Below are 57,671 nucleotides of genomic sequence, written 5' to 3'. Positions count from 1 at the left end.
TTCTATTCCTTGCGCAGTCCACCCAAAAGGGTCACTTATTGCTACTCCTATTGTTTTTTCTCCATAATCTATGCCCATTATTCTCAAGTTAACTCGTCCTCTCTTGAATTACTTTATTACTATGATTATATACATATAAATAAGGAAATACAATATATATCATACATATTGCAGTCATTACTATTCCTGAATCATTAAAAATAATAGCTCCTATCATAGCTCCAATAACAGAACTACCAACACTTTTTATAATTTTATTATTTATATCAAAATAAAATGCAAGTATAATGAGGGAAATAATTAAAAATTTTGACCACATAGAATATTTAATTAATTGAATATTCATGATAAATTTTCTCTGTAAAATTTCTATTAATACTTGAAAATTTCCATTAATAGATTGATATAATGTTTGAGCAAAATGAGATTTTTCTTTTACAAAAAAATAATCTATTGATATCCAAAATAAACCAAATATCGTTAAAGCTAGAAAGATATATATCACTTTATTATATTTATGCTTATAATATTTAAATATAAATACACTCATTCCTAATAGTAGAGAAATCGTTCCTCCAACATTAGCTCCCCAAAATGGCATACTAAATATAAAAAGTACAATTGTTTGAAATAATAAAGCAATTTTTTTAAAGTATGTCCAATCATAAATACAATATAAAAACAAATAAAGATTACCTATAATAACTCCAGCATATTCATTGCCTATTCCATAAAATCTTGCTCCGATCATAGGATCATAGCCTAAAAAAGAATTTTGTTGTAATACACTTTTTGCTATGGTATCCAATATTAATATTATCAATATAGAACCTGATGTAATTAAAAGAATAATTTTATATGAATAAAAATAATTAATAATTAATATAGCACATGTTAAAATTATTAAAGCAGTTAAAAAAATATATACAGGATTTAATTTTATATTAAAATTTATCATGAATATTATAGGCACCCATAAAACAGATAATAAAGTAGCATTAAATATTTTAGTTATCAAATTATTATTTATTTTATATATTATTAAAAATATAATTAAAAAACTAATTAATAATATAATGTATATTTTTATCATTAAAGGTCTGAAATAATTTATATATTTTATTTTATCTAATTGTTTCATCATTAAAAAAAATGAGTTTTTATTAGGATAAACTTTTATTCCTTGGCTGATCATATTATTATTAGATAAACCTAATTGTTTAAGGATAGTAGGAGCAATATCAATATTTGTTATAATCCCTTTTCTTCTAGTAGTATACGAACTAATTAATCCGTGCTCAGGATTTTTACCATTATAGAATAAAAAAGGTGTTAAAGTTGAAGTATTACCTTTATCATATGGAGAAAAAACATATAAAATTACATTATTTTCTTTAATATAATTAATTAAAAAATCTAAATTTTCTTTTGTATTATATAAATCCATTTCAATTAATATTAAATCCGAATTATCTAAAATGTCTATATTCTTTTTAGAATATAATTTTGTAAAATTATTTGTTGTGTAACTTGTTTCTCCTAAAGAATTTTCTATTATTTTTTTTAAATTTTCATTTTTAGAAAAAAAAGCTGTAGAAAAATTTGATAGAGTAACTAAATCCCCTACTCCTTTTTCTACAGCCCCCATATTATTTATTTCATAATAATTCCATTTCTTCCCTGTTGCTATAGTACCATAAAATTCGATTTCTTTATTTTTATGATTAGTTCGTATACTCATAGTTCCTACTGCACTTTGCGGAATTAGATGTGATATAAATGAAGAATCTAGCCATTTATCCCAAGAGCTTTCTGAGGAAATCAATAAAATTATTTTATTTTCTGTACCATATGCCTTAACTGGATATATAAAAAATATTAAAAAAAATAAAAAATTAAATATTAATTTTTTATACTTATACATTAAAGAAAAACTCCTTATTTTTTCTCTAAATAATTTTTAACTAACTCTTCTAAAATTTCATCTCTTTCTAATTTATGAATTTTGCTTCTTGCATTATTATAACTTGTTATATAAGTAGGGTCTCCTGATAAAATATATCCAACCATTTGATTAATAGGATTATATCCCTTTTCTTTTAAAGCTTCATAAACTTCAAATAAAATATTTTTTATTTCATTAGCTTTTTCTTTATCTACATTAAATTGAACAGTTTCATTAAATTGCTTCATAATTTCACTCTCCCATAATATATACATTTACTTACACAATTATATGATAATATAAAACTATTATTTGTGCAAATAAAAATAACTTGCAATTTTATATTTAAAAATATAACTTTAATAACTTTTAATATCTCCTTTTAATGTATTCTCATCTAATTTTTTGATATTTACTTTTAAGATTTTATTTTCTATATTTTCTTCTGAAAAGGCTAATACTTTTAAGTAGTTTGTACTATATCCTTCATAAAAATTTTGTTTATTTTCTACTTTATTTTCAAATAAAACTTCTAAATTTTTCCCAAGTTGTTTTAATAAAAATTCTCTTTGCATTTTTTCACCTAATGTAATCATTTTATGACTTCTTTCATCTTTTATATTAGAAGCAATTTGATTTGACATTTTAGCAGCAGGAGTGCCTTTTCTTGGAGAATATTTAAAAACATGAATTTGAGAAAACCCTATTTCTTTTACAAATTTATAAGATTGATTAAACTCTTCTTCTGTTTCTCCGGGAAAACCTACAATTATATCCGTTGTAATAGCTACATTAGGTATGTTTTGTTTTAATAATTCAACAGATTTTCTATATTGAGTACTATTGTATTTCCTATTCATCCTTTTTAATGTTGCATCACATCCACTTTGAAGAGATAAATGAAAATGAGGACATATTTTGGGAAGTATTTTTATTTCTTTTACAAATTCTTCCGTTATAATAGATGGTTCAATGGAACTTAACCTAATTCTTTTTAATCCATCTATAGTATGTACCATTTTGATTATTTTTAATAAATTAATATCTTCATCTAAATCTTTCCCATAAGAAGCAATATGAATGCCTGTTAAAACAATTTCTTTGAATCCATTATCTACTAAAGTTTTTACTTCTTTTACTATATTTTCAGGTTTTCTACTTCTTATAGGCCCTCTTGCATATGGAATAATACAATAAGAACAATATTGATTACATCCTTCTTGAATTTTTAAATATGCACGAGTTTTCCCTTCTAATTTATTAACTCCTAATTCTTCAAATTGTTTTACATTCATTATATCATTTACTATGTTAATTTTTTTATGTTTTTTTTCATATTCATGAATTAATTCAATAATTCTACTTCTATTATCTGTTCCTATTATAATATTTACCCCTTCTATTGCTTCAACTTCTTTAGGAGCTGTTTGAACATAACATCCTACTACAGCTATTATTGAATCTGGATTAATTTTTTTAGCTCTTCTTATCATTTGTCTTGATTTTTTATCTCCTAAATTTGTCACAGTACAAGTATTAATAACATATACATCTGCATATTCATCAAAAGATACTACTTCATAATTATCATTTTCAAATAATTCAATCATTGCTTCTGTTTCATATTGATTTACTTTACATCCCAAAGTGTAGAAAGCTACTTTTGACATTTTTTCTTCTCCTTTATATTAATTTTATTTTACAAATTGACAAAAAATTATTATAAGTTTACTATTAATAGTATAATAATAGTGATGTTTAAATTTTAGGAGGTAATAATATGAAATCTATTAAAATTTCTTTAAATTCTATTGAGAAAGTAAAAAAGTTTGTTAACATTATTGGAAAATACGAGGGAGATTTTGATTTATCTTCAGGTAGATATAAAGTTGACGCTAAATCTATTATGGGTATTTTTAGTTTGGATTTAAGTTCTCCTCTACAATTAGATATTCATAATGACGCTGTCGCTGAAGATGTAATTGCTGAAATTAATAAATATATAGAACAATAATTAATCCACTCTTTAGAGTGGATTAATTACTTTATTTTATAATAATACCATCTGATTTTTCAATAGCCTCTTCTATCATATTTTGTATGTTATCCAATGCTTTTTCAGACTTTAAAATATATTCTAATTTTGGTTTTGTTTCAGGATGTTTAGGTACAAAAATTGTACAACAATCTTCATATGGAAGAATCGAAGTTTCGTAAGTATTTATTTTTTTAGCCATGGTCACTATTTCTTCTTTATCAAATCCAATAAGAGGTCTAAATACTGGCAAATTAACTGCTGCATTAGTTACCGTTAAACTTTGAATTGTTTGACTAGCCACTTGTCCTATACTTTCTCCTGTAACTAAAGCTTGAGCATTTTCTTTTTTAGCAATTTTTTCTGAAATTTTCATCATAATTCTTCTCATTATAATAGTTAACTGTTGATGAGGACATTTTTTATAAATTTCTAATTGTATATCTGTAAATGGTACAATATATAACTTAAACTTTCCTGTATAAACTGCAATTTGTTTTGCTAAATCAATTACTTTTTGTTTAGCTCTTTCACTAGTATAAGGAGGACTGTCAAAATAAATTCCTCCTATTTCCACTCCTCTTTTTGCAATCATCCATCCAGCTACGGGACTATCTATCCCTCCTGACAAAAGAAGCATAGCTTTCCCATTAGTTCCAACAGGCATTCCTCCTGGACCTGGAACAACTTTAGAATATACATAAATAGAATTTCTAAGTTCAATATTTAATCTTATCTCTGGGTTATGAACATCTACTTTTAATTGTTCACCCATATTTTTTAAAATATATGCTCCTACTTCCCTGGATATTTCCATAGAATTAAGCGGAAAATTTTTGTCAGAACGTTTAGTTTCTACCTTAAATGTATATTTATTATTTTCACATACTGATTTCATATGAGAAAGTGCTGTTTCTTTTATAGTTTCCATATTAATATTATCATTTTTTATTCCTAAACATACTCCTACAACTCCAAATATTTTTGTTAATCTATTCATGATTTTATCTGAATCTATATTTTCTTCTGGTTCTACAAGTATTCTTCCTTGGTCTTTTTGAATATGAAAATTCCCTAATTCTTTGATACTTCTTTTTATATTTGTAATTAACGCATTTTCAAACAAATATCTATTTTTACCTTTTATTGCAATTTCTCCGTATTTTATAAGATAAATATTTTTCATATTTTATTTCCTCCTCATTTAAACATGCGAAGTGTAGATACTATTTCTTTTAAAGCTTGAACACATAATTCTACTTCTTCTAAAGTATTGTATTTTGAAAAACTAAATCTTACAGAGCCTTGTATCTTTTTATTATCTAATCCTATAGCCATTAAAGTATCACTAGGATGTGGTTGATTTGAAGAACACGCAGAACCAGTTGAAACATAAATTTTTTTAGCTTCTAAAGCATGAAGTAAAACTTCTCCTCTAATATCATCAAACCTAATGTTTAAAATATGAGGAGCTCCTTTTTTTATCTCTGGCCCATTAATATAAACATCACTAATATTTTCTTTTATTCCTTTCCAAAGTTCATTTTTTAGGGAATATAAATGTTTATTTATATTTTCTAAATCATCATATGCATTCTTTGCAGCTATTCCTAATCCAGCTATTCCAGGAACATTTTCAGTCCCTGAGCGAAGCCCTTTTTGTTGATTACCTCCAAAAATCAAAGGTTTTAATCGTATTTCCTTATTTTTATAAAGAGCTCCTATTCCTTTAGGACCATGGAATTTATGAGAACTAATACTTAATAAATCAATATTCCATTTTTTTGCTGGTATTTTAATTTTCCCAAAGGACTGAACAGCATCTACATGAAATATTGTATTTTTATTTGTAGATTTTATTATTTTCCCTATTCTATCAATATTTTGTATTGTTCCAATTTCGTTATTTACATGCAAAATACTAACTAAAATTGTATCCTGTCTTATTAGTTGTTTTAATTCATCTTCATTAATATATCCTGAAGAATCTACAGATACATATGATACTTCAAATCCTTCCTCTTCTAAATATTTAAAAACACGATAAACCGAAGGATGTTCTATTTTTGATACAATTATATGTTTTCCCCTTCGATGATAAGCACGAGCTGTTCCAATAATAGATAAATTATTTGACTCCGTTCCCCCAGAAGTATAAAATATCTCATCTTCTGAAACATTTAATAATGAAGAAAGTATCTTTGTAGTTTCTTTTATATATTTCTCTGCTTCTACTCCTTTTATATGAAGAGATGATGGATTACCATAATCTTTTTCAAATATATCAATCATTTTCTTTACAACTGAAGAAGAAACCTTTGTGGTCGCTGCATTATCAAAATATATTTCTTTCATATTATCACCTTTTTACAAAATATTAAAATCTATTTTCAGAAAAAAACTGGCAGGATATCCTACCAGCTTATTATTTTTTTATTACATTATTAATTGCTTGGAGTACCCTTGATTTTTCAAAAGGTTTTACAATAAAATCTTTTGCTCCTTTTTTAATAGCATCTACTACCATAGCCTGCTGTCCTAAAGCTGAACACATAATAATTTTTGATTCAGGACTTACTTTTAAAATTTCTGGAATCGCATTTATTCCATTCATTTCAGGCATTGTAATATCTAATGTAATAACATTGGGCTTAAGCTTAGCCGCCATTTCAATTGCTTCTAATCCATTACCTGCTTCTCCTACTACTGAAAAACCTTCTTCAGATAGCATTTTTTTAAGAACAGTACGCATAAAAATTGCATCATCTACTACTAAAAATGTTAAATTTGACATAACTCACACCTCTCCTATTTCGTACATCATAATTGATAAAAGAAATAACCCCGCAGTTTCAGTACGAAGAATTCTTTTTCCTAATGTAATAGGGATAATATTATTTTCTTTTGCAAGAGATATTTCTTCTTCTGTAAATCCTCCTTCAGGTCCTATAAATATAGCAATATCTCTTCCCTCAAACTTTTTAAATATATCTTTTAAATGATTTATTTTTTCTTTTTCATATGCTATTACTTTAAAATCTATTTTTTTCGCTTCTTTTATAGCTTCAGAAAAAGTAATAATTTCTGTTATATTTGGAATAATTCCTCTTTGACTTTGTTTTGCTGCTGCTTCTGAAATTTTTTGCCATCGTAATAATTTAGATTTTTCCTTTTTCTCATTTTCTATTTTTACAATTGTTCTATCAGTAATGACAGGAACTATTTTATAAATCCCCATCTCAACACATTTTTGAATAACTATATTCATTTTGTCTGATTTAGTAACTCCTTGAAATAAAGTTATTTTTACTTTTGGTTCTCCAGAAGAAGAACGAGAAGAAATTATTTCTGTAACAATTTCTTCTTTATTAATATTTTTTATTATACACTCATAATCCGTTCCTTGTCCATTACAAATTATTATTTTATCATTATTTTTTAATCTTAATACTTTTGATATATGTTTTACATCTTCTCCATAAATACTTATATTATTATTTTTTATTTGAGTAGGTTCTACAAAAAACCTATGCATATTATCACTCTTTCATCTGGGCTATTATTGCACACCATTCTCCTTTTTCATATATATTAATAATATCAAAATTATTATTAATAATTGTTTCTTTTACTTCAGAAAGTCTAGATTTTATAATTCCTGAAGAAATAAAGAATCCTTTAGGTTTTAAAAATTTAAAAACATTTTTAGAAATTTCAATTATTATATCTGCAATAATATTTGCTACAACAATATTTGCTTTTTCTGTAATCACATCTAATAAATTTCCTTCATAAACTTTCATAATATTATCTACTTTATTTAATTTTACATTATTTTTTGCAACTTTTACTGCATTAGGGTCTAAATCTACTCCTATAACTTTTTTAGCTCCTAATTTTGCAGCACTAATTCCTAATATTCCACTTCCACATCCAATATCAAAAATTATATCTCCTTTAGATATAAATTGTTCTAATGCTTCAATACACATAGAAGTAGTTTCATGTGTTCCTGTACCAAAAGCCATTCCGGGATCCATTTCAACTATAATTTCATCTTTACATTTAGGAATATATTCTTCCCAGGTTGGTTTTATAATAATGTTTTTTCCAATTTTAATAGGCTTATAATATTTTTTCCATGAATTTACCCATCTTTCTTCATCTATTTTTTCAATTTCTATTGTTCCTTTTCCTATATCTAAAAATTGTTTTATATTATTAAGTTTTTCTTGAATTTGAATTATTTTTTCTTCATAGGGATTATCTTCTGGTATATATGCCTTTATTAAAACTTCTTCCATATCTTTATTTTTTAAAATATCTTCATCTATATAATCCCAATCTGTTTTTTGTTTATTTTTAATAATAGAAGTAATATCTTTAGGATCATTAATTTCTATACTAGAAATACCTATCTCTGTTAATCCATAAGATATTGCTTCTACTGCTTCAGTTTTTGTTTTTATTGATATACAAACCCATTTCAAAAATTTCATCTCCTTATTTTTTAATTCCCAAATGCTTCTCCAAAAGCTTCTTTAACTTTTTCAAAAAACCCTTTTCTTTGTTGATAAACTTCATCTCCACTTATATTGGCAAATTCTTCTAGTAATTTTCTTTGTTTTTCATTTAATTTAGTAGGAACATCTACTTTTACTTTAACATATTGGTCTCCTCTTATTTTAGGATTTCTAAGATGAGGAATTCCTTTTCCTCTTAAACGAAATACAGTTCCTGTTTGTGTTCCTTCTTTTATTGTATACTTAACATTACCTTCTAATGTTGGAACAACTAATTCTGCTCCTAAGGCTGCTTGAACAAAAGTAATAGGAATTTCGCAATATATATCGTTTCCCTTTCTTTCGAATATAGGATGTTTTTCTATATATACTGTAATAAAAAGGTCTCCATTAGGTCCTCCTTTTTCTCCTGGTTCCCCTTTACCTTGAATTCTTATACTTTGACCATTATCAATTCCTGCAGGAATACTTACTTTAATTGTCTTGTTTTTTCTAACTTTTCCTTTACCAGAACAAGTATGGCAAGGATGTTTTATAATTTTCCCTTCTCCCTTACATACATCACAAGTTCTAACACTGGTCATAGTACCTAAAAATGTATTTTGAGTATATCTAATTTCTCCTGTTCCACCACAGTGTTTACAAGTTTCTTTATGAGTTCCTGGTTTTGTTCCCGTACCATGGCAAGTTTCACAATTTTCCCATAAAGATAATCTAATTTCCTTTTCTGTACCAAAAGCTGCTTCTTTAAATGAAATACTAACATTAGCACGGACATCTGCTCCTTTAATAGGACCATTTCGTCTTCTGTTTCCCATACCTCCGCCAAATATATCTCCAAATATATCTCCAAATATATCTCCCATGCCAAAACCATCGAATCCACTAAATCCACCTGCTCCAGAACCTGCTCCATTTTCAAAAGCTGCATGACCAAATTGATCATACTTAGCTCTCTTTTGTGGGTCACTTAAAACTTCATACGCTTGACTAATTTCTTTAAATTTCTGTTCAGCTTCTTTATTATTAGGATTCATATCTGGATGATATTTTTTGGCTAACTTACGATATGCTCTTTTTATATCAGCATCAGTGGCATTTCTATCTATTCCTAATATTTCGTAATAATCTTTTTGCGCCAATTTTTTCACCTTCCAATTTAAAGTATTACAATTTTACATATATCTTATCCTTTAAAATTATATTTAATTATCCTGTATTTGTTCAAGTTTTTTATAAAAAATTAAATATAATTTTATAGTTTATTTTATATATTTTATAATTATAAAATGATAAAATCAAATTTTTTACTTAGAAAAAGCCAAAGAATTACTCTTTGGCTTTTTTTATTATTTATTATACTTCTTTATAATCCGCATCTACAACATCATCTGGGCCATTTTGGCCATTTCCTTGCGTTGTGTTAGAATTTGGATTTGTTCCTCCTTGAGAAGCTTGTTGTTGATATAGTTTTGAAGAAATTTCATAAAATGCATTAGTCAAATCTTCTTTAGCTTTTTTAAGTTCTTCTACTTGTGCATCAGTTATAGTTTCCACATTAACTTTCGCAAGAAGGTCTTTTAAATTTTTAAGCTTTTCTTCTACTTTAGTCTTATCTCCTGCTTCTACTTTATCACCTAGTTCTTTTAATGTTTTTTCTGTTTGGAATACCATAGACTCTGCTTCATTTTTTGCATCTATTGCTTCTTTTCTCCTTTTATCTTGTTCTGCATATTGTTCTGCCTCTTTAACAGCTCTTTCAATTTCTTCTTCACTTAAGTTAGTACTTGCAGTAATTGTAATATGTTGTTCTTTACCAGTTCCTAAATCTTTTGCTGAAACATTAACTATACCATTAGCATCTATATCAAAAGTAACTTCAATTTGTGGAACTCCTCTTGGAGCTGGAGCAATTCCATCTAATCTAAAACGTCCTAAAGTTTTATTATCTTTTGCCATTGGACGTTCCCCTTGAACTACATGAATATCAACGGCTGTTTGGTTATCTTCTGCAGTTGAAAAAATTTGACTTTTTCTTGTAGGAATAGTTGTATTTCTTTCGATTAATTTTGTTGCTACTCCTCCTAAAGTTTCAATTCCAAGAGAAAGAGGCGTAACATCTAAAAGAAGTATATCTCCTGCTCCTGCGTCACCTGCTAATTTTCCTCCTTGAATTGATGCTCCAATTGCAACACATTCATCTGGATTAATACCTTTAAAAGGTTCTTTACCAGTTAATCTTTTAACAGCTTCTTGCACTGCAGGAATACGAGTTGAACCTCCTACTAAAATAACTTTATCTAAATCTGAAGTGTCAAGTCCTGCATCTGAAAGAGCTGTTTTAACAGGTCCCATAGTTTTTTCAACTAAATCAGCTGTTAATTCATCAAATTTAGCTCTAGTTAAAGTTATATCTAAATGTTTAGGACCTTCTTGATTAGCTGTTATAAATGGCAAATTTATATTTGTTGTTGTTACAGTAGATAATTCTTTTTTAGCTTTTTCAGCTGCTTCTTTTAAACGTTGCATAGCCATTTTATCTTGACTTAAATCAATTCCTTCTGCTTTTTTAAACTCTTCTATTAGATAATTAATAATTCTATTATCAAAATCATCTCCACCTAAATGATTATCTCCACTAGTTGCAAGAACTTCAATAACTCCATCTCCAATTTCTATTATAGATACGTCAAAAGTTCCTCCTCCAAGATCATATACCATTATTTTTTGTTCTTTTTCATTTTCTAGACCATAAGCCAAAGCTGCAGCTGTGGGTTCATTTATAATTCTTTTTACATCTAATCCTGCAATTCTTCCAGCATCTTTTGTAGCTTGTCTTTGACTATCAGAAAAATAAGCAGGAACTGTAATAACTGCTTCTTTTACAGTTTCACCTAAATACGCTTCTGCATCTGCTTTTAATTTTTGAAGTATCATAGCAGAAATTTCTTGTGGACTAAAAGATTTATCATCAATTTGAACTCTATAATCTGAACCCATATGTCTTTTAATAGAAATAACTGTTTTATTAGGATTAGTAACTGCTTGACGTTTTGCTGCTTCTCCTATTAATCTTTCGCCATTTTTAGCAAAGGCAACTACAGAAGGAGTAGTTCTTGCCCCTTCAGAATTTGGAATAACAACAGGTTTCCCACCTTCCATTACAGCTACACAAGAATTTGTTGTTCCTAAATCAATACCAATTATTTTTCCCATAATTTATCCTCCTTATTATACTATCTTATTATTACTATTTTAATTTGCTACTTTTACCATACTATATCTAATAACCTTATCTTTAAAAATATATCCTTTTTGAAACTCTTCTACTATTTCATTTTCTCCAAAATTCTCATCTTCTATATGACTAACTGCATTATGTAAATTAGGATCAAAAGTTTCTCCTACAGCTTTAATTTCTTCCACACCTATAGAAGTTAAAATTTCTTTAAATTGTCTATATATCATTTCCATTCCTTGTAAAAATGGATTATCTTTATCTTCCTTTTCTCCAACTGCTAAAGCTCTTTCAAAATTATCAATTATTTGTAATATTTGTTCAACAGTATCTCTTACACCATCATCATAAAGAGCAGCTTTTTCTTTTGCTGTTCTCTTTCTAAAATTATCAAACTCTGCCATTACCCTTTGAAGTCGGTCTTTTAAATCATCTATTTCTTTTTCTTTTTCTTCTAATTTTAATTTAAGTTCTTCCTCTGTAGAAACCTCTTCTTTATCTTCCTCTTTGCTAGAAATATTTTCTTCTGGAGAATCATTTTTTATGGATTCTTCTTCAGAAGAAATATTGTCTTGAGCTTTTTCTTTAGTTTCTTCTTCGGTTTTTTCATTATTTTTTGTTTCATTTATACATTCACTTTTAATATTTTTTTCATTCTCCACTTCTCTCAACCCTTTTCATTATATTTTTCTTATTTTATCCATCTAAAATTTTATTTAATAATTTATCCATATTATTTGACATATAAGATAATAAAGAAACAACTTTTTCATATTGCATTCTAGTAGGACCAATAATTCCTATTGTTCCTACACTTCTTCCACCGATAGTATAAGAAGCTGTAATTAAACTACAGTTTTTAATTTCATCTATTTCATTTTCGCAACCAATAGTAATTTTTATACCATTAGAATTATGTTTTGATAAAATTGATACTAGCAAATCCTTTTCTTCTAAAGTATAAAATAATTGTTTTGCTTTTTCAATATCGCTAAATTCAGGAAAATTTAATATGTTCATTGAGCCACTTAAATATATATCTGGAGTACTACTTGTTTTAATAGTTTTATCAATAGCATCTAATATAGGATTTACTATTTCACCATATACTCCCATTTTAATTTTTAATTCTTGAATAAGAGGAAGATTTATTTGTTCTATATTAAGTCCTTTAAGAGATTCGTTTAACATAGCAGACAATTTATTTAAAGTTTCTTGGTCTGCTTTTACATCCATTTTAATTACATTATCAGTCACAAGATTAGCATCTGTCACAATAATTAATACAACTGACTTATCATCTAGAGGAATAAGTTGAAGATGTTTTAATCTAGTTTTTTGAATCTGCGGTGTTGAAACCATAGATGTATAATTTGTAATTAATGACAACAGCTTTGCTACTTCTTTCATTAATAAATCAATTTGATCAATTTTTTGCTTTAATAAATACTCAATCATTTTAATGCTGCTTTCATTAATTGTTTCAATTTTCATCAACTGATCTACATATAAACGATATCCTTTATCTGAAGGAATTCGTCCCGCTGATGTATGAGGTTGAATAATAAATCCCCATTCTTCTAAATCTGACATTTCATTTCTTATGGTGGCCGAACTTACTCCTAATTCATACTTTTTAGAAATAGTTCTAGACCCCACGGGTTCTCCAGTAGATATATAATCCTTTATGATAGCATTTAAAATTTTTATTTTTCTATCATCTAAATTCATCTAACCACTTCCCCCTAGGTTGTTAGCACTCATCTACTGTGAGTGCTAACTTACATTTAAAATACCACCCTATAATCCATTTGTCAAGATGTTTATGAATTATTCTGGTAAAAATTCTGAAAAAACTATATTAGACAAATCTATTCCTTTATGAGTTAGTCTTATATTTTCTTTATTTTTTTCCAAAAGTCCTAAATTAATAAGTTTATGTACTTTTTCTTTAAACAATTCATCAAAAGAAATTTTAAATTGATTATAAAATTCTGTAACATCTATGCCTTTTAAAAGTCTAAGTCCTAAAAAAATATACTCGGCATATTGCATTTTAGGTGAAAGTACTTCAATATCCTCTTTTAATTTATTTATTTCACCATTGGATTTAATATATTTAGATAAATTATAAGTATTATGATATCTCTTCCCCTCAAGAAAAGAATGAGCTCCTAATCCTATACCTATATATGGTTTATACGTCCAATATGTTAAATTATGCTTACTTTCAAATTCTAATTTTGAAAAATTAGAAATTTCATATTGAATATACTCTTTTGTACTCAAATATTTTTGAGCATAATGATACATTTTCCTATCTATTTCTTCATCTGCTTTTTTTAACTTTCCTTCTTTTTCTAGTAATCCAAAGGGAGTATTTTCTTCTATAGTTAAACTATAACAAGAAATATGTTCTGGATTTAATTTAGTTATTTCTTTTAAGGTTACTATCCAATCTTTTAAGGTTTGATTTGGTAACGCAAACATTAAATCAATATTTATATTATTAAATCCTAACTTTCTTGCTAATAAAAAATTTTTTATAAATTCTTCTACTGTGTGGATTCTTCCAATTTTTTTTAATAAATTATTTTGATAAGCTTGAAGTCCAATACTTAATCTATTAACTCCAAATTCTTTTAGTAAACTAAGATTATCATGATTTAATGTTCCTGGATTTGCTTCTATAGTTATTTCAGCATTATTTTCTATATTAAAATTCACAAATATATTTTTTAAAACTTTTTTTAATAGTTTAAGAGGAAGAATAGTAGGTGTTCCTCCTCCTATAAACACAGTAGCTATTTTATTATTTTTAAATAACTCTCCATAATTTCTCATTTCATTAACTAAAGCTAATACATAATCTTCCATTGACTCTTCTTTATTGGCATAAGAAGCAAAATCACAATAATAACATTTTGATTTGCAAAATGGTATATGAATATATAAACTAATTTTATTTTCCATTGTTTACTCCAACTTTAATACGCTCATAAATGCAGATTGAGGAACTTCTACATTTCCAACTTGGCGCATTCTTTTTTTCCCTTCTTTTTGTTTTTCAAGTAATTTTCTTTTACGACTAATGTCTCCACCATAGCATTTAGCAAGAACGTCTTTTCTCATAGCTTTAATAGTTTCACGAGCAATTATTTTATTACCAATAGCTGCCTGAATAGGTATTTCAAATAAGTGTCTTGGTATTTCCTGTTTTAGTTTTTCTGCTATCTTTCTTCCTCTTTCATAAGCTTTGTCTTTATGAACAATAAAACTAAGAGCATCTACTATTTCTCTATTAACCATAATATCTAGTTTTACTAAATCTGATGGATGATATCCGATTAATTCATAATCAAAAGAAGCATATCCTCTAGTTCTTGATTTTAAAGCATCAAAAAAATCATATATTATTTCATTTAAAGGAAGATTATAGGTAAGAACTGCTCTAGTTTCTTCAAGATAATTCATTCCTATATATTCTCCTCTACGTTCTTGAGCTAACTCCATAACAGCTCCAATATAATCTGTAGGAACAATTATTTCAGCTTTTACAATGGGTTCTTCCATATGTTCAATTTCAGAAGAATCCGGAAGATCTGAAGGATTAGATAAATCTATAACTTCTCCATTAGTTTTATATACTTTATATATAACACTAGGAGCTGTCGTTACTAAATCTAAATTATACTCTCTTTCTAATCTTTCTTGAATAATTTCCATATGAAGTAATCCTAAAAATCCACATCTAAATCCAAAGCCCAAGGCTGTAGAATTTTCAGGTTCATAAACTAAAGATGCATCATTTAACTGAAGTTTTTCTAAAGCTTCTCTTAAATCTTCATATTTAGAACCATCTGCTGGATACATACCACAATAAACCATTGGATTTACCTTTTTGTATCCTGGCAAAGGTTCTTTTGCAGGATTGTTAGCATCAGTAATTGTATCTCCTACCCTAGTATCTTTTACATTTTTAATGCTAGCTGTTATATACCCTACATCTCCAGCATTTAATTCTTCTGTAGTAATAAATCTTCCTGGACCAAAAAAACCTACTTCATTTACTTCATATTCCTTCCCAGTTGACATCATTCTAATTTTCATACCTTTTTTAATCATACCTTCTTTTATTCTACAAAAAGCTATTACTCCCTTATAAGGGTCATATACTGAATCAAAAATTAAAGCTTTTAATGGATTATTAACATTTCCTTCTGGGCTTGGAATAGTAGTGACAATTTTTTCTAATACTTCTTCTATATTAATTCCTGATTTTGCAGAAATAAGTGGAGCATCTTCTGCAGGAATTCCTATAATATCTTCTATTTCTTTTTTTACCCGCTCTGGTTCTGCACTAGGTAAGTCTATTTTATTAATTACAGGCATAATCTCTAGATCATTTTCAAGAGCCAGATAAACATTAGCTAAAGTTTGTGCTTCTATTCCTTGAGCAGCATCCACTACTAAAATTGCTCCTTCACAGGCTGCTAAACTTCTTGAAACCTCATAAGTAAAATCTACATGTCCAGGTGTATCTATCAAATTAAAAATGTATTCTTCTCCATCAGAAGCTTTATATATTAACCGAACTGCTTGGGCTTTTATAGTGATTCCTCTTTCTCTTTCTAAATCCATATTATCTAAAATTTGTTCTTGCATTTCTCGTTCTGTTAATAATCCAGTCTTTTGGATAATTCTATCTGCCAACGTAGATTTCCCATGATCTATATGTGCAATAATACAAAAATTACGAGTCCTTTTTTGTTTAGAAAGGGGCATTATTTTGTCCTCCTTAATATAATTCATCTTATATTTAGCCTGAATAAAACCAACTGCTAATTAACAGTTGGCTTTTATGCTCTGCATTAATATATTATAACATAGGGAAAGTTAAGGCTCAATATCATTATTAATTATGCCATATAAAACCCATTATTATAACTTTTTATATGGAATTATTATTTAAAATCATAAAATATTAAAAATTTCTTTAAAGGTTTTTCGCTAATTTATAAAAATCAAATTACTAAAATTCTTTACTGATAATTATTATTGATAATTATATAATAATTGTCTATAATAATATAAAATACGCCAAAGGTGATGATATGACTTTACAACAATTAAGATATGTTATTAAAGTAGTTGAATGTGGTTCAATTACTGAAGCTGCAAAGCAATTATTTATTACTCAACCAAGTCTTTCAAATGCTATTAAAGAACTAGAAAGAGAATTTAATATAGAAATATTTAATCGTACCACAAAAGGAATATCTTTAACTACTGATGGATCTGAATTTCTTTCTTATGCTAGACAAATAATTGAACAAACTGAACTTATGGAAAAACATTATATGGGTAAAAAACCTTCTAAAAAACTTTGTTCAATTTCTACTCAACATTATGCTTTTGCCGTTAATGCTTTTGTAGAACTATTATTAGACTTAGATGTAGATGAATATGAATTTACTCTTCGTGAAACAAGAACCTATGAAATTATTGAAGATGTTAAAAATTTACGTAGTGAGATTGGCATTATATATTTAAGTGATTTCAATGAAAAAGTAATAACCAAGTTATTAAAAGAAAATCATTTAGTATTTAACCCACTCTTTGAAGCTAATCCCCATGTATTTATTAGTTCAAAACATCCTCTTTCTAAGAATAAAATAGTCACTCTTAAAGATTTAGAAAACTATCCATTTTTAGCTTTTGAACAAGGAGAATATAATTCCTTTTATTTTGCAGAAGAAATTTTAAGTACTATTCCAAAAAAGAAAACTATATATGTTAGTGATAGAGCCACTTTATTTAATCTTTTAATTGGACTAAATGGGTATACTATTTCTACTGGAGTTTTAAGTACAGATTTAAATGGTGATAATATTATATCTGTCCCTCTTAAAACTGATGAAAAAATGCGAGTTGGTTGGATTTCAAATGAGAAAGTTCATTTAAGCTCCATGGCATTAAAGTATATCTCAAAATTAAAAAATATTATTTCTAAATATGGATATGATATACATTAACATAATCTATATTTTAAAATTTATAATAACTATAAAATAATGGACTTACATTTAGTAAGTCCATTTTCTCTAAAATCTAGTTTTAAAAAAATAACGAATTAAAAATTTAAAAAATATTATAAAATATATTTTAAACTAATAAGTGAGCAATTAAATTAAATAAATATCCTACTAATATAATTGCAATTCCTGTAATAACAACGAAAACTCCTATTAATTTAGGCTTAATAACCTTTTTTAATAAAATTATTTCAGGTAAGGATAGAGCTGTTGTAGCCATCATAAAGGAAAGTGCTGTTCCTATTCCTACGCCTTTATCAATTAAAGCTTGTGCAATAGGAATTGTCCCTAATGCATTAGAATAAAGAGGTATTCCAAAAACTACTGCTACAATAACTGCAAAGGGATTATTAGGACCTGCATACTTTGCTAATAATGTTTCAGGAGCCCAACCATGAATAAATGCTCCTATTCCTATACCAATTAATAAAAATAACCAAACTCTTTTTATGATATCTTTTACATTATCAAGGGCAAAACGTATTCTTTGTTTATGAGTTAACTTTTCAATCTCCACCTCTCCTGCTTTAATCTGATAAACATATTCTTCTACTTCTCCTTCTAATTTAAGAGACCCTATAAGCACTCCTCCTACGATACCTACAATAACTCCAGTAATAACGTAAACCACTGCTATTTTCCAACCCAATGTCCCTAAAAGTACAACAAAAGCTGCTTCATTTACTATAGGGGATGTAATAAGAAATGAAAAGGTTACTCCTAAAGGAATACCTGCTTCTACAAATCCTATAAAAATAGGAACTGATGAACATGAACAAAAAGGGGTAACTATACCTAATAAAGATGCCATAATATTTCCTATTATCCCACTAAATTTTTCTAAAATCTTCTTTGTTCTTTCAGGTGGAAAATAACTTCTTATATAGGATATGGCAAAAATCATTATTCCTAATAAAATAATAATTTTTATAGTATCATAGAAAAAGAAATGTACACTAGATCCTAATTTTGTTTCCATGGATATGTTTAATATATTTTCTACAAATAGCTTTACTAAATAATCTAACCAAGTAAACATTTAAATCATCTCCTTTTTAAATATTCTAATTTTTAATGTCATTTATATTACATAAATTTATATACTTTTCTTTATCCACTAATCTATCACTATCTAATTTTAATTGTGGATATTCTTGGATATTATCTATAATATCTTTTATTAAATTTTTAAATATCTTATTTTTTATTTCTAAGGAATAAAAAATATATTGCTCTTTTCGTTTATCTTTAACAAAACCTTTATCTCTAAGTTTTGCTAAATGTTTAGAAACCTTAGGCTGTGAAAGTTCTAAAATACCACATATCTCACATACACATAATTCCTCTTGAGCAAGTAAAATAACTATTCTAAGTCTAGTTTCATCGGACATAATTTTAAAAAAATCTGTTAAGTTATTCATAATTATCCCCTTCTTTTTATCATAATACAATACTTATATACTCATATGGGTATATAAGTATTGTATTCGTTATATTATTCTTTGTCAACAACTTCTTTAACTATTTTTCAGATAAAAAACCTCTACTTTAATTAAGTAGAGGCTTTTATGTAAGAAGCAAAGAATGAATTGCTTCATAAATACGCAATGCAACGTATGCATTATTCATAGTATATAAATGTATTCCATCAACTCCTTGAGTTATCAAATCAACTATTTGGTCAATAGCATACGCTATTCCAGCATCTCTCATGGCTTCGGGATTATCTCCATATTTATCTAATATATGAATGAATTTTTTAGGAAGGTCTACACCACAAAGACTAACTATTCTTTCAATTTGTTTTTTATTTACAACAGGCATTATCCCTGCCTCTATAGGAACATTAATTCCAGCAATAGTAGCTCTTTCTCTAAATGAATAAAAATAATCATTATTAAAAAATAATTGTGTTATTAGTTGGTTTGCTCCAGCATCAACTTTAATTTTTAAATTTTTAATATCTTCAACTATTGAAGGACATTCCATATGTCCTTCAGGATAACAAGCTGCGATTATATTAAAATCTCCATTTTCTTTTATAAATGAAATCAAATCACTGGCATATTTAAAATCACCTTTGGGCTTAAAATTAGGATTAATATCTCCACGTAATGCAAGTATATTTTCTATATTTTTTTCTTTTAAATTGTTTAAAATTTCTAAAATATCTTCTTTTGAAAAATTAATGCAAGGTAAATGTACAATACTTTCTATATTATAAGAATTTTTTATAGTAGAAGCTATCTTTATCGTCTCTTTATTATTTTTACTTTGCCCCGCTCCATAAGTAACACTTATAAAGTCTGGAGAAATATCTTTTAATTTTTCAATTGTATCATAAATAGTATCTATAGAATCTGTTCGTTTCGGCGGAAACACTTCTAAAGAAAAAACTTTTTTATTTTTAAAAAATTCCGAAGTTTTCATAATTATAAACTCCTTCTTATTTCTTTTACTGCAGAAACTAAGTTTTCAAGGCTTGGCACCACTTCTTTATATTCTCTTGTCTTTAAGCCACAATCAGGATTAATCCATAATTTTTCTTTAGGTATTTTTTTGAGTATTTCTAATATTATTTCTTTAATTTCTGATGCACTTGGAATTCTAGGAGAATGAATGTCATATACTCCTGGACCAACTTCTGTTTTAAAACCATTTTCTTTTAAAGTATCAATAATAGTTAAATCAGACCTTGATGCTTCAAAGGTTATCACATCTGCATCCATTTCGTCAATATATTTTATTATATCAGAAAATTCACTATAACACATATGAGTATGAATTTGTGTAGTAGGTTTTACTCCACTATGAGTCAGTCTAAATGCTGGTATAGCCCAATCTAAATATTCACTATTCCAATCTTTTTTTCTGAGAGGTAATTTTTCCCTAAGAGCAGCTTCATCTATTTGAATAATTTTTATTCCATTTGATTCTAAATCAAGAACTTCTTCTCTTATAGCTAGAGCAATCTGAAAAGCACTTTCTTTAAGAGAAATATCTTCCCTAGGAAAAGACCAATTTAAAATAGTTACTGGACCTGTTAACATACCTTTTACATATTTTTTTGTTAGAGATTGTGCATATACAGAATAATCTACTGTTATTGGCCTCAAACGATAAACATCTCCCCATATTATAGGCGGCTTTACACAACGAGTACCATAGGATTGTACCCATGCCTTTTCAGTAATTATAAATCCTTCAAGATTCTCTCCAAAATATTCTACCATGTCATTTCGTTCAAATTCTCCATGAACAAGTACATCAATTCCTATTTTTTCTTGTAAATTTATACATTCTGAAATTTGTTTCTTATTAAATTCTTTATATTTCTCCAATGAAATGTTTCCCTTTTTATAATTAGAGCGATTTTTTTTAACCTCTTCTGTTTGAGGGAAAGAACCAATTGTAGTAGTAGGTAAAATAGGAAATTTAAACTCATGTTTTTGAATTTTTTCTCGTTCATTAAAATTGGGATATCTATTAAAATCATCTTCTATAAGAGATTCTATTTTAAATTTAACATCATAATTACTACAGTCTCTAGGTTCTTCAAATATTTTTTTATTTTTAATAAATTCGCTAATATCTTTTTCATTATTACTAGATAATATTTTTTTCAATTCATAAAGTTCTCTTAGTTTTTCTTCTGCAAATGAAAAATATTTTTTGTATTTTTCATCAAGTTTTTCTTCATTCTTTAATGTATAAGGGACATGAAGTAATGAGCATGAAGTGCTTAAAACTACTTCTTTACAATATTTTTTTAATTCTTTTATTAATGATAAAGTCTTATTGTAATTATTTTTCCATATATTTTTCCCATTAATAATTCCTGCAAAAAGAACTTTATCTTTAGGGAAGCCCAGTGTTTTAATTAATTCCAATGTCTTTTTTCCTTCTATAAAATCAAGCCCTATTCCATCAAAATCTAATTCAATTGTTTTAGCATAACAATCACGTATATCACCAAAATAAGTTTGTAGTAATACTTTGATATTATTTTTATTTGATAAAATCCCTTCATAAATTTTATTAAACATATTTATATCTTCTTTATTTAAGTCTAAAACAAGAGCTGGTTCATCAAATTGTATCCATTTTGCTCCTAATTCATTAAATTTTTTAATAATATCTGAGTATGCCTTAATAATATCTGATATAAAATCCTTGGCTGTCTTTTTCCCTGTAAATTTAGATAATTTTAAAAAGGTAAATGCTCCAATAATTACAGGTTTTGTTGATATCCCTAAATTACTCGCCTCTAAATATTCATCAAAAGGTTTCGTTCCAACTAGAGAAATTTTTGTATCATCTTCTATTTTAGGAACAATATAGTGATAATTTGTATTAAACCATTTTTTCATGGCAAGAGCTTTAACATCACCCTTTTCTCCTTGATATCCTCTTGCCATTGCGAAATATTCATCTAGTGGATTAAGTTGTAGTTGTTTATAAACTTTTGGTATTACATTTAACAAAACAGCAGTATCTAAAAAGTTATCATATAATGAAAAATCATTTGATGGAATAAAATCTATTTTATTATTACTTTGTATTTTCCAATGCTTTTTTCTTAGATCACAAGTAATATTTTTAAGATCTTTTTGGGTTATATCTCCTTTAAAATATTTTTCTGTTGCAAATTTTAATTCTCTTAACTCCCCTATTCTTGGATATCCTATTACTGATGTTTTTATAATAATCCCTCCTCAATATTTATTGTATGCAAATAATATCATAAAACTATGTCATAGGGTAATATTCATTAATTATACTTTGTCATAGTTAAAATCTATGTTTTTATTAACTCTATATAATTTTATATAAAAATTAAATTTAATAGATAAATTATTAATTTTCTAAATAACATAACAAAAAGGTAGCCTATATAAGCTACCTTAAAATACATAAAACTTGAACCTTTTTATTTTCTTATTAACTTTTTAATATTTTATATCATAATTTTTATACTTTTTTACAAAACCATCCTTTTGTGCTATTTGCAAATCGTACAAGCATTAACATAACCGGAACCTCTACAAGAACACCAACAATAGTAGCTAAAGCAACAGGACTTTCTGCCCCAAATAAGGATATAGCAACAGCTACTGCTAGTTCAAAAAAATTCGATGCTCCAATCATTCCAGCAGGAGCTGCTATATCATGGGGTAATTTTAAAAAATAACTAGCACCATATCCTATTCCAAAAATTAACATAGTCTGTATGATTAATGGAATAGCAATAAGAATAATATGAATTGGATTTTCTAAAATTACATGTCCTTGGAATGAAAAAATTAAAATAAGTGTAATCAATAATCCACTAATAGTTACATTGTTTAATTTTGGTAAAAATGTATTTTTAAAATAATCTTCACCCTTATTTTTAATCATTATATTCCTTGTTAATATTCCGCCAGTAAGAGGAATTACCACAAAAAGAACTACTGAAAGAATAAGTGTTGCCAATGGGATTGTAAATCCACTTACTCCTAACAAAAATGCAACAATAGGTGTAAAAGCAACTAAAATAATTAAATCATTAGTTGCTACTTGAACAACAGTATAAGCTGGATTTCCTTTAGTTAAATGACTCCATACAAATACCATAGCAGTACAGGGAGCTGCTCCAAGGAGTACTGCTCCTGCAAGATAATCTGATGCTAAATCAGGCGAAATCAAATTTTTAAAAATAATATTAAAAAATAAATATCCTATTCCAAACATAGTAAATGGCTTTATTAACCAATTTACAACCCATGTCACAAAAAGACCTTTTGGATTTTTCCCAACATTTTTTATACTATTAAAATCTACTTTCATCATCATTGGGTAAATCATAAGCCAAATTAAAATTGCTATAGGTATTGATACATTTGCAAATTCAAAATTACTTAAAAACTCTGGAATAAAAGGTAAATACTCTCCAATCAAAACCCCTATAACCATACACAGAGCAACCCATAAAGTTAAATAACGTTCAAAAAAGCTTATGCCTTCTAATTTTTGTTTACTCATTATTATCCCTCTTTTCTATTTTTTTAAATTTTAAAAGTCAATCTATTACTTATTTATATTCCAATATAAATCTATTCCCAATAAATAAATTTGACACTTGTTTAATCTTTTTAATTCTTATATCTCATTCCTTTATTTATCGTAGTGATAAAAATTCTATAGGATTTAAATATGATTTATAATAATTTTTTTACTAACATTTTGCATATGTTTTATAATCTTCGGATTTTTTTAGAATATTTCTAAGTAGTTCTATAGCTTCTGCACTACCTTTATCAGATAAACTATAATAAGTCCATTTACCTTCTTTTCTACTTTTAACAATAGTACTCTCTACTAAAATTTTCATATGATGTGACAAAGTAGATTGAGCTATAGGTACTTCCTCTAATAATGTACAAGCACATTTTTCTCCAGATTGAAGTGCTTTTATAATTTTTAATCTACTTTCATCACAAAACGCTTTAAATATATCAGCAATATATTTGAAATCATCCATAAAATCCCTCCTGTCAAATCTATCATCATCGATATGATAACTTATATATCGATGATTGTCAATATGTTTTTATTTATCAAAAGACTTAATCCTATATAATATATAGTTATATAAATATAAAAAAAGACAAAACCCTTGGTTCTGCCTTTCAAATATAAAATATTAAAATTGATTACATTATTCCTATAATTTGATTAAATACTTCTGCTTAAAAATTGATTTCTTTTTCAAATACAAATTTAGGGTCTTTCAGTGCATCTTCTGGATTTTTACAAATAAAATCAGGCCATAATTCTGATGCTTTTAAAGTATCCTCTGTAAATGCAACCAATTGTCCTAAAACATATATAACATAATTAATACCCCAACGTTCTTTATCCGTTTCTGCTCCTTTTTTAGCTGTAATTTCATTTCCATTATTATTTTTCATATATTTAATATAAGCTGATGAATAATGCTTATAAACAAAGGGAGCATTAGGCCAATATTTATGAAGAAGATTAAGCATATCTTTTTGAGATAGAACATTATAATCCATCTGAACGCATTTATTTAAAGTACGATCATCTGTAATAGCTCTTGCTGCAATAGTTCCAACATCATTAATATCATGGGTATATATTGGAAGATCCATTTGTCCAAAAGTTGTGATTTCATCAAAATATCTTAGATTAGGTAAAAAATAATCGAAAAATCCTCCATTATAAAATAATGTCCATCCTATATCAGATTTAAAAAGTTTTTCATGGAATACTTTTTTATTATCAAATATTTCTCCTGCACCATAATTTAAATTTTTTGTATGAGCACCAAATTCTGTTGGAACAAAACGTTTTACTCCTGCTAATACTGCCGCTTCTAACCATATAGGTTCAAATTCTAATATAATTTCCTTTGATCCTGGCACACAACATACCACTACATCACAACCTTCAAAAGCTTTACTTAAAGCTTTTACATCCTTCATATTATCACAAATAGATAAATTTGCTCCTAGTTGTATAAATTCTTTGATTGTTGGATCTAATTTAGTTTTTTGTGATCTAGCAATCATGGTAACTTTATGCCCTTGGTTTAATAATTCCTTAGTTAAAGGAGTTCCAACTTGTCCTCTACTACCAATAACTGCTACATGTTTTTTATCAGTCAAGTTATATCACCTCTATTTTAAAATAACTCCCCTTATTTATTATTCTCTATTATTTCTTAATAATTTAGATAAAATAAAAAACCCTATCATGACTAAAAAATATATTAAATATAACCCTTTAGTTCCTATTATAGGGATATTAATAAATCCAAAAACATTACACTACTCATTACAAATAATACTTTTGATAACTTCATATTTCTTGCTCCTCACAAACATTAATATAATAATAATTTTGAGTTTTTGTTATTTTTTTAAAGTATTATATCCCATTTTAACAATCCAAACATATGCTATTGTCTTGGGAATCATTAACATTCCAACAATAGGCATTATTTTAGCAAATAACACAACTGGAATATAAAATGCAAATGAAAGAAGTATAGCTAACCACATATTTGAAAAGGTTTTATCATTGTGTATCCTTGAATATTTATAAAATAAAAAGATGATTATAATTCCTATTATTACAAAAGGAATATTTCTATAAATTCCCCATGACACGGGAGCATCAGCTGATAACCACTGATTTTGTGGTAATAAACAAAGAATTATCCTTGTTATTCCTAATACTAGAATCCCTATTGATAATATTTGTTTATCCTTAATATCATATCTTTTTCTCCATATATAGTATAAAATAATGTAAAATATAGTCATTGTTATAGATGTTACTAGCTTACCAAATCCAAGAGCTATTACATTTGCTTCAAGTCCTGTAGTTAAAAGTCCATATGCCCTTGGAATAAGATGAAAAGCATCTCCAAATCCTAAAATCACTGCCATAATTCCAAAAAGCCAAGTAAGACTATTTTTTTCTCCCCGTTTTATCATAATAAATCCCAGTGAAATAACTGTAGATAAATAAACTATATCAAAAATTGTTTCAAATATTGCTTGCATAATCATCATCCTCTATTTTTTATTTAAGTATAACATAATAGAAGAAAATATATCATTGTTAGTTTTTTTATATATTTAACTTAAATATTTAATATTAATATCTTAATTAGAACTTTGTCTAATTGTTCTTCATAATATTTCTTAGTGTAAAATTCTTAACCCCTTATAAATTCCCATTCTTATAAAAAAATTATTTCTTATAATAATCTTTAATCATTTTTTAATAAGATTTATTCAACACTTTGAATGTAACTCTTTACGTATTATAAATATTTTTTATTCAATTTATTAAAACATTTATCATATTATATACTATAAAATTACTAAAAAAAGCTTTGAGATTTGTAGTTTTAAGAGGTGAAAATATGTTTAATAATAATTATACATTAATGGCCCAAGCAGATATTATAGGTGGTCCCCTTGCACCTAAACTTAGAGGCAAAGTAATATTTAAAGATGTTCCTGGTGGAACTCAAGTATCTGTACATGTTACCGGTCTTCCTCCATATAAACCTAGTGAAAACGGTAATTTACCCATTGGTCCCCATGGATTTCATATTCATGAATATGGTAATTGTAATGTAGGAGATGAAGAAAATCCTTTCCAAGATGCTGGAGGACATTGGAATCCTTATAACCAACCCCATGGTAATCATGCCGGTGATTTTCCAGTGCTTTTTTCTAATAATGGAATTGCTTCAATGACTTTTTTTACTAATAAATTTAAGCCAAAAGATATTTTAGGAAAAAGTATAATTATTCATGAAAGTCCTGATGATTATAGAAGTCAACCTTCAGGAAATGCTGGTAAAAGACTAGCTTGTGGTATAATTTATCCTATTTATCCTAATCTTTATTATAACTTTTTTGTATATTAATTATTTATTTATAAAAATAAAAAGAGTATTATAAAACTACTTTTTAAATAGTTTTAAATACTCTTTTTTATTAAAATAAATTTCTCAATTAAATAAATAATAATATATAGGCTTTTTATTAATTTTATTACATATAACTTTTTCATATAAAAATATATAATAACTATATCTATCCTAATATATATTTTGCTAATACTGATTGAAGCTCATATATGTTTAAATTTTTATTAAATTGTTTTTTAATTGGAAACTCTGAACCAGAAATCCATATCTTTAATTCAGCATCTAAATCTAAATGCCCCGCTGTTTCAATGCTAAAATGCGTTATACTTTTATAAGGAATAGAATGATGATCAACTTTTTTCCCTGTAACTCCCTGTTTATCTACTAATATAAGTCTTTTATCTGTAAAGATAAACAGATCTCTTATAAGCTTATATGCCTTTTCTATTTTTTCTCCTTCTGCTAATAATTTCCCATATTCTTTTATTACTTCTTCTACACTACATTCTGAAGCATTTCCCATAATTCCATTTAATAATCCCATATTACATTCCTCCTGTAAAAATATTTAAAAATTAATAAAATTTTTAGTTTTTGATGTAAATATTGTTTTTTATACTATAAATTCCATCCTTCCTATAAAAGCATATATTTTAAAAATTCTATAAAAATTAATTAAATCCTTTATTTTTATATAAAATATTTATCGAATAATTTAATAAAATTTTTAAATACTATTATCTAATCAAAATATTTTACTGTCTACATATAATATTATGTTATATGTGTCTAAAGTAAAAATTCTATACCATAACTGAAAGGAAGTCTTTTAAACAATGGTTAAAATTAAAAACTTGATAATGAAATATGGAAATTCTACTGTGATTAAAAATATAAATCTAAATATTAATAAAAATTCAACTTGTGCTATTATAGGTCCATCGGGATGTGGGAAAAGCACCTTATTATATGGAATCGCTGGTATTTTAAAACCTTTTAGTGGAGAAATCTTAATAAATAACTTCCCTGTTAAAGAAAACCGTAAGAAAACTGGATTAATACTACAAAACTATGGTCTTCTTCCTTGGAAAACGGTATGGAATAATGTCTCACTTGGATTAACAATTAGGGGATATCATAAAAAAGATATACAATATAATGTTGATAAAGTTCTCAGAGAATTAGATGTATATGATTTAAAAGATAGGTATCCTATTGAATTAAGTGGTGGACAAAGGCAAAGAATTGCAATAGCAAGAGCTTTAACTATAAGTCCTGATTTATTGCTAATGGATGAACCTTTTTCATCTTTAGATGCCATATCTAGAGAAAACCTTCAAAATCTTATTTTAAAAATTCATAAAGAAAATAATATAACTCTTATTTTAGTCACTCATAATATAGAAGAAGCTGTTTTTTTAGGACAAACCATAGTAATAATGGGACAAAAATTTGGTGAAATAAAAAATATAATTAATAATCCATATTTTGGAGATGAAGAACTTAGATATAAATCAGATTACTATAAAATTTGTATGGAAGTTCGTCAACTAATGAGAAAGGATGAAATAAAATAATGATATTTAAAAAAATCACAAAATATAAAACAATATATGGCTCATTAATAATACTTATTTTTTGGTATGCTCTTCATTTTATATTTAAATCAACAATAATCCCAAGCCCCCATATTACAATATATGAATTTTTTATACTTATTAAAGGAAAACTTCTTATTCATATTTTGGTCAGTTTGTTTAGAATTTTAATTGCAGTAATTATTTCTCTAATAATTGGAATGAGCGTAGGATTATTTCTTGGCCTAAATAAAAAATATGATAAATATATTTCCCCTATGATATATCTTTTATATCCAATCCCTAAAATAGCTTTTTTACCAATTCTAATGATTATATTTGGATTAGGTAATACCTCTAAAATAATATTAATAACAATAATAATATTATTTCAAATACTTGTAACTACTAGAGACAGTGTAAAAGGGTTAAGCAAAGAATTATTTTATTCAATTAAATCTTTAGGGGCTAATAAAATCCAAATATATAGACATCTTATTATACCTGCTGTTTTCCCTAAATTATTAACATCTCTAAGAATAAGTATAGGAACAAGTATTGCTGTACTATTTTTTGCAGAAAACTTTGCTACTCGTTACGGAATAGGCTACTTTATTATGGATAGCTGGGCAAGAGTAGATTACATTCAAATGTTTGCAGGAATTTTAGCAATAAGTTTTTTAGGCTTATTGATTTTTAAACTTATTGATTTATTAGAAGATAAATTATGTAAGTGGATTAAACTAGAAAAGTTAGAACAAAAATAGAGCTCTATATTATAAGAGCTCTTGCTATTTTACTCTATATAAGAAAAATCACTTACTTCTTCAAAAGTATAACTATTTTCTATCAATCCTTTAGATTTTGTCCATTCTAATACACTATCAAAACTTTCTTGTGTAATTTTTTGAGCCTTTGTATATTCAATTCCACTCTTTAGATAATCTTTAATAGCTTCTGGAAATCCATATTCACTTAGTTTTTCACTATATTCATCAGAATCCGTAGTATTAATATATTCTATTGCCTTGTTATAAGCTTTATAAAATGCTTTTACTTCATCAGGATGTTCCTGTAAAATTTTATTATCAAATAATAAAGTTCCTGCTTTAATATCGTATTCTTTCGAAGATGCTAAAAGATTTGCCCCTTGAGAAACTAACAAAGAAGCCTGAGGTTCTGTAAAAATTACACCGTGAATTTGATCTGCTAATAATGCCTCAAATCTTGCTGTAAAAGAAGGAATAACTACCGTTTCATATTCTATATTATTTTCCCTTGCCATTTCATCCATAATATATTCTAATACAAAGTTTGGCACTATAGATACAGATTTACCATTAAGCTCTTGAAAATTTTCTATTCCAGAATTAGGAGATGTTAAAAGTTTAAAATCTTCATTTATATCAGATGTAATTTTCATATCAAAACCTGCTTCATGAAAGGTAAGAGAAGTCATAATATCTGCTATAATTGCATCTATTTCTCCTGCTTGAACTGCTACATTACGATCATTAGGAGAATTAAAGGAAATTAATTCAACATCTACTCCTTCTTCTTCATAAAAGCCTTGTTCTTTAGCTACAATAATAGGTATAGCAGACTCTGCTGGTAATAATCCAAATCTTATCGAGTAATCTAATTCTTTCTTTTGACATCCAGTAATAGTTATTAAACATATTATAGTTATCATAAAAATTAGTATTTTTTTCAAAGTAATTCCTCCAATGCTTATATTAATTATTTAATATGGTCTTAAATTTTTCTAAATCATAATCTAAAAATATTCCATTTCTATGAAGTTTATACGGATTAGTTAATCTAGTATTTTTACCCTTTTCAGTAGTAAAAGCTAATAAAAAACCTATTTCTTTTAGCCATTTTATATTTTCTTCAGTATAAACACCAAAGGGATAAGCAAATACTTTTTTAGTAGTTACGACTTTTTCACATTCTTTAATATCTTTAATAAATACTTCCTTATCTATATTTTGTAATGCCATCTTACTATTTCCCCTAGTATGTAAAGCTTTAGTATGATTGGCATACTCAAAAATATCTCTCATTTTATCTAATTCTTTAAATGAAAGACATACAGAATAATCTTTAAAATTTTTTTGAGGTTCATTAAAAACCCAATCTCTAACTATAAAACCTACAGCATGAAAATTATAATGTTTTAATATTGGATAAACATTTATTAAAACTGATTTATACATATCATCAAAAGTTAAAAGTACAGCTTTTTCAGGTAATTCTTTATTACCATAATAAAAATCTATAATATCTTTTAATGACAAAGTCACATATCCCTCATTATATAAAAACTGCATCTGCTCTTTAAAACTATCTAAATAATGAAATAAAACTAAAGGTAAAATATCTCTATAATTCTGTTGAACTTTTATTCCTTTGTATTTATCATAATTAAACATTTCTCTATTTATGACTTCATGATACATTAATACTTTAAATTCTTTCAAAATTTTCACCTCCTCCTTATAATAAATTTTTGACAAAATAGAATAGGATTATAACATGTTTTTAATTTACAGAATTTTTTACATAAATCATCTAAAATAGTATAATTTTTTGAATAAAGTTATAATATTTTTAGTAGAAACTTATTAATAATTAAATAAAAAAGAACCTCTTTAATTACAAAGAAGTTCTTCTATAAATCTATTTATTACTAAATACTAAAAATTTTGAGCCAGTAAAATTAATTATTTGAGCAACAAAAATAACTATAATTTTAGAAAAAACTACATCTATATACAATATTTCAACAAATATTTTGATTAAACTAGACGTGATTATTAGAGAGATTATATTTATAAAAATAAATTGTATAAATTGCACATACCCCTTTTTTAAATTATTTGTATTGTTAAAAGTCCATTTTTTATTTAATGCGAAACTGTTAATAACACCTCCTGTATATCCAAATATTTGACTTAAAAGATAATGAACTCCTAAATACTTATTAAGAAATATAAAAATACTAAAATCCACAAATGTATTTATAATCCCTACTATAGAAAATTTATAAAATGTATTATATTTTTTTAATATATGTTGTATTATTTTTTTCATACTTCTTACCAAATCCTTTTGTATCTTTTACAATATAAATTGGTCGATTTTTTACTTCTTCGTATATACGTCCAATATATTCTCCCATTATTCCTAAAGCCAATAAAATAATGCCACTGAACATAATATTTACTCCTATAAGAGATGTCCAACCTTGTATATTTTTATCTGTAAAAAACTTTTTGAATAATACAACTAGTAAATAAATAAAACCTATTATTGACATCATTATCCCTATAATAGATGCAAATTTTAAAGGTTTATATGAAAAAGAAGTTATCCCATCAAAGGCTAATTTCAACATTTTTTTTAAAGAATATTTAGTTTCTCCTGCAAATCTTTCTTCACGAATAAATTCTACCTCTGTTTGTTTAAAACCAATCCAACTTACAAGTCCTCTAACATATCTATTTTTTTCTGGTAATGCATTTAATACATCACATACTTTTCTATCTATGAGTCTAAAATCTCCTGTATCTCTTGGAATATTTACATCAGTCAACTTGTCTAAAATCTTATAAAATATTTTAGCAGTAAATTTTTTAAAAAATGTTTCTCCTTTTCTTTTAATTCTTTTTCCATAGACTACATCGTAGCCCTCTTTCCATTTTTCAATCATTCTATATATTACTTCAGGTGGGTCCTGAAGGTCAGCATCAATAATAATTATTGCTGAACCTTCTGAAAACTGCATGCCTGCTGTTATTGCAGATTGATGCCCAAAATTTCTAGAAAAATTTATTAATCTCACATTAGAATCTTTATTACAAATTTCTTCAATGATTTTATCTGAATTATCTTTACTTCCATCGTTAACAAATATTATTTCATAACTTTCATTTAAAGTATCCATAATTTGTTTTAGTCTTTTGTAACATTCAGTTATAACTAATTCCTCATTATAAAGAGGTACAACTAATGAATATACTGTGGTATCCATAAAAGCATCTCCTTTCCTCAGGATTATTTTAATTTATATAAAGACATTCCATCTATCTTACCATTTCTTGATTTTAATTCATTATCAAGATTTACTCCATTTAACCTTATCCATTCTATAATAGAACTATTAATAGTTTCATTTCTATTTCTATCTAAATTATTACTTGTAGGAACAAGTGCATATTCAATAACATTTTTATTAATTAAATTTTTGAAATCTTCCACAGTTATAGGGTTATCATTTCCTTTAAACCCTCCAAGTATCATTACTGGTTCTTTAGATTCTAAAATTAACTTTGCTCCTAAATTCATGGCACTAGGTGCAGCAACTAAATAATCAGTATCCCCTTTATTTTCTTTGAGAAAATCAATTAAATTAGAAAGATTCACATAATTATTAGAACTATCTTTTTGATTAACAAGTTCTGGTCCTGCAATAGGTATTCGCTCATTATTACCATATATTATTGGAGTAAAGGACCATATGGCTGGTATTATTAAAAGTACAAATAAATAATTAATAATAAATTTATTATCATTTCTTTTCATATCTATAAAAATTAATACTAATACAGCTATAAATATAACTATAAGGCAAGGAACAACCCAATTTAACCAATTTTTATAAAGACTTTGAATATATAATTGTAAAATAGCAGTTACTGCAAAAATAATAGGAATAAATATTTTTTGTTGCTGCTTTAAAAAGTAAACCCCAATCCCAATAAGTGCAGAAATTGGGAATGATAACATTGCTAAATAATAACGATGTACAAGTCCTGGAGAAAAACTAAAGTAAATATACATAGGTATAAAACAACTAATAAAATAAAAAGTAGTTATATTTTGAGACATATCCTTAATTTTTTTATTAAAAAATAGATATAAATAAAATATACATACAATAAAAACTGGAAGCAAAAACCATGAAATCTGCCCAGCATTTTTACTATTATATAATCTAAATATTGATGGAGTTCCAGCTTCTCCTCCTGACCTATTATTAGAATGTTGGTTATTTTTTTCATCTGGCCTATTTTTCAAATTTGATGGATTATTTATATTTCGTCTACTATTTGTATCTGGTAAACTATTAACATTTGGTCTGTTATTCATATCTCTATTCTGTACATTGGTTTTTGGAGGAATAACATTAGAACTATCATTTAATGAAGATCTTTTAAGATAATTAACACCTATTAATCTTCCTAATCCATTGAATCCCATAGTAAGTTCTAATGCACTATTTGTAGTACTACTACCAACATATGGTCTATTTTCAGGTGGAGTCAAATCCACTGCCATTATCCATGACAAAGATATTACTAATAATACAAGTACTGAAACTGTACATGAAATTAATTTTTTAATAATTTTTTCTTTTGAAAAAACAAGATATGTTAAATATACAGCGGGAACAATCATATAAGCTTGAAGCATTTTTACATTAAATCCAAGTCCAATAAATATTCCTGCATATATAAGATGTTTGATGCTAGATTTTTGAGCTGCTTTAATCGCTTGTTCTGAAGCTAAAATTAACATTAATATTAATATGCTATCAATAGTATTATTTCTTGAGACAGCTACATAAATAGGAGTTAAAGTTAACACTAATGCTGATACAATTCCTACCCTTTTCCCAAATCTTTTTATCATAATTTTATATATAAAATAAACGGATAATACCCCAGCAAGTGCTTGAGGTAATAATAAAGCTATACCATTAAATCCTAATATTTTTGTAAAAAGAACTTGTATCCAAAGTCCAAGAGGTGGTTTATCTATACTAATAAATCCTATAGAATCTATGCTATTATAAAAAAAAGCATGAAAATTTTGTCCCATAGAAAATACTCCAGCTGCATAATATAGATTCCCAAGCCCCTCATTCCATAAACCCCAAATATATACTACACATGCTAATATAATGATTAGTATAATAGGTAAATTACTTTTTATTTTCTTTCTCAAATCTATCACTCCCAAACATCTATCTTATTTATATAAATAAAAACATTATCAAAAATTTAGAAATTATTAATTGCTTAGGTTTAATCAAAATTTATTTTCATTATAAATATCTATTGTTACAATTATGTCACAAATTCCCATAAATATTTTAAAAATTATTATCTAATTTGGATCAGTAATAAAAAAGTTCGTCTTTTATTAATAAAAGACGAACTTTTAAAACATAACTATTTATTTTTTTAAATTAATTTATTAGAATAATTATAAATATAATATAATATCAAAGATTATTAAAACTATGGTCTTGTTGCAGTTCCATCTGGTAATCTACTAAACAGCCAACTAAAATCCATTTCTACTGGGGGATATTTTTTTGCCTTTTCTTCGTTAAAACTAATACCAAGTCCAGGTTTATCATTTAAATATGCATATCCATTTTCAATTTTAGGACAACCATCAAATATTTCTTTTTCTGCTTCACTAAAACCTGCAAATTCCTGTATACCAAAATTATTTATATTTAAATCAAGATGCATTTGAGCAACTGCACCTATCGGTGATAAATCATTTGGTCCATGCCATGCAGTTTTTATTCCGTAAAGTTCACAAAATGTTGCTAATTTCTTAGCTGGTGTTATACCACCAATACTACTGATATGTACTCTAATATAATTAATCAATTGATTTTGGATTATATTTTTCCATTCAACAGGATTGGTAAATAATTCTCCCATTGCAAGAGGAGTTACAGTATGTTCTCTTAAAATCTTAAAGAAATCACATTGTTCGGGTGGTAAGCTATCTTCTAAAAAGAATAATTTAAACTGTTCTAGTTCCTTTACAAAAGTTAAAGTATCTGCTAAAGATAATCTTTCATGAACATCATGCATAATTTCTAGATCATTACCAAAATCTGTTCTTATATTTTCTAATAATTTTATAACACTGTTCATATATTTATGCGGATGGTAATATGCTCCTTTCGGTGCATTAACAGGTTTAATAATTCTTTGTCTTTTCCCATTAAAATTGCCTCCATATGTTCCCATATGGCAACGGATATGACGATATCCTTCTTCTATCAATGCATGTACATTTTCTTTTACTTCTTCAATACTATTTCCATCTGCATGTCTGTATAATTCAATGCCTTCTCTTGACTTCCCACCTAGCAAATCATACAATGGCATATTAGCCAACTTTCCTTTTATATCCCACAATGCTTCATCAACACCAGATATGGCATTATTTAAAACTGGGCCATTTCTCCAATAAGAACTTCCCATCATTGTTTGCCATAAATCTTCGATATTGTGAACTGATTTACCCTGTAACATAGGGTCTAAATATTCATCAATAGCTGTTTTAACTGCTTTATATCTCCAAGTAAAAGTTGCACATCCATATCCTACCAAACCAGGTTCTGATGTTTCTACTTTAACTACAACTAAATTTATGCCATTAGGAGCTGTTACAAAAGATTTGACTCTCCTTATCGTGATGTTATTCATAATATTCCTCGCATTCCTTTTGATTTTAATTTTTTACTGCACCACCTGTCATACCAGCAATAAAATATTTTTGAAAACAAACAAATAGAATAACTAAGGGTAAACTAGAAATTACAGAAGCAGCCATTAAATCATTCCACTTAATTTGATACTGAGAATTCAAAGAAATAATTCCTACAGTAATTGTTTTCAAATCATCACTTGATAACAATACAGATGAATACATATATTCATTCCATCCACTAAATAACACAAACATCGCAACTGCAGAAATTCCTGGAACAATCAAAGGTAAAATTATATTCCAAAATATCCTAAAACTAGATGCTCCATCGATTCGTGCAGCTTCATCAAGCTCTATTGGTATAGTTTTAAAATAAGACACTAACATCCAAGTGCTAAAAGCTACATTTGTTGCAGCATATACAATAATCAGTCCAAATAATTTATTTGTAAGATGATAATTTGATAAAACTGAATAGAATGGTACTACAAGCATAACACTTGGAAACATTTGAGTAAGAAGTAAAAAACTCATTAATTGTTTTTTCCCTCTAAATTTAAACCGTGTAACTCCATATCCTGCAAAACAAGCACATGTTACACATATAATCATGGAAAAAACACATGATACCAAACTATTTTTTAACATTTTCCCAAAACTATATGTATTAAAAAACTTTTTAAAAGAATCTAAAGTAATAGGCTTGGGGACCCATATAGGGGTTGGAGAATATGTTTGAGCTTCTGTCTTGAATGCAGTGGAAATCATCCATAAAATTGGGACTACGATGAAAATCGCAAAAAATATAAGTACAATCCAAGATAAAATATTTTCTATAAGTTTTTTCTTATTCATCTTTTAACACCACCTTATATACAAGACTAATCAAATAACAAATAAAGAAAACTAATATTCCCCAAGCTGCACCCTTACCAAATCTTAAATCTGTAAAAGCAGTTTTATAAATACCTAAGCTAATTAGGGTTGTTGCTTTACCGGGTCCTCCTGCTGTCATTGTAAAAACTTGAGTATATTGTTTAAACCACCAAACACTATCTAAAATAACAACAGTAGTTAATATTGGTTTCAATGAAGGCACTGTTACATATAAAAACTGTTTCCATCTTCCTGCACCATCTATTTCAGCAGCTTCATATAGGTCTTTAGAAATACTTTGTAATCCCGCTAAAATCATTGTCATTACTAACGGATAACCTTTCCAAATACAAACAAAAACTATTGCTGGAAAAGCCAATTCCTTAGTACCTAACCATGAAATATTGCTTGATATAACTCCAATATTTATTAATATATCATTTAATACCCCATACATTGGATTCATTATCCATGTGAATAGCAAAGCAACTACTACTTCTGGAAAGAACCAGGGTAACATAAATATTACCCTCATTATAGTTCTTCCCTTAAATTCTCTATTTAATAAAGTAGCTAAAATAAATCCCACTACAAAATGCCCAATGACTACTAAAATCATAAATTTAAAAGTTAGTAATACAGAGCTATAAAAATCTGGATTTGTAAAAGCTTCGATATAATATTTAAAGCCTACAAATTTCCATTTATTTACCAAATTAGTGTTGAAAAGACTTAGATAAACACCATAACACATTGGATAAATAATTAAGGTAGCAAGCATGAATACTATAGGAAAAATAAATAAATATCCATCTTTTTCATATCTTTTATTTTTGTATTTCTCCATTCTACTTTGTAAGTTGGCCATAATTGTCTTCCTTTTTATTTTGCTATATTAATTATAATCTTCTAATAAGTTATTAACCTCTTTTTGAAGACTCTCAATTGCTTCTTCATTAGTTTTCTCATTACTAAATACTGCAGAATAAGCATCTCCTAAAGCACTCTTTAATCCACTAATACCTGGAAATATACTAGTGCTTCTACAGCCATCTGCAATCTGTTGTAAATAACCTGCGTAATCATCTCCAGAAATATATTCTGCCTCTTGTCCTTTAGTTGTTGCAGGAATTTTCCCACTAGATTGCCAAAATTTTAAATCCTTATCATTTGATACGAAAAATTTAAGATACTTTGCTGCAGCTTCTTTTTGAGCATCAGTAGCACTATCACTAATTACATAACCTTCTCCACTAAGCATGCTTCCTGGAGCTATTCCTGGAAGTTTGAATGATCCTAGTTTTCCTTCTAATTCAGGATTGTTTGAATAAGCAACTCCTAATGCATTTGATCCACTTAAAAACATACTAGTATATCCCATTGCAAAATAAGTTGAAGCAACGGAATAATCAACTTCAGTAATACCTGTAGGAACAATATTATGAACATTATTCATATCTGTCCAAGTAGAAAAAGCTTTAGCAAAATCAGATTCTAATGATATATCTGTAACCCATTTCCCATTATCATCTTTTTTAACTAAATCAAAACCATTACTCCATAAATAAGCCATAAAACGGCTTTGTCCTGATGAGTTATTTGATCCAACCATTGAAAAGCCCCATTGGTCTGCAACTCCGTCACCATCGGTATCTTTTGTAAGTTTCTTTGCAGAATCTATAAATTCTTCCCATGTTGTTGGAACTTCAAGCCCCTCTTCTTCAAATCTATCTTTACGATAAATAACTGCAACTGGTGCGACCGCAACAGGATAATAAGTCATCTCTCCATCTAAGATACATGATTCTTGTACACCATTTGCCAATCCATTAAGTGTTTCTTCATCTAAAATTTCATTTAAATCTGCTGTTACTCCTAAGTCAAATAATGTTGGAATTTGGTCAGCAGATGTCCAAAACATTGTAGGCAATTCACCTTTAGATGAAGCCATTGCTGCTACTTTTGTATAAATATCATTTGATGAAATAGCTTGAATTTCAACAGTGATATTTGGATTTTCTTTCATAAATGCTTCAGCATATTCATATACATATTGACCATGTGGGTCCTCTGGAGCATATGCATCCATTATTGTAATCGTAACCTTTTCATTTTCATCATTATTTGTTGACGTTTCACCATTGTTATTATTTGTAGATGTTTTACTATTATTATTTGCACTCGAATCATTACTATCATCACTTTTGTTACCACATCCTGCCAATGTAAATACTGACATAATAACAATAAGTAATGATGCTAATAATTTCTTTTTCATAAATAAATCCCTTCCCCTCCATAATATTGATTTTTAATTTGGTTAATTAACCTATTTACAACCTCATAGTAACATTTATTCAAATGTCATTCTTCATATTATATAGTTTAAAATCACTATTTTTTTGTCAAGTTTGCATATAATCTCTTAACTGACTTACGATACTGGAGAGGAGAAATTTCCATTTTATTTTTAAATTGTCTCAAAAATGTATTTATACTGTTATATCCACATTTTCCCATGATGTCAGTTATAGAATCTTGTGTGCTTTCTAATAACCGTACAGCATTGCAAATTCTAACATTATTTATATATTCATTCAGACAATACCCAGTATATTTTTTGAAATATTTACTAATAGTAGAAGGATGTAAATAGAATTCCTCACTTAATATTTTTAAATCTAAATTTTCATAGTAATTATTATCTATATATTCTTTGATATCTAAAATATTTTTTTGAGCAGTCGTCATTACTTCTTTAGACCTTTCTAAATTAAAATATCGAAATAAAATTATAGTTATTTCTGTTATAATAGAATTTTGCATATATGAATTAAAATCATAATTTTTAACCTGCTCTTCTTTAAGTTTGCACAATAAATTTATTAGTTTATTAAATAATTTTTCATCTACATTCTTGTAATATTTTTTAAAATTTTCTTGTTTAGGTGTTGAAAATACTTTATAAATATCTTGGTCTATAAATAAACTTTTATAAAATCTAGGTTTTAAAGTAAGACCATATCTTATAAAGGGAAGTTTTTTTATTCTCCGCATATGATATTCTTTGGACCCAATAACTAATATGCTATTAGGCTCTAATTCAAATTTCTTACCATTAATATAATAATCTACAATACCCTCTTCCACTAACAATATTTCACAAGAATCATGGATATGATGCATTTCATTTTTTTCATATTCTCCTGTTCTTGAAATACTAAAATTATCTTCACATATAGCTCTAAAATGTTCTGGTTCATAATAGTCATTAATTTTAATTTCCAATTTGATTCCTCCAGTTTTTCTTTTTAAATAATATTATTTACAATATTCAAACTAGCTTTTTCTAAACAACTATTTCTATAACTCTTTTTGTATATAAAGATGCCCAACATTTTTTGATAAAATATTTTTATTTTTCATTTGTATCACCGTATTTCTTTTCTCTAATATACAAATATCTTTATGAGATAAATATTTTAAAATTTTCTTAATTACTTAATATTTAATTTTAAGTTTAAACCTTGTGCAATAATATGGCAACTTGTATTTATTACTAAAAACTGTATTTTATAATTTCCTAATATCTTGTTTAAAAATCAAAACCCTGATCCAAAATATTTTTTGAACTCAGGATTAGTATAAATTATATCTCAAAATGTTTAATCCTTTGTATTTCTTTTTTATCAAATTCTAGCATAAATATATCTGGCATTTTTAATGTTTTCCAAAAATCATAATCATACTTTTTATCAAAATAATTAAGTACTACAGATAACCAAGTCCCGTGAGTTCCAATAATTATGCTTTCATTTTCATATCTTTCCAAAATATCAAATATAACATTAATAGCTCTTTCTTGAACTTGTTTAAGAGATTCTCCACCTTCTAAATGAAAATCAAAATCCTTCCACTGTTTTGTAATAAAAGAATCAAAGTCATCAATAAATTGATCACTTACTTTTCTTTCTCTACAGTCATATATTTCTTCTATTTCTAAATTATTCTCCAATGCAATGTCTTTTATTGTATCAATAGTTCTTATATAAGGACTTGATATAACTTTAGTAATTAACTTATCTTTGAAAAAGTAAGTTACTTTTTTTACATCTTTTTTACCTTTTTCTGATAATGGCCTTACAAAATCATCTGGAACATATTTAACTTCTGCATGTCTTACTAAATAAATATTAGTTGACATGTGTATCCCCCCTTTTATTTATAAACTCAATTAATATGTTAATTCTATTGATTATATCAAATGTATCTCCTTTTATCTACATTTTTCAGTAATATACTAATTTTATGAATATTACTTGATAACTATTTATAAAAATTCAATAAAAAAAACCTAATAATAGCGTAAATAAGCAATCATTAGGTTTTTTAATTTATTTAAAATAATAAAATGTTATTACATTAATATCATGAATCATCGTATTGTACTAGATTACATCTTTTAAAGCTTTAATATATTCTTTATATGTATTCTCATCAAAACAAACCATTAATACTTTTTCAATACTACGATCTTTTTTTAAAAACTCATTAATCTCGTTAATTGCAATAACAGAAGCTTTATCAACAGGAAACCTATATGCACCTGTACTTATTGAAGGGAATGCTATTGTTTTAATTTTATATGCAACTGCAAGTTCTAGTGAGTTCCTATAACATGCTGCTAATAATTTATCCTCTCCTTTATTTCCACCCTGCCAAATTGGTCCTACTGTATGAATAACCCTCTTTGCAGGTAATTTATATCCTTTAGTAATCTTAGCCTGTCCAGTTTCACACCCACCAAGTTTTCTACATTCCTCAAGCAATTCTTTTCCTGCTGCTCTATGAATAGCTCCATCAACGCCTCCTCCACCTAATAAAGAATTATTGGCGGCATTTACTATGGCATCTACATTACATTTTGTAATATCACCTTTAATAACATCAATTCTATCTATCACTTTAACCACTTCCTTTGTTCCTATCATAATAAATTTTTCTAATATATGTTTAGCTTCATTATATTAATAAAATAAGTTGATTAAAAATAAAAATTTTTATTTTTTATAATTATTTAAAAAGTTTTTTTAGTAATTTAAATATATCAAAAGATGTTTTATTATATACTTTATTATATACATATTTTTTTGGATCTCGAACCCAACCATATCCTCTAGGCATTTTTAATCCTGCTCTATGTATAATCTGCCTTTTTATACTTGTTCTTGCTGATATTCTCTTTTTTAAACTTGGCTTTCTCATCCCAATTTTCATTTAAAATATCTCCTTTTTGATTTAATTAAAAATGTTTAATTATTATTTTGATAAAAAATTGTTCTAACTTTTAATTTTAAAATTACAGTATTTAATTTTATCCTAAAAACACATGTTCATTATGCCATCTTAAAAATTTAGGGTCAGGTTTTTCAAACACTGTGTCAGGAATTGTTGCAAGTTTTTTCCCATGATAAGCATAATATTCTCTACCATTTCCATAATCTTCTTTAATTCTTTTGCTAACTTCAATGTGTAAATTCTCATCTATTGTTATATATCCTCTATCAAATAATGTATGTAAATCTCTTCTTAACAACAATCCATTAGTTATACTATGTGGACCTTTTTGAGAATACGGTTTAATATGTGCCGCCTCCAGCACCGGTAATGTTTTTTCTCCTGTTATTGCACAACGTCTATTATAAGCTTCTGTCACCAATACTCTAAAAGTACCTTGTCCTATTCGAGGATAAATAACTTGTTTTTGTCCATATCTGTTTGCCATATTATTTTCACACACTATATTTACTGATACATTTTTATTTAATCTTTTTTGTATCTGTTGATATAATTTTTTACCAATTACTGTATTAGTATCATAAGTTTTTCCTCGAACAATATTAGGACTCCAATCTTCTGGCACTGCTATCCATTCATTCTTATTAAAGAAAAAAGGAGAAGTAAGAATTATACATCCAATAACTGGATCAGGGTCTTTTTTCCTATCTGTTTTCCTGTATTTATAAATTGTATCACGAAAACTATAATAATTTTCTGTACCATTTTTATTACCAAATGCTTCCCAAGCTAAAGAAATTGGTAAAGGTACATATCTAACAAAAATACCTCCCCCAACTATAAAATTTAATGGATGATGTAATTTAAATAGAAATAAATCATTAACTCCTATTGCCTTAAAAGTTTGCTTTCCTTTAGGTTGCCAAAAATTCACCTCATCAGGTTTGATATTTGCTAAAAAATTATACCAATTATTGTCAGTCACTCCAACAAAAAATTTCATCTTAGAGCTCTCCCTAGACAAAATTCACATTAATTATATATATTTTTTCAAATTATAAGATTATTCTAATTTATATTATATATATATTTATATTTATTTTCTACATAATCTTTAAACAAAAATCACTTCATATATTTTAATCTGAAGTGATTTTAAGCTATAACTTATTTTTTTAATTTATTTTAAATAATCTTATTCATAAATTCCATAAGCTTTGTTAATATCTTGTACAAAAATAATACCATTTCCTGGTTTATCAATTTCTAATTCTTTTCTTATTGAAGATACAATTTTTTCTGTTAAATCTTTTTTAGATAAAATCATGACCATTTCTTTTTCAGGTTCTATATCCATATTAAATAATTTGGTCATTTCATTTACACCAGAACCTCTTGCATTAACTATTGTTCCACCTTTTGACCCAACAGCTTTTGCAGCTTCAATTACTTCTTCAGCTTTTCCTCTATTAACAATTGTAATAATAATCTGATACATTGATTTGTTAACACCTCTTTCTTCTTTATGTTCTCCTCTCTTATAACATCTAGACCCTATAATATTGCAGGTACTAATTGTAAAAGCAATACCATGATTAGGCTTTTCAAATTTAAATTCTTTGTTTAATTCTGTTATAACATGGTCTGCAGTATTATAGTCTGCTCCTAATAAAACTATTTCCTTTCTTTCATCATATAAAGATAAAAAATTTAATAGCGAATTATTTACCGTTCCTCTTCCAAAAAAAATAGTGCCACCAGGAACCCCATGTTTTTTTGCTTTTTTTAATATCTTACTACCCATTCCATAATTAACTATTACATAAATTAATTCAAAAAGAGATATATCATCAAATTCAGCCATTTTTACTTTCAACTCCTTTTTTTCTTAACTTTATTGCAAATATTAAGCCTAAAATTTCTAATGTGATAATTGGTGTCATGGAAACGGTAGCAATCATACCAAAACCATCAACCATTAAGTTGGCCTCTTCAAAAGCATTAGCAGCCCCTTGTATAAAAGCTAAAATAAATGTAGCAGTCATAGGTCCAGTGGCTACTCCTCCTGCATCAAATGCAATTCCTACAAAAAGCTTGGGGATAAAAAACATCATTAATAAACATATAATATATCCTGGCAACAAATAATGCCATAATTGTATTTTTGGTATTAAAATACGGATAACCGATAATGCAACAGCTAAACCTACTCCTATTGCGAGAGGAATTAAAACAACTTTTCTTTTTATATAACCACTCGTTACATCTTCAATCTGATGAGTTAAAACATAAACAGCCGGTTCTGCTAAAATAGTTACAAAACCTAAAATAAAACCAATAATTATTATATATATTTTATTATCTGACAAAACTAAATCATTTCCAATGCTTGTTCCAACATCCATAAACCCAGCATTTACTCCTAACAAAAATATAAATAAACCTATAAAAGTAAAAATAAATCCTGTAAGTAATTTTCTAAGTTCTTTTTTCTTTAATCTAAGAGAAATTTTTTGTAAAACTAATAATATTACAAGCAGTGGCAAAATAGCTATAAAGCTTTCCATTAAACAATTAGGAATTATTTTTATAAATGCTTCTAATACTGAGTTTAAACTAGAAATCTCCGAATTAATTTCAGCAGAAAATTCATTAGGTTTTGAAAATATATCTAAAATCAATACTGATATAATTGCACCAGTGGATGCAATAGCAACTAATCCAAAGCTATCTTTTTCAGAAGCCTTACTATCTTTTTTCAATTTTGATATTCCTGTAGATAAAGATAAAATAAACGGTACAGCTAATATCCCCGTAGTTGACCCTGACGCATCAAAAGATATTGCTAAAAATTCACGAGAAGAAAATATCGCTAATACAAAAGTAATTAAATATAAAACAAAGAGAATTTTATATAAAGGAATATTATAAAAAATCCTTATAAATCCTAACACCAACATAATTGCTAATCCTATTGACACGATAATAAGAATACTTATTTTTGATATTTGTCCCAAAGTAACTATATTTATTTGATGGGCAAGAACCATCAATCCCGGCTCCGCTATTGATATAAAAAAACCAAATATTAATCCTGCTATTAAAACTATCCATAATTTATTTGTTTTAGCAATGGATGCTCCTGTTAAACTACCAAAAGGAGTAATTCCTATATCTACTCCTAATAAAAATATGGTTAATCCTAAGATTACAAATAAAGCCCCAATTAAAAATCTAATAATTAAAGTCGTATCCATTGGAGATATAGTAAAGTTAAGTATTAATACTAATAAAATAATGGGGACAACTGATAAAAATACTTCTTTAACCCTCGAAACAATTACATTCAATATTGGCCATCCTTTCTTTATATTCATGCTTTTTAAGTCTCTTAGGTAATTTATTGAAGTCTTAACATTTTATAAGTCATATCTGAATTTTAATATCAATTTAAAGAAATAATTTTTCAAAGTTATTAGTTAAAAAAATCATATTATTAATATAATTTTTATAATTATTAAGTAAAAATATTATTAGTATTTATAGTCAAGCATAATATTATTATAAATCTATAAATTTATCAATTTATAAAGAGTCTTATTCATAAAAATTATATCCCACAATTTTTTTATTTGTTAAGTATATGATAAGGTTTGTTTTTAACAATATTAGTATTATTATATTATTTTTTATATGTTTAAAGATATTCTCTCATATACTTTGCATAAAATGGAATAACTACAGAGGGATCTTCTAAATTTGGATGCCATCTTTTTTCCCATTCAAGAGAAACATATCCTTTGAAATTTCTTATTTTTAATTCTTTTATTATTTCAGGAATAGGAATTACACCATCTCCAATCATACAAAGTTCTAACTTATCATCTATAAGGGTTAAATCCTTAATATGTACATGTTTGATATATGGCCACATTTTATTCAAAAAATCAGATATGTCTTCACCATAAATTTTATAAGTATGTCCTATGTCCCATATAATACCGAAATTATCATATTTGATTCTATCTATAATTGGTATAAGAGTTTCTAAACTTACAATATCACCATGGGTTTCTAAGAGACATATTACATTTTTATGGCTTGCATATTCACATAATGTGTTAATTCCTTTTGAAATTAATTCTATAGTTTCTTGCTTTTTATCAGGTTCAGGGATTTTATCTCCAAAGATTCTTACATATGGGATTTTTAAATCATAAGCCAAATCAATATATTCTTTACCTTCTTTTATAGAAGCTTCATATTTTTTAGAATCATGAAAGCTAGCTCCACTTCCTAGGTTTGTAATAGATAAATTTCTTTCTGTTAAATCAGATAGCAATTTTTGGTGGTTTGCTTTTAAGAGTATTTTCGCTTTAGGTAGATACATTTCTTCTTTTATACCCCTAATTTCGATGCCATCATAACCATTTTTTTCAGCTTCACTAACAATTTTATCCCACGACCAGGTAGGGCATCCTAGTGTTGAAAATGCAAGCTTCATATTACCTTCTCCTTTCTTATATGCAATAAAAAATATATTACCATAATATCAGAATAATTTGATTTATACAAGTTTTATGAAATAACAAAAATATTTAATAAAAATTAAAGAGTACAGATATTTTAGTAGGAGAAAATAAGAATTTTTATTAAGAATGATTATTTACTGGTTTAAATTTATAATTTATAATAAAAAGAAATTTATACTATAAAAGTTATTATAAACAAACTAATTTTAAGGAAGATGCATTTACAATAATAGATATTAATACGTATAAAATTTTAGTTATATAAAAAGAAATTTTTAAATATGCATGTATTTTTTTACCAAACTTCTTTAATTGATTATATATAGATTCTTCTCCTTCAAAAATATCTTTTTGCATATGATGCCCACTTACTGTAAATAAAGGGAATAATACCACTTCATCTGGAATTTCATTAAGAATAGAAGATATAGGAGTTTTTAATGTCATAAAACTTACTCGATTGTTTATCTCTCTATATGAATCAATAAAATTCCTATAATATATTTCTGAGTCATGCAAACTACCATGTCCTACAAATAGGATATGCATATCCTTTTCTTTAACTATATCTGAAATAATTTTAGTCATACTTTGAACATTTTTCTTATCTTTTAATAAAAATTCAATAAGTATTATTTTTGAACAAGTATTCCTCGTATATAAATTGTCATAAATTCTTTCGCAAACATCTTTCAATCTTTGATAATCTATTCCCTCAACAAGATGTATTGGTAATATCTTTATGATATAATAATTACCTACGGCTTCCAAAAGTAAATCTTTTACATGCTTAATTTGTACATTCTTTTTTTGCAATTTATTAATAACATATTGAGAATTGAAAGCTAAAGCCACTTCACAGTTCTTCTCATTTTCAATCTCTTTAACAATCCATTTTAATTCATTGTCTATTGCATCAACATTAGATGTCCCTATATGATTAACTATAATTAATTCATCTTTCACGTATATACCTCTCTTCTGCTATATAATTAATCTTATAATTAATACTTTATTTTTATTCTTTTATAAAATATAAATTTGAAAATATTCTTCTATTTTAATAATATTAGCCAAAATCATAAGATTTTATAAATATCGTCTTATAATCTTGGCTATTAAATAAATAAACTTTATGTAAAATTCTCAAATTATATTTTTATAAATTTTTAAAATACTTAACAATATCTCTTGCTGTAGGAGGGCATCCTGGAATACATTCTTTGCAACCTTTTGTACACTGTCCTATACCAACTCCATCATTTATGGTTTTATTTTTATAATATTGTCCTATATATATTTTTGAGTTAACTTTTCTTAAATCTCCACTTTCTCTTAGTCTTTCCATCGCATGTATCAATGTACCATAGCATGCTGAACAAGCTTCTTTTTCTTCAATATGTTCTGTGTAACGTCTCTTTTTACTCTTTCTATTAATCGGTGTACTTTTATCACTATTTAATTCTATAATTTCAGCATTTGATATATCACTATTTCCTACTCCTATTTCTTCTGCTATCTCAATATACGGAATATCACTTAAATCAAAACCTAATAAAGTTGCTGCGTAACTATCTATGAGTACAGGGTCACAACCAACTATTATACGGTTCATTTCCACTGGATTGCCCCCTTCCTCAAAATTTAAATCTCCCATAATACCATCTACAATAATAAGGTCTTGTTTTATCGCTTTATTTAAATATGCGATAGGCTTGTGTAATCCCATGGTATGATATCTTCTCTTTTCAGAGTTTGGAATACACCCTTTCAAATTTTTTAAAGCACAAGTTATATTAGTTTGACAGTGACCTTTAAGAACTGGAACATTAATTAAATAGTCGATTTCTGATACCTTACTACAAATATTTATTTTAATATCATCTACAGTACATTCTATATGACTATCTTTTTGTAAATCTATAAGTGGAACTTTATATTTTTTAGAAATATTTTCATATCCACATACTTTAAAAGCTTTTGCTGTCCTGTCTCCTACCCATGAACCTTCTAAAATACATATATTCTTATAACCTTTTGAATAAAAATATTCGATAATTCCTTCCACCAACTCTGGAGAAGTAGTAGCCCCACTTGTGGAAGGTTTAGCCACCACTAGATTAGGTTTTATACCTATATATGCTTTCTTAGGAATTTCCTTCTCCGGCTTTATTTTCTCTAAAATCTCACCAACCATAGTTTTGGGAGTGTTGCCATAAATAACATGTATTTGATTTTTATCCATATTTGTTCCCCCTAATATTTTAATAATTTAAAAGTGATATAACATTAATAACCGGTTTTTCATAAGGATGTATCTTCTTTATTACTTTTACTGCTTCCTTATATACCTCATCTTTACATACAAATTCTATTTTTGCTTCTTCTGCTTCACATATTTCTCCAACTTCACCTTTGTATGGATTTGTTCCTTCAAGTGGTCTCCAAGAACCCTTAACTTTTGAAACTGCCATACAATAATCATAATTTTCATCAATTGTAAGAGCACCTATTTTATTTAACTCTTCTCTAACTTTATCAACATATTCCTCTGGTATAAAACACTCTATTTTTACCATAAATAATTGCCCCCCTTAATTAAAATCTTTATATAAATTTTTTAATAAACTTATTTCTTCTGCATAACCTTTTAAATCATTAGGAGTTTCTAAGAAAAAAGGCAAATTTCGAAGCTTAGGATGATTTATAATTTGTGTTATAGCTTCTAATCCAATAAATCCTTGTCCAATTTTTTCATGACGATCTTTATAACTTTTAAAAGGTTTCATACTATCATTAAGATGAATTGCATAAAGTTTATCAAGTCCAATTATCTGATCAAATTCATCAAGTACATTATCCAAATCATTTACTATGTCGTAACCTGCAGCAAAAACATGACAAGTATCTAAACATACACCTATTTTTTCTTTTAATTCTACTCCATCAATAATTCGTTTTAATTCTTCAAAGGTACGACCTATTTCCGTACCTTTCCCTGACATTGTTTCTAATAATACAATGGTCGTCTGCTCTGGCTTTAAAATGGTATTTAACATTGTAATGATATATTCAATAGCTTTATCTGCTCCTTGTCCCATATGATTCCCTGGATGAAAATTATATAAATTATTAGGTAAATACTCCATACGTGCTAAATCATCAGCAATAATTTTCATAGCAAATAATCTATTTTCTTCGTTTGTAGAACATGGATTTAAGGTATATGGAGCATGAGCTAATAAAACAGCAAAATTATTATCTTTTATAAGTTTTAGTAATTTTTCTATATCTTTAGGATCAATTTCCTTTGCCTTACTTCCTCTAGGATTTCTAGTAAAAAACTGAAAAGTATTAGCATTTATTTTCAAAGCATTTTTACCCATGTTATAAAATCCTTTAGATACAGATAAATGACATCCTATATTTAACATTATGTTCCTCCGTTTTTTTACTTTTAGATATATCAATAATCTTACTATTTTTATGAATGAGAGTTTTTCTTTTTCATTTCATACATTAATCTATCAGCTTCATCAAAAGAACTAGAAAAATCACCTTTATATTCAGCAATTCCAAAAGAAATATCTATTTCTTTATCCTTACATTTATTAATAATTTCATTACGTATGGAATGCATAATATTTTCAGCATCAAAATAACTAACTCCATTTAAAACAATTAAAAATTCATCTCCTCCATAACGAATAATATTTCCCTTTTCCTTAATATAAAACTTTGCAATATTTACTATTTGTTTTAGAAGAAGATCTCCCATACTATGACCTCGAGTATCATTATATTTTTTAAAATTATCCACATCAACTAATATTAGTATATCCCCTTCTGCAATATTCATTTCTTCTAAAACATTGCGATTATAAGCCTTTGTAAGATGATCCACTAAAGATTTTTGGTATATTTGTTTTTTTTCATTATACATATTATAAAACTCAACAATTAAAGATATGCCCAATCCTATAAAATAGACCATAAGTCCATAATGAAATAAATAAGGAGCTTTTATTTTAAAAAATAAAGTTATTGCCGTATAACCAACACTTATAGTTAAAAACATATTTGAAAAATACCAATTACCTTTTTTATAACGGGCCAAGAAGATTAACATCATTACAAGACTTATAAACATAACAAGATTTAAAAAATTAGTTCTTATTCGCAACGATGTAAAATTACTACTCGATAAAACTAAAATTATGGATATAATAATGCTTGAAAAAATAATTTTTTTTAAATAAAAAATTTTACCAACAAATTTTTCTATTCCTAAAATGAGGAATATAAGTGTCAAGTAAGCGAAGGAAAATAAAATTTTTCGTATAAATAAAAAATCATCAATATTTCCTGAATAAAGACGATAATGGTTATCAAAAGAATAAATAGAAATTAAAATAACAGATAACCCTAAATAAAAAAATTTTCCTTTTTCTGCTTTATTATAATATGAAATTGACATCATAATAAAAGCTATACTAATACTAATTCCTATCATAATTAAATGCATATCGATATTAATAAAATTAAAAAGACTAATTCTTTTTAAAACATTATCAGTTTCATCAATAAAAGGAGCAATATTCATTCCCACACTATCTAATAGATGAGCTTCTATAATAATTTCATTTTTATCTTTTAAAATATTTCTATCTAAATTAATAATATGAGCATAATTCCAAATATTTGCCGTAGGATTCTCCAAATCTCCTACTTGATCTACAAGAATACCATTGACTCTAACTGCAAAAGCATAACAGCTTATCTGAGGAATAACTAAAGTATTTCCCTCTGGCATAGAAAATGTAGTTTGAAAAATAGCTGTATCAGGTTTGTCTATAATTTGATAATAGGGTATATTAATTTTCTGTATATTATCGCCAATTTTTAAGTTCCAAGTATCTAGCACATAACCACTCGGCCGGGGAAGGAATCCCAATATACAATATAATAAAAGAAACAAAGCTAAAGCTAGCAATGATTTTTTTAATTTCATTTTCCTCTCCCCCTTAACTTTTTATTTATTTTATAACTTAAAATAAATAAATTAACACTTTACTAATTAAGCCATGTTTAATTAAAAGATCATGATATTCCTATATAATAAACACTATTTATAACAAATATCTTATATATTATTATCGGATAAGAGAGGATAGTTTTTTTATTGCACTACTTTATTACCAAATATATACATGTATAAACAACCAAATTTGATTGATTTCTTATCTATTTAATTAGAGCAATTGCTCTTATGGGGGCACCATCACTATTTTCATATTTAAGAGGAAGTGCAAATAATGTAAATAAATCTGTCTTTATTTCATTAAGATTTGCTAAATTTTCTATTATAACTATTTCATTTTCAGCAAGTAGTTTTTTATGTGCTGTAAAGTTTTCATCTATAATAGGATCAACACTTATTGTATCAAAACCTATCCCTTTTTTATGAGTATGTATAATATACTCTACAACTTCCTTATCAAGACAAGGATAATCACCATAATATTGGTCAGTTCCCCAATATTTTCCCCAACCTGTTCTAAAAATCAAAAATTCTGCTTTATCTGCTTTTTTTATATCCTGATTAATATATTTCATCGTAATCATATTGTCATCACATAAATCAGTACAATCAATCATAAAAGCTGTACCTACAAATTGACTAATATGAAATTTATCAAGAGTTTTTTTATCTGCATATAAATGAGCAGGTGCATCCATATGTGTTCCTGTATGGGAAAATATATTTATTAAAGTTTCTTTAAAACCTTGTTGTTCATATATATTTATAGTTTTCAATTTTGGTTGTTCAGTTCCAGGATAAACTGACATATCCTCTGAAATAGTATGAGTTAAATCAATAATTTTCATAATATTTACAAGGCATACCTATATATAATTTTGCCTTATATCCTCCTTTGTAAAAGAAATCTTTAATTTATTATAACATTTTTATTAATACAGTGCCATTATTAGTAACAAATCTCCTTAAGCAAAAATTAAATCCTATTCTTTTCGCTATTTTTTAAATTATTTATCGTAAAATATATATTATTGTTTAATACTTTCTTTGTATGCTAGATCTAAAATTATAAATAATCTGCAATAAATCAAACTTATTATTAATATTTTACTTATACTATTTTATAAATTAAAAAAACTTTTAATAATTTTTTTTATTTAAATTTTAAAAACAATAATGGAGTAAGATTTAAAATAATCTCACTCCACTGCTAATAAAAAACTTTATTTATTGTGAATTATATTTTCTAATAAATTTAAAAAGTTTTATGTATTTATTTATTATTCAAATTGGTATAATCTGCTCTAAAATAAACTTTATAATCGCTAATTTTAAAATTATACTCTTTAAGAAGTTTTATTATTAAATTCCGTATAGAATTTCCACTTTGATTAGTTTCTATATAGATTTTGTTTCCAATTTTTCTAGGATTTCTTATTAAATTAGGGTCTACAGAAAAATATTTATTCTTTTTACCATTCATTGTGTCATTATTTTCAAAAGACATAAATTTATTTTCATCAATAGTCATAAGAATTTCACAAGTTTTTACCAATATATCTTTCCACGTACTAGCTTCAATAATCTTTCCTTCATTAAGCTTAAAACCAAAAGGTCTTTTATGAGTGAAATTTTCATATAAAGTATGCTCTATTTTATTATCTACTATATATTTTTCATAATTTGGTATTGTTCTTTTTTCAGTTTCTTCATCAGTTTCTTCATTTATCGGAATTTCGTCTATTTCAAATAAAGAAATTAATTCTTCTATCTTCTTTTCATATTGATGAATACTTTCTGCCATATCTTTATAAATACTTATCTTTTTAAAATCTCTATTTAAAACAGCAGAATTCATTTTATCTCCAAATATTTCTATTGTATCGTTTATAACTGTTCTAAGTAAATCAAGACTCTCTGATATATCGATAGCTTTATCTGGACATTCTTCTTTTATTTTTTCAATAAGATAATTTATCTCCATATTTTAAGCCCCCTTCTCTTAGATCAATAGTTATTATTCCTTATGAATAAATTTACTTATTTGTAAATTTTTTAAGAAAATATTTTAAGATAATACAAATCAATATAATAACAGCAGTAATATAACCATATATAAATATGGTTGTATACCAATGTGATGATTGCATTACATATAACTCAGGATAATTTATATAATCAAAATATTTATATATAAGATGCCCAATAAATACACCAACAAAAGAGCCGATTATAATATTTAAAATATTGTTTAATTTTTTATACATAAAAATTCTTCTCCCCATTATATCTATCAAATATATTTTATCTCTAATAATATTAATTACATGAAAGCAATTTTCTTGCAAATTCCTTTGCTCCCTTTACAGCTGAATCTGTTTTAAACGATGCTAAATCATCTTCATCTCTAACAGAATACATTCCCATATATTCTAAGCCGGAATGTTTACACAATCTCTTAATACCTGTTTCAAAAGGACCTGCTCCATATTCTACATCATATCCATGAGTAGCTATTATAGCTACTTTTTTGCCTGCCCATAGTGAACCTTTAGCACTGCCATAAAATTTGTTAAGTCCATAATGTCTATCAAGTAAAGCTTTCATTGGTGCTGTACAATACCATGAGTATATTGGTGTAGCCAAAACAATACAGTCACAAGCTATAATACTATCCATGATTTCTAAAACATCGTCTTGCTGTACACAACCATATCTATCCTGAACGTCTTGGCAAGTATAGCATCCTTTACAAGGTAAAATATTTTTCTCTGACAAAGGAATATATGTAACATTTGCTTTATTATTTTTAAGTTCAGAAATAAAAGGTTTTAGTAATTCAGCTGTATTTCCTTTTAATCTTGGACTGCCCATCAAAATACAAAAATTCATTTCTATTCTATTATCTCCTTTATTAATATATTTTTTTAACCTTAACTATAATATTGTTATACTTAAAGGTTTATCTATCCTTCCTATTTACATATATTAATTAGAATTATATCATAGATTTTTATTACTTGTTTTATTTATTAAGATAAACATAAAATAATCTCCATCTTAAGTTAAGATGGAGATAAAATATTTACAGAAAATATCAGAACACATTTACTTCTCAACCTAAATTTTCTTATCAAAGCTTAATCTTTCACTATATTATACTTTGTTCTTTAATTTTTCCCATTCATCACTTTCTGCCCCTATCACACATTTTCCGTCTTTTCTCATGGATAGGCGAAGTTTGCAACGATGTATTTTATAAATGATACAATAAAAATGTAATAAAATGATCATTTAAGAATGTAGGGAAATAAGATATAATTATCTCTAAGATTAAGGAGGNTATAAATGATACAATAAAAATGTAATAAAATGATCATTTAAGAATGTAGGGAAATAAGATATAATTATCTCTAAGATTAAGGAGGTAATTATGATTATACAAATGGACATAAATACAAATATAAAAATTAATAAATTAGAGGATCTTAATAAATTAAAGCCTCTTATGGAGGGAAGTAACTTGAAAATAAATAAAAGTCAAATAGCAAGAGAGTTAGGAGTTGATGCTAGAACAGTTGGGAAATACATTAATGGTTATAAAAAGCCTATTACTAGAAATAGATCATCTAAACTTGATAAATTCTATCCAATAATTAAAGATTTACTTAGTGATGAATCTGTTCAGATATTCTATTATAAAAGGGTATTATGGCAATTTTTAAAAGATAATTACAATCTAGATTGTGCACAATCATCATTTCGTAGATATATTTCTAAACATGAAGAATTCAATAATTACTTTAGAAAGAGAAGGAAAAATTATTCTTCTAAGAATGCTCCTATGCGTTATGAAACAGGTATAGGACAACAAGCACAAGTAGATTGGAAAGAAAATATGGAATTTATATTAAGTAATGGAGAGGTAATAAAAATAAATATTTTTGTTATTATCCTATCGTATTCAAGATTTAGAGTATATAGATTATCCCTTAGTAAAACACAAGATGTTTTATTCTCATTTTTAAATGAAGCATTTGAGATATTTGGAGGGGTTCCTAAAGAATTATTAACTGATAACATGAAAACTATTATGGATGAACCAAGAACTAATTATTTTAAAGGAAAAGTGAATAATAGATTTCAACAGTTTGCAGATGATTATGGTTTTAAAGTTTGTCCTTGTATTGCTGGCAAACCAAATACAAAAGCAAAAGTAGAAGCACCTATGAAATTATTAGATGAAATAAGGGCATATAATGGAAGATTAAATTATAGCGAACTTCATCAACTCATAACAAAACTTAATAATAGAATTAATAGTACATGTCATACTACAACAGGTAAGATACCTATTTTGCATTTAGAAAAAGAAAAAGATTTCTTATCTGAACTTCCTAAGGCCCAGATAAGAAATCTTTATTCAATCAAAACTATACCTGTAACAGTAAATCCTCAAAGTATGATTAATTATAAATCAAATCAATATTCCGTACCACCAGAATATATAGGAAAGAGATTAAAGCTACAAGTATACGATGATAAATTACATATCTATTATAGCACAAATTTAATTACAATACATACAATAAAAAAACAAAAGCTTAATTATCATCCTGAACACTATATAGCTATTAGCTCTTTAACATTAAAAAATTCTATAGAAGAAATAGAAGAAATTGCAAAAAATAATTTAAAAATGATAGGAGAAATATATGGAGACAACTAGTTCATATACACAATTAATAAATAATCTAGAATATTTAAAATTAAAACAAATGATCATTCATTTAAATGATGTAATAGATTTTATAAATACTAATAATCTTTCATTTGTAGAAGGATTAGCTAAATTAACGACCCATGAAATAGATTTTAAAGAAGCAAGTATGATTCGTTCTATGGTAAAAGTAGGAGCATTTCCACACCAAAAAGAATTAAAGGATTTTGATTTCGAATTTCAACCTAGTATTAATAAACAACAAATATTAGATTTTGCAACATTGCGTTTTTTAGAATCTAAAGAAAATATTGTATTTTTAGGAGCTAGTGGGGTTGGGAAAACTCATTTAGCTACTTCTATAGGAATTGCTGCAGCTAAAAAAAGATATAGTACATACTTTATAAAATGCCATGACTTATTGCAACAACTTAAAAAGGCAAAATTAGAAAATAGACTTGATACTAGATTAAGACATTTTGCAAAATATAAATTGTTGATAATCGATGAGATGGGGTATCTTCCTATAAACAAAGATGATTCAAAATTATTTTTTCAGCTAATAGATATGAGGTATGAAAAGAAAAGTACTATACTTACAACAAATATAAATTTCAATAATTGGGATGAAATATTTTATGATGCAGTAATAGCAAGTGCTATTTTAGATAGAATCCTTCATCATGCTCATGTAGTTTCAATTAATGGAAAATCATATAGATTAAAAGATCATTTTCAACAGGATAATGAGTAAAAAACTACATTCTTAAATGATCAAAAAGTTACATTTTTAACTTGACATTTATA

Annotated in this window: 57 protein-coding genes (1 of these 57 running past the window's edge); 7 read left to right on the top strand and 50 right to left on the bottom strand. The window is 26.4% G+C overall.

The features are described 5' to 3' along the window. The 4 genes from ruvX to mtaB form a co-directional block, all read right to left on the bottom strand. Positions 1-87, bottom strand: partial view of a Holliday junction resolvase RuvX gene (gene ruvX / locus OM90_RS02955; protein WP_058485402.1) — the 5' portion only. 333 nt of this gene lie to the left of the window's left edge; only the first 87 of its 420 coding nucleotides appear in the window; the start codon lies at positions 85-87; its stop codon lies beyond the left edge, outside the window. A 1-nt stretch (position 88) separates the two neighbouring features. Next, positions 89-1,924, bottom strand: a complete 1,836-nt coding sequence (locus OM90_RS02950) for a hypothetical protein (RefSeq protein WP_058485401.1) — start codon at positions 1,922-1,924, stop codon at positions 89-91. Between the two features lie 14 nt (positions 1,925-1,938). Beyond that, positions 1,939-2,193, bottom strand: coding sequence for an IreB family regulatory phosphoprotein (locus tag OM90_RS02945; RefSeq protein WP_058485400.1), 255 nt, complete (start codon positions 2,191-2,193; stop codon positions 1,939-1,941). Positions 2,194-2,304: 111 nt separating this feature from the next. Further along, entirely contained in the window at positions 2,305-3,615 is a 1,311-nt protein-coding gene (gene mtaB / locus OM90_RS02940) for a tRNA (N(6)-L-threonylcarbamoyladenosine(37)-C(2))-methylthiotransferase MtaB (protein WP_058485399.1), read from the bottom strand. 110 nt (positions 3,616-3,725) lie between these two features. Here mtaB and OM90_RS02935 point away from each other — a divergent pair, with 110 nt between their 5' ends. Continuing rightward, a complete protein-coding gene (locus OM90_RS02935; protein ID WP_058485398.1) occupies positions 3,726-3,959 on the top strand; it encodes an HPr family phosphocarrier protein in 234 nt (77 codons plus the stop codon). 31 nt (positions 3,960-3,990) lie between these two features. On the opposite strand, the gene thiI is transcribed toward OM90_RS02935, so the two are convergent. From thiI to lepA, 11 genes are all read right to left on the bottom strand, one after another. Beyond that, a complete protein-coding gene (gene thiI / locus OM90_RS02930) occupies positions 3,991-5,166 on the bottom strand; it encodes a tRNA uracil 4-sulfurtransferase ThiI (RefSeq protein ID WP_058485397.1) in 1,176 nt (391 codons plus the stop codon). A 14-nt stretch (positions 5,167-5,180) separates the two neighbouring features. Then, positions 5,181-6,335: a cysteine desulfurase family protein gene (locus OM90_RS02925; RefSeq protein ID WP_058485396.1), complete on the bottom strand. Its 1,155-nt coding sequence runs from the start codon at positions 6,333-6,335 to the stop codon at positions 5,181-5,183. Between the two features lie 70 nt (positions 6,336-6,405). Continuing rightward, positions 6,406-6,774 carry a response regulator gene (locus tag OM90_RS02920; protein ID WP_058485395.1) on the bottom strand — a complete coding sequence of 123 codons (369 nt, stop codon included), beginning with the start codon at positions 6,772-6,774 and terminating at the stop codon, positions 6,406-6,408. A gap of 3 nt (positions 6,775-6,777) precedes the next feature. Further along, positions 6,778-7,515, bottom strand: a complete 738-nt coding sequence (locus tag OM90_RS02915) for a 16S rRNA (uracil(1498)-N(3))-methyltransferase (RefSeq protein ID WP_058485394.1) — start codon at positions 7,513-7,515, stop codon at positions 6,778-6,780. 4 nt (positions 7,516-7,519) lie between these two features. Next, positions 7,520-8,470, bottom strand: a complete 951-nt coding sequence (gene prmA / locus OM90_RS02910; RefSeq protein ID WP_242860849.1) for a 50S ribosomal protein L11 methyltransferase — start codon at positions 8,468-8,470, stop codon at positions 7,520-7,522. 20 nt (positions 8,471-8,490) lie between these two features. Next, positions 8,491-9,654 (bottom strand): molecular chaperone DnaJ, encoded by a 1,164-nt coding sequence (dnaJ, locus tag OM90_RS02905; protein ID WP_456297650.1) that lies wholly within the window; start codon positions 9,652-9,654, stop codon positions 8,491-8,493. A gap of 205 nt (positions 9,655-9,859) precedes the next feature. After that, entirely contained in the window at positions 9,860-11,719 is a 1,860-nt protein-coding gene (gene dnaK / locus OM90_RS02900; protein ID WP_058485391.1) for a molecular chaperone DnaK, read from the bottom strand. 39 nt (positions 11,720-11,758) lie between these two features. Further along, positions 11,759-12,403, bottom strand: a complete 645-nt coding sequence (gene grpE / locus OM90_RS02895; protein WP_242860848.1) for a nucleotide exchange factor GrpE — start codon at positions 12,401-12,403, stop codon at positions 11,759-11,761. Between the two features lie 34 nt (positions 12,404-12,437). Continuing rightward, the gene (hrcA, locus tag OM90_RS02890; protein ID WP_058485390.1) at positions 12,438-13,472 is read right to left on the bottom strand and encodes a heat-inducible transcriptional repressor HrcA; all 1,035 of its coding nucleotides are present in this window, start codon (positions 13,470-13,472) and stop codon (positions 12,438-12,440) included. A 99-nt stretch (positions 13,473-13,571) separates the two neighbouring features. Then, a complete protein-coding gene (gene hemW / locus OM90_RS02885) occupies positions 13,572-14,714 on the bottom strand; it encodes a radical SAM family heme chaperone HemW (protein ID WP_058485389.1) in 1,143 nt (380 codons plus the stop codon). A 3-nt stretch (positions 14,715-14,717) separates the two neighbouring features. After that, entirely contained in the window at positions 14,718-16,526 is a 1,809-nt protein-coding gene (lepA, locus tag OM90_RS02880) for a translation elongation factor 4 (protein WP_058485388.1), read from the bottom strand. 329 nt (positions 16,527-16,855) lie between these two features. Here lepA and OM90_RS02875 point away from each other — a divergent pair, with 329 nt between their 5' ends. Further along, positions 16,856-17,776 (top strand): LysR family transcriptional regulator, encoded by a 921-nt coding sequence (locus tag OM90_RS02875; protein ID WP_058485387.1) that lies wholly within the window; start codon positions 16,856-16,858, stop codon positions 17,774-17,776. Between the two features lie 130 nt (positions 17,777-17,906). Here OM90_RS02875 and OM90_RS02870 read toward each other — a convergent pair whose 3' ends face one another. The 8 genes from OM90_RS02870 to OM90_RS02835 form a co-directional block, all read right to left on the bottom strand. Further along, positions 17,907-18,875, bottom strand: a complete 969-nt coding sequence (locus OM90_RS02870) for a permease (RefSeq protein ID WP_058485386.1) — start codon at positions 18,873-18,875, stop codon at positions 17,907-17,909. 25 nt (positions 18,876-18,900) lie between these two features. Beyond that, positions 18,901-19,257, bottom strand: coding sequence for an ArsR/SmtB family transcription factor (locus OM90_RS02865; RefSeq protein WP_058485385.1), 357 nt, complete (start codon positions 19,255-19,257; stop codon positions 18,901-18,903). Between the two features lie 145 nt (positions 19,258-19,402). Then, the gene (metF, locus tag OM90_RS02860) at positions 19,403-20,266 is read right to left on the bottom strand and encodes a methylenetetrahydrofolate reductase [NAD(P)H] (protein ID WP_058485384.1); all 864 of its coding nucleotides are present in this window, start codon (positions 20,264-20,266) and stop codon (positions 19,403-19,405) included. 2 nt (positions 20,267-20,268) lie between these two features. After that, positions 20,269-22,539 (bottom strand): 5-methyltetrahydropteroyltriglutamate--homocysteine S-methyltransferase, encoded by a 2,271-nt coding sequence (gene metE, locus OM90_RS02855; protein ID WP_058485383.1) that lies wholly within the window; start codon positions 22,537-22,539, stop codon positions 20,269-20,271. A 268-nt stretch (positions 22,540-22,807) separates the two neighbouring features. Next, positions 22,808-23,860: an ACR3 family arsenite efflux transporter gene (gene arsB, locus OM90_RS02850; RefSeq protein ID WP_058485382.1), complete on the bottom strand. Its 1,053-nt coding sequence runs from the start codon at positions 23,858-23,860 to the stop codon at positions 22,808-22,810. A 193-nt stretch (positions 23,861-24,053) separates the two neighbouring features. Further along, positions 24,054-24,359, bottom strand: a complete 306-nt coding sequence (locus tag OM90_RS02845) for an ArsR/SmtB family transcription factor (RefSeq protein ID WP_058485381.1) — start codon at positions 24,357-24,359, stop codon at positions 24,054-24,056. A 208-nt stretch (positions 24,360-24,567) separates the two neighbouring features. Further along, the gene (locus tag OM90_RS02840) at positions 24,568-25,509 is read right to left on the bottom strand and encodes an NmrA family NAD(P)-binding protein (protein ID WP_058485380.1); all 942 of its coding nucleotides are present in this window, start codon (positions 25,507-25,509) and stop codon (positions 24,568-24,570) included. A gap of 246 nt (positions 25,510-25,755) precedes the next feature. Next, a complete protein-coding gene (locus OM90_RS02835; RefSeq protein ID WP_058485379.1) occupies positions 25,756-26,412 on the bottom strand; it encodes a hypothetical protein in 657 nt (218 codons plus the stop codon). 365 nt (positions 26,413-26,777) lie between these two features. Between OM90_RS02835 and OM90_RS02830 the strand changes: the two genes are divergently transcribed. Next, positions 26,778-27,290, top strand: coding sequence for a superoxide dismutase family protein (locus tag OM90_RS02830; RefSeq protein WP_058485378.1), 513 nt, complete (start codon positions 26,778-26,780; stop codon positions 27,288-27,290). Between the two features lie 169 nt (positions 27,291-27,459). Here the strand turns inward: OM90_RS02830 and OM90_RS02825 are convergent, their stop codons facing one another. Continuing rightward, positions 27,460-27,837: a PH domain-containing protein gene (locus OM90_RS02825; protein ID WP_058485377.1), complete on the bottom strand. Its 378-nt coding sequence runs from the start codon at positions 27,835-27,837 to the stop codon at positions 27,460-27,462. Positions 27,838-28,129: 292 nt separating this feature from the next. On the opposite strand from OM90_RS02825, the gene OM90_RS02820 reads away from it, so the two are divergent. Together OM90_RS02820 and OM90_RS02815 are read left to right on the top strand one after the other, a co-directional pair. Beyond that, positions 28,130-28,870, top strand: a complete 741-nt coding sequence (locus OM90_RS02820) for an ABC transporter ATP-binding protein (RefSeq protein ID WP_058485376.1) — start codon at positions 28,130-28,132, stop codon at positions 28,868-28,870. Continuing rightward, the gene (locus tag OM90_RS02815; RefSeq protein ID WP_058485375.1) at positions 28,870-29,637 is read left to right on the top strand and encodes an ABC transporter permease; all 768 of its coding nucleotides are present in this window, start codon (positions 28,870-28,872) and stop codon (positions 29,635-29,637) included. The genes OM90_RS02820 and OM90_RS02815 overlap by 1 nt, the downstream gene beginning before the upstream one ends. A gap of 29 nt (positions 29,638-29,666) precedes the next feature. Here the strand turns inward: OM90_RS02815 and OM90_RS02810 are convergent, their stop codons facing one another. The 26 genes from OM90_RS02810 to OM90_RS02685 form a co-directional block, all read right to left on the bottom strand. Further along, complete coding sequence (locus tag OM90_RS02810) at positions 29,667-30,584, bottom strand: ABC transporter substrate-binding protein (protein WP_058485374.1); 918 nt, start codon at positions 30,582-30,584, stop codon at positions 29,667-29,669. Positions 30,585-30,606: 22 nt separating this feature from the next. Continuing rightward, positions 30,607-31,353 (bottom strand): polysaccharide deacetylase family protein, encoded by a 747-nt coding sequence (locus OM90_RS02805; RefSeq protein ID WP_058485373.1) that lies wholly within the window; start codon positions 31,351-31,353, stop codon positions 30,607-30,609. Positions 31,354-31,552: 199 nt separating this feature from the next. Continuing rightward, a complete protein-coding gene (locus OM90_RS13495) occupies positions 31,553-31,966 on the bottom strand; it encodes a GtrA family protein (RefSeq protein ID WP_058485372.1) in 414 nt (137 codons plus the stop codon). Next, positions 31,929-32,906: a glycosyltransferase family 2 protein gene (locus OM90_RS02795; protein ID WP_058485371.1), complete on the bottom strand. Its 978-nt coding sequence runs from the start codon at positions 32,904-32,906 to the stop codon at positions 31,929-31,931. The genes OM90_RS13495 and OM90_RS02795 overlap by 38 nt, the downstream gene beginning before the upstream one ends. Before the next feature lie 23 nt (positions 32,907-32,929). Then, positions 32,930-34,882 (bottom strand): ArnT family glycosyltransferase, encoded by a 1,953-nt coding sequence (locus OM90_RS02790; protein ID WP_058485370.1) that lies wholly within the window; start codon positions 34,880-34,882, stop codon positions 32,930-32,932. Positions 34,883-35,178: 296 nt separating this feature from the next. Continuing rightward, positions 35,179-36,393, bottom strand: coding sequence for an enolase C-terminal domain-like protein (locus OM90_RS02785; protein ID WP_058485369.1), 1,215 nt, complete (start codon positions 36,391-36,393; stop codon positions 35,179-35,181). A gap of 25 nt (positions 36,394-36,418) precedes the next feature. After that, positions 36,419-37,252, bottom strand: a complete 834-nt coding sequence (locus tag OM90_RS02780; protein WP_058485368.1) for a carbohydrate ABC transporter permease — start codon at positions 37,250-37,252, stop codon at positions 36,419-36,421. Beyond that, a complete protein-coding gene (locus OM90_RS02775; RefSeq protein ID WP_242860847.1) occupies positions 37,245-38,141 on the bottom strand; it encodes a carbohydrate ABC transporter permease in 897 nt (298 codons plus the stop codon). Before OM90_RS02775 ends, OM90_RS02780 begins: the two co-directional genes overlap by 8 nt. Before the next feature lie 27 nt (positions 38,142-38,168). Further along, positions 38,169-39,551 (bottom strand): ABC transporter substrate-binding protein, encoded by a 1,383-nt coding sequence (locus OM90_RS02770; protein ID WP_058485367.1) that lies wholly within the window; start codon positions 39,549-39,551, stop codon positions 38,169-38,171. A 116-nt stretch (positions 39,552-39,667) separates the two neighbouring features. Next, the gene (locus tag OM90_RS12565) at positions 39,668-40,561 is read right to left on the bottom strand and encodes an AraC family transcriptional regulator (RefSeq protein WP_058485366.1); all 894 of its coding nucleotides are present in this window, start codon (positions 40,559-40,561) and stop codon (positions 39,668-39,670) included. 361 nt (positions 40,562-40,922) lie between these two features. Then, the gene (locus tag OM90_RS02760; protein WP_058485365.1) at positions 40,923-41,477 is read right to left on the bottom strand and encodes a histidine phosphatase family protein; all 555 of its coding nucleotides are present in this window, start codon (positions 41,475-41,477) and stop codon (positions 40,923-40,925) included. Between the two features lie 244 nt (positions 41,478-41,721). Then, positions 41,722-42,264: an O-acetyl-ADP-ribose deacetylase gene (locus tag OM90_RS02755; protein ID WP_330381816.1), complete on the bottom strand. Its 543-nt coding sequence runs from the start codon at positions 42,262-42,264 to the stop codon at positions 41,722-41,724. 82 nt (positions 42,265-42,346) lie between these two features. Further along, positions 42,347-42,550 (bottom strand): hypothetical protein, encoded by a 204-nt coding sequence (locus OM90_RS02750; protein WP_058485364.1) that lies wholly within the window; start codon positions 42,548-42,550, stop codon positions 42,347-42,349. A 97-nt stretch (positions 42,551-42,647) separates the two neighbouring features. Further along, positions 42,648-43,574 (bottom strand): HNH endonuclease, encoded by a 927-nt coding sequence (locus tag OM90_RS02745; RefSeq protein ID WP_058485363.1) that lies wholly within the window; start codon positions 43,572-43,574, stop codon positions 42,648-42,650. Between the two features lie 192 nt (positions 43,575-43,766). Continuing rightward, entirely contained in the window at positions 43,767-44,435 is a 669-nt protein-coding gene (locus OM90_RS02740; RefSeq protein WP_058485362.1) for a P-II family nitrogen regulator, read from the bottom strand. Further along, positions 44,428-45,921 (bottom strand): DUF1538 domain-containing protein, encoded by a 1,494-nt coding sequence (locus OM90_RS02735; protein WP_058485582.1) that lies wholly within the window; start codon positions 45,919-45,921, stop codon positions 44,428-44,430. The genes OM90_RS02740 and OM90_RS02735 overlap by 8 nt, the downstream gene beginning before the upstream one ends. Before the next feature lie 347 nt (positions 45,922-46,268). Then, complete coding sequence (locus OM90_RS02730) at positions 46,269-47,075, bottom strand: sugar phosphate isomerase/epimerase family protein (RefSeq protein WP_058485361.1); 807 nt, start codon at positions 47,073-47,075, stop codon at positions 46,269-46,271. Positions 47,076-47,292: 217 nt separating this feature from the next. Continuing rightward, positions 47,293-48,069: a sirohydrochlorin cobaltochelatase gene (locus OM90_RS02725; protein ID WP_058485360.1), complete on the bottom strand. Its 777-nt coding sequence runs from the start codon at positions 48,067-48,069 to the stop codon at positions 47,293-47,295. A 193-nt stretch (positions 48,070-48,262) separates the two neighbouring features. Further along, positions 48,263-49,348 (bottom strand): DUF362 domain-containing protein, encoded by a 1,086-nt coding sequence (locus tag OM90_RS02720; protein WP_058485359.1) that lies wholly within the window; start codon positions 49,346-49,348, stop codon positions 48,263-48,265. 19 nt (positions 49,349-49,367) lie between these two features. Continuing rightward, a complete protein-coding gene (gene cutA, locus OM90_RS02715) occupies positions 49,368-49,682 on the bottom strand; it encodes a divalent cation tolerance protein CutA (protein WP_058485358.1) in 315 nt (104 codons plus the stop codon). Between the two features lie 15 nt (positions 49,683-49,697). Next, complete coding sequence (locus OM90_RS02710) at positions 49,698-50,537, bottom strand: deoxyribonuclease IV (RefSeq protein WP_058485357.1); 840 nt, start codon at positions 50,535-50,537, stop codon at positions 49,698-49,700. Positions 50,538-50,587: 50 nt separating this feature from the next. Then, positions 50,588-52,114: a GGDEF domain-containing protein gene (locus tag OM90_RS02705; protein WP_058485356.1), complete on the bottom strand. Its 1,527-nt coding sequence runs from the start codon at positions 52,112-52,114 to the stop codon at positions 50,588-50,590. 233 nt (positions 52,115-52,347) lie between these two features. Continuing rightward, complete coding sequence (locus OM90_RS02700; protein WP_058485355.1) at positions 52,348-52,992, bottom strand: cyclase family protein; 645 nt, start codon at positions 52,990-52,992, stop codon at positions 52,348-52,350. A 425-nt stretch (positions 52,993-53,417) separates the two neighbouring features. Then, entirely contained in the window at positions 53,418-54,128 is a 711-nt protein-coding gene (locus tag OM90_RS02695; protein ID WP_058485354.1) for a hypothetical protein, read from the bottom strand. Positions 54,129-54,180: 52 nt separating this feature from the next. Beyond that, positions 54,181-54,411, bottom strand: coding sequence for a hypothetical protein (locus tag OM90_RS02690; RefSeq protein WP_058485581.1), 231 nt, complete (start codon positions 54,409-54,411; stop codon positions 54,181-54,183). A 52-nt stretch (positions 54,412-54,463) separates the two neighbouring features. After that, on the bottom strand, positions 54,464-55,036 hold the full coding sequence (locus OM90_RS02685) for a flavodoxin family protein (RefSeq protein WP_058485353.1): 573 nt from the start codon (positions 55,034-55,036) through the stop codon (positions 54,464-54,466). Positions 55,037-55,577: 541 nt separating this feature from the next. Between OM90_RS02685 and istA the strand changes: the two genes are divergently transcribed. Then, on the top strand, positions 55,578-56,873 hold the full coding sequence (gene istA / locus OM90_RS02680) for an IS21 family transposase (RefSeq protein WP_058485352.1): 1,296 nt from the start codon (positions 55,578-55,580) through the stop codon (positions 56,871-56,873). Then, the gene (istB, locus tag OM90_RS02675; RefSeq protein ID WP_058485351.1) at positions 56,860-57,618 is read left to right on the top strand and encodes an IS21-like element helper ATPase IstB; all 759 of its coding nucleotides are present in this window, start codon (positions 56,860-56,862) and stop codon (positions 57,616-57,618) included. Before istA ends, istB begins: the two co-directional genes overlap by 14 nt. The last annotated feature ends 53 nt before the right edge of the window (positions 57,619-57,671 follow it).

It is taken from the genome of Defluviitalea phaphyphila (genome assembly GCF_001466305.1).
Classification (GTDB): domain Bacteria; phylum Bacillota; class Clostridia; order Lachnospirales; family Defluviitaleaceae; genus Defluviitalea_A; species Defluviitalea_A phaphyphila.
This window is presented reverse-complemented; position numbering and strand designations above follow the sequence as displayed.

Bases quoted from the DNA above. Each gene is read 5' to 3' on its own strand.
- OM90_RS02950 (WP_058485401.1), bottom strand. From the start codon at position 1,924: ATGTATAAGTATAAAAAATTAATATTTAATTTTTTATTTTTTTTAATA.
- OM90_RS02945 (WP_058485400.1), bottom strand. From the start codon at position 2,193: ATGAAGCAATTTAATGAAACTGTTCAATTTAATGTAGATAAAGAAAAA.
- mtaB (WP_058485399.1), bottom strand. From the start codon at position 3,615: ATGTCAAAAGTAGCTTTCTACACTTTGGGATGTAAAGTAAATCAATAT.
- OM90_RS02935 (WP_058485398.1), top strand. From the start codon at position 3,726: ATGAAATCTATTAAAATTTCTTTAAATTCTATTGAGAAAGTAAAAAAG.
- thiI (WP_058485397.1), bottom strand. From the start codon at position 5,166: ATGAAAAATATTTATCTTATAAAATACGGAGAAATTGCAATAAAAGGT.
- OM90_RS02925 (WP_058485396.1), bottom strand. From the start codon at position 6,335: ATGAAAGAAATATATTTTGATAATGCAGCGACCACAAAGGTTTCTTCT.
- OM90_RS02920 (WP_058485395.1), bottom strand. From the start codon at position 6,774: ATGTCAAATTTAACATTTTTAGTAGTAGATGATGCAATTTTTATGCGT.
- OM90_RS02915 (WP_058485394.1), bottom strand. From the start codon at position 7,515: ATGCATAGGTTTTTTGTAGAACCTACTCAAATAAAAAATAATAATATA.
- dnaK (WP_058485391.1), bottom strand. From the start codon at position 11,719: ATGGGAAAAATAATTGGTATTGATTTAGGAACAACAAATTCTTGTGTA.
- hrcA (WP_058485390.1), bottom strand. From the start codon at position 13,472: ATGAATTTAGATGATAGAAAAATAAAAATTTTAAATGCTATCATAAAG.
- hemW (WP_058485389.1), bottom strand. From the start codon at position 14,714: ATGGAAAATAAAATTAGTTTATATATTCATATACCATTTTGCAAATCA.
- lepA (WP_058485388.1), bottom strand. From the start codon at position 16,526: ATGCCCCTTTCTAAACAAAAAAGGACTCGTAATTTTTGTATTATTGCA.
- OM90_RS02875 (WP_058485387.1), top strand. From the start codon at position 16,856: ATGACTTTACAACAATTAAGATATGTTATTAAAGTAGTTGAATGTGGT.
- OM90_RS02870 (WP_058485386.1), bottom strand. From the start codon at position 18,875: ATGTTTACTTGGTTAGATTATTTAGTAAAGCTATTTGTAGAAAATATA.
- OM90_RS02865 (WP_058485385.1), bottom strand. From the start codon at position 19,257: ATGAATAACTTAACAGATTTTTTTAAAATTATGTCCGATGAAACTAGA.
- metF (WP_058485384.1), bottom strand. From the start codon at position 20,266: ATGAAAACTTCGGAATTTTTTAAAAATAAAAAAGTTTTTTCTTTAGAA.
- arsB (WP_058485382.1), bottom strand. From the start codon at position 23,860: ATGAGTAAACAAAAATTAGAAGGCATAAGCTTTTTTGAACGTTATTTA.
- OM90_RS02845 (WP_058485381.1), bottom strand. From the start codon at position 24,359: ATGGATGATTTCAAATATATTGCTGATATATTTAAAGCGTTTTGTGAT.
- OM90_RS02835 (WP_058485379.1), bottom strand. From the start codon at position 26,412: ATGCAAGCAATATTTGAAACAATTTTTGATATAGTTTATTTATCTACA.
- OM90_RS02830 (WP_058485378.1), top strand. From the start codon at position 26,778: ATGTTTAATAATAATTATACATTAATGGCCCAAGCAGATATTATAGGT.
- OM90_RS02825 (WP_058485377.1), bottom strand. From the start codon at position 27,837: ATGGGATTATTAAATGGAATTATGGGAAATGCTTCAGAATGTAGTGTA.
- OM90_RS02820 (WP_058485376.1), top strand. From the start codon at position 28,130: ATGGTTAAAATTAAAAACTTGATAATGAAATATGGAAATTCTACTGTG.
- OM90_RS02815 (WP_058485375.1), top strand. From the start codon at position 28,870: ATGATATTTAAAAAAATCACAAAATATAAAACAATATATGGCTCATTA.
- OM90_RS13495 (WP_058485372.1), bottom strand. From the start codon at position 31,966: ATGAAAAAAATAATACAACATATATTAAAAAAATATAATACATTTTAT.
- OM90_RS02795 (WP_058485371.1), bottom strand. From the start codon at position 32,906: ATGGATACCACAGTATATTCATTAGTTGTACCTCTTTATAATGAGGAA.
- OM90_RS02785 (WP_058485369.1), bottom strand. From the start codon at position 36,393: ATGAATAACATCACGATAAGGAGAGTCAAATCTTTTGTAACAGCTCCT.
- OM90_RS02780 (WP_058485368.1), bottom strand. From the start codon at position 37,252: ATGAATAAGAAAAAACTTATAGAAAATATTTTATCTTGGATTGTACTT.
- OM90_RS02775 (WP_242860847.1), bottom strand. From the start codon at position 38,141: ATGGCCAACTTACAAAGTAGAATGGAGAAATACAAAAATAAAAGATAT.
- OM90_RS02770 (WP_058485367.1), bottom strand. From the start codon at position 39,551: ATGAAAAAGAAATTATTAGCATCATTACTTATTGTTATTATGTCAGTA.
- OM90_RS02760 (WP_058485365.1), bottom strand. From the start codon at position 41,477: ATGTCAACTAATATTTATTTAGTAAGACATGCAGAAGTTAAATATGTT.
- OM90_RS02755 (WP_330381816.1), bottom strand. From the start codon at position 42,264: ATGATAGGAACAAAGGAAGTGGTTAAAGTGATAGATAGAATTGATGTT.
- OM90_RS02750 (WP_058485364.1), bottom strand. From the start codon at position 42,550: ATGAAAATTGGGATGAGAAAGCCAAGTTTAAAAAAGAGAATATCAGCA.
- OM90_RS02745 (WP_058485363.1), bottom strand. From the start codon at position 43,574: ATGAAATTTTTTGTTGGAGTGACTGACAATAATTGGTATAATTTTTTA.
- OM90_RS02740 (WP_058485362.1), bottom strand. From the start codon at position 44,435: ATGGCTGAATTTGATGATATATCTCTTTTTGAATTAATTTATGTAATA.
- OM90_RS02730 (WP_058485361.1), bottom strand. From the start codon at position 47,075: ATGAAGCTTGCATTTTCAACACTAGGATGCCCTACCTGGTCGTGGGAT.
- OM90_RS02720 (WP_058485359.1), bottom strand. From the start codon at position 49,348: ATGGATAAAAATCAAATACATGTTATTTATGGCAACACTCCCAAAACT.
- cutA (WP_058485358.1), bottom strand. From the start codon at position 49,682: ATGGTAAAAATAGAGTGTTTTATACCAGAGGAATATGTTGATAAAGTT.
- OM90_RS02710 (WP_058485357.1), bottom strand. From the start codon at position 50,537: ATGTTAAATATAGGATGTCATTTATCTGTATCTAAAGGATTTTATAAC.
- OM90_RS02705 (WP_058485356.1), bottom strand. From the start codon at position 52,114: ATGAAATTAAAAAAATCATTGCTAGCTTTAGCTTTGTTTCTTTTATTA.
- OM90_RS02700 (WP_058485355.1), bottom strand. From the start codon at position 52,992: ATGAAAATTATTGATTTAACTCATACTATTTCAGAGGATATGTCAGTT.
- OM90_RS02695 (WP_058485354.1), bottom strand. From the start codon at position 54,128: ATGGAGATAAATTATCTTATTGAAAAAATAAAAGAAGAATGTCCAGAT.
- OM90_RS02690 (WP_058485581.1), bottom strand. From the start codon at position 54,411: ATGTATAAAAAATTAAACAATATTTTAAATATTATAATCGGCTCTTTT.
- OM90_RS02685 (WP_058485353.1), bottom strand. From the start codon at position 55,036: ATGAATTTTTGTATTTTGATGGGCAGTCCAAGATTAAAAGGAAATACA.
- istA (WP_058485352.1), top strand. From the start codon at position 55,578: ATGATTATACAAATGGACATAAATACAAATATAAAAATTAATAAATTA.
- istB (WP_058485351.1), top strand. From the start codon at position 56,860: ATGGAGACAACTAGTTCATATACACAATTAATAAATAATCTAGAATAT.